This window comes from Bradyrhizobium sp. (assembly GCF_016219575.1).
Lineage (GTDB): Bacteria > Pseudomonadota > Alphaproteobacteria > Rhizobiales > Xanthobacteraceae > Bradyrhizobium.
The window spans coordinates 1-56,760 of record NZ_JACRMG010000003.1 but is presented as its reverse complement, the minus strand read 5'-3'; the positions used below and the strand labels follow the sequence as shown (position 1 = coordinate 56,760).

Annotated in this window: 53 protein-coding genes (1 of these 53 only partly in view); 36 read left to right on the top strand and 17 right to left on the bottom strand. The window is 64.2% G+C overall.

Features of this window, described 5'->3' with window-relative positions; translation table 11 throughout:
* Together HZB49_RS01560 and HZB49_RS01555 are read left to right on the top strand one after the other, a co-directional pair.
* Positions 1–40, top strand: partial view of an alcohol dehydrogenase gene (locus HZB49_RS01560; protein WP_291608704.1) — the 3' end only. It extends 1,025 nt beyond the left edge of the window; the window shows 40 of its 1,065 coding nt (coding positions 1,026–1,065); its start codon lies off the left edge, out of view; the stop codon is at positions 38–40.
* Positions 41–156: 116 nt separating this feature from the next.
* Positions 157–1,236, top strand: coding sequence for an isocitrate/isopropylmalate dehydrogenase family protein (locus HZB49_RS01555; RefSeq protein ID WP_291608703.1), 1,080 nt, complete (start codon positions 157–159; stop codon positions 1,234–1,236).
* A 50-nt stretch (positions 1,237–1,286) separates the two neighbouring features.
* Here the strand turns inward: HZB49_RS01555 and HZB49_RS01550 are convergent, their stop codons facing one another.
* From HZB49_RS01550 to HZB49_RS01530, 5 genes are all read right to left on the bottom strand, one after another.
* Positions 1,287–1,925 carry a hypothetical protein gene (locus HZB49_RS01550; RefSeq protein WP_291608702.1) on the bottom strand — a complete coding sequence of 213 codons (639 nt, stop codon included), beginning with the start codon at positions 1,923–1,925 and terminating at the stop codon, positions 1,287–1,289.
* Positions 1,926–2,084: 159 nt separating this feature from the next.
* A complete protein-coding gene (locus HZB49_RS01545; protein WP_291608701.1) occupies positions 2,085–2,906 on the bottom strand; it encodes an enoyl-CoA hydratase in 822 nt (273 codons plus the stop codon).
* Between the two features lie 129 nt (positions 2,907–3,035).
* Positions 3,036–4,361, bottom strand: coding sequence for a L,D-transpeptidase family protein (locus HZB49_RS01540; RefSeq protein ID WP_291608700.1), 1,326 nt, complete (start codon positions 4,359–4,361; stop codon positions 3,036–3,038).
* 565 nt (positions 4,362–4,926) lie between these two features.
* Positions 4,927–5,322, bottom strand: coding sequence for a helix-turn-helix transcriptional regulator (locus tag HZB49_RS01535; RefSeq protein ID WP_291608699.1), 396 nt, complete (start codon positions 5,320–5,322; stop codon positions 4,927–4,929).
* 6 nt (positions 5,323–5,328) lie between these two features.
* Entirely contained in the window at positions 5,329–6,372 is a 1,044-nt protein-coding gene (locus tag HZB49_RS01530) for a LysR family transcriptional regulator (RefSeq protein WP_291608698.1), read from the bottom strand.
* Between the two features lie 316 nt (positions 6,373–6,688).
* On the opposite strand from HZB49_RS01530, the gene HZB49_RS01525 reads away from it, so the two are divergent.
* The gene (locus HZB49_RS01525) at positions 6,689–7,024 is read left to right on the top strand and encodes a hypothetical protein (RefSeq protein WP_291608697.1); all 336 of its coding nucleotides are present in this window, start codon (positions 6,689–6,691) and stop codon (positions 7,022–7,024) included.
* Between the two features lie 2 nt (positions 7,025–7,026).
* Here HZB49_RS01525 and HZB49_RS01520 read toward each other — a convergent pair whose 3' ends face one another.
* The gene (locus HZB49_RS01520) at positions 7,027–8,535 is read right to left on the bottom strand and encodes a sensor histidine kinase (RefSeq protein ID WP_291608695.1); all 1,509 of its coding nucleotides are present in this window, start codon (positions 8,533–8,535) and stop codon (positions 7,027–7,029) included.
* Positions 8,536–8,648: 113 nt separating this feature from the next.
* A complete protein-coding gene (locus HZB49_RS01515; protein WP_291608694.1) occupies positions 8,649–9,923 on the bottom strand; it encodes a serine hydrolase domain-containing protein in 1,275 nt (424 codons plus the stop codon).
* 142 nt (positions 9,924–10,065) lie between these two features.
* Between HZB49_RS01515 and HZB49_RS01510 the strand changes: the two genes are divergently transcribed.
* From HZB49_RS01510 to HZB49_RS01475, 8 genes are all read left to right on the top strand, one after another.
* Positions 10,066–10,980, top strand: coding sequence for a dioxygenase (locus HZB49_RS01510; protein WP_291608693.1), 915 nt, complete (start codon positions 10,066–10,068; stop codon positions 10,978–10,980).
* Positions 10,981–11,345: 365 nt separating this feature from the next.
* Positions 11,346–12,656 carry a CmpA/NrtA family ABC transporter substrate-binding protein gene (locus tag HZB49_RS01505; RefSeq protein ID WP_291608692.1) on the top strand — a complete coding sequence of 437 codons (1,311 nt, stop codon included), beginning with the start codon at positions 11,346–11,348 and terminating at the stop codon, positions 12,654–12,656.
* 58 nt (positions 12,657–12,714) lie between these two features.
* Positions 12,715–13,614 (top strand): nitrate ABC transporter permease, encoded by a 900-nt coding sequence (ntrB, locus tag HZB49_RS01500; protein ID WP_291608691.1) that lies wholly within the window; start codon positions 12,715–12,717, stop codon positions 13,612–13,614.
* Between the two features lie 12 nt (positions 13,615–13,626).
* Positions 13,627–14,421, top strand: coding sequence for an ABC transporter ATP-binding protein (locus HZB49_RS01495; protein WP_291608690.1), 795 nt, complete (start codon positions 13,627–13,629; stop codon positions 14,419–14,421).
* A 74-nt stretch (positions 14,422–14,495) separates the two neighbouring features.
* Complete coding sequence (locus HZB49_RS01490; RefSeq protein ID WP_291608689.1) at positions 14,496–14,921, top strand: globin family protein; 426 nt, start codon at positions 14,496–14,498, stop codon at positions 14,919–14,921.
* Between the two features lie 135 nt (positions 14,922–15,056).
* Positions 15,057–15,896, top strand: coding sequence for an aldo/keto reductase (locus tag HZB49_RS01485; RefSeq protein WP_291608687.1), 840 nt, complete (start codon positions 15,057–15,059; stop codon positions 15,894–15,896).
* Between the two features lie 235 nt (positions 15,897–16,131).
* The gene (locus HZB49_RS01480; RefSeq protein WP_291608758.1) at positions 16,132–17,049 is read left to right on the top strand and encodes a DMT family transporter; all 918 of its coding nucleotides are present in this window, start codon (positions 16,132–16,134) and stop codon (positions 17,047–17,049) included.
* 182 nt (positions 17,050–17,231) lie between these two features.
* On the top strand, positions 17,232–20,360 hold the full coding sequence (locus HZB49_RS01475) for an autotransporter domain-containing protein (protein WP_291608686.1): 3,129 nt from the start codon (positions 17,232–17,234) through the stop codon (positions 20,358–20,360).
* A 7-nt stretch (positions 20,361–20,367) separates the two neighbouring features.
* Here the strand turns inward: HZB49_RS01475 and HZB49_RS01470 are convergent, their stop codons facing one another.
* Together HZB49_RS01470 and HZB49_RS01465 are read right to left on the bottom strand one after the other, a co-directional pair.
* Entirely contained in the window at positions 20,368–21,102 is a 735-nt protein-coding gene (locus HZB49_RS01470) for a peroxiredoxin-like family protein (protein WP_291608685.1), read from the bottom strand.
* A 14-nt stretch (positions 21,103–21,116) separates the two neighbouring features.
* Positions 21,117–22,055 carry a LysR family transcriptional regulator gene (locus HZB49_RS01465; protein ID WP_291608684.1) on the bottom strand — a complete coding sequence of 313 codons (939 nt, stop codon included), beginning with the start codon at positions 22,053–22,055 and terminating at the stop codon, positions 21,117–21,119.
* 189 nt (positions 22,056–22,244) lie between these two features.
* On the opposite strand from HZB49_RS01465, the gene HZB49_RS01460 reads away from it, so the two are divergent.
* From HZB49_RS01460 to HZB49_RS01450, 3 genes are all read left to right on the top strand, one after another.
* On the top strand, positions 22,245–23,327 hold the full coding sequence (locus tag HZB49_RS01460) for a zinc-binding dehydrogenase (RefSeq protein ID WP_291608683.1): 1,083 nt from the start codon (positions 22,245–22,247) through the stop codon (positions 23,325–23,327).
* A 90-nt stretch (positions 23,328–23,417) separates the two neighbouring features.
* The gene (locus tag HZB49_RS01455; RefSeq protein ID WP_291608682.1) at positions 23,418–24,398 is read left to right on the top strand and encodes an ABC transporter substrate-binding protein; all 981 of its coding nucleotides are present in this window, start codon (positions 23,418–23,420) and stop codon (positions 24,396–24,398) included.
* Positions 24,399–24,522: 124 nt separating this feature from the next.
* The gene (locus HZB49_RS01450) at positions 24,523–25,695 is read left to right on the top strand and encodes a fumarylacetoacetate hydrolase family protein (protein ID WP_291608681.1); all 1,173 of its coding nucleotides are present in this window, start codon (positions 24,523–24,525) and stop codon (positions 25,693–25,695) included.
* A 48-nt stretch (positions 25,696–25,743) separates the two neighbouring features.
* On the opposite strand, the gene HZB49_RS01445 is transcribed toward HZB49_RS01450, so the two are convergent.
* Entirely contained in the window at positions 25,744–25,989 is a 246-nt protein-coding gene (locus tag HZB49_RS01445) for a hypothetical protein (protein ID WP_291608680.1), read from the bottom strand.
* Positions 25,990–26,147: 158 nt separating this feature from the next.
* Between HZB49_RS01445 and HZB49_RS01440 the strand changes: the two genes are divergently transcribed.
* The 3 genes from HZB49_RS01440 (at position 26,148) to HZB49_RS01430 (ending at position 26,959) form a co-directional block, all read left to right on the top strand.
* Entirely contained in the window at positions 26,148–26,285 is a 138-nt protein-coding gene (locus tag HZB49_RS01440) for a hypothetical protein (protein WP_291608679.1), read from the top strand.
* A 16-nt stretch (positions 26,286–26,301) separates the two neighbouring features.
* A complete protein-coding gene (locus tag HZB49_RS01435; protein ID WP_291608678.1) occupies positions 26,302–26,529 on the top strand; it encodes a hypothetical protein in 228 nt (75 codons plus the stop codon).
* A gap of 139 nt (positions 26,530–26,668) precedes the next feature.
* Positions 26,669–26,959, top strand: a complete 291-nt coding sequence (locus HZB49_RS01430; RefSeq protein WP_291608677.1) for a hypothetical protein — start codon at positions 26,669–26,671, stop codon at positions 26,957–26,959.
* A gap of 154 nt (positions 26,960–27,113) precedes the next feature.
* Here HZB49_RS01430 and HZB49_RS01425 read toward each other — a convergent pair whose 3' ends face one another.
* Positions 27,114–27,575: an Lrp/AsnC family transcriptional regulator gene (locus HZB49_RS01425; protein ID WP_291608676.1), complete on the bottom strand. Its 462-nt coding sequence runs from the start codon at positions 27,573–27,575 to the stop codon at positions 27,114–27,116.
* Between the two features lie 135 nt (positions 27,576–27,710).
* Here HZB49_RS01425 and HZB49_RS01420 point away from each other — a divergent pair, with 135 nt between their 5' ends.
* Positions 27,711–30,077, top strand: a complete 2,367-nt coding sequence (locus tag HZB49_RS01420; protein WP_291608674.1) for a transketolase — start codon at positions 27,711–27,713, stop codon at positions 30,075–30,077.
* Positions 30,078–30,386: 309 nt separating this feature from the next.
* Positions 30,387–31,817 carry an aldehyde dehydrogenase family protein gene (locus HZB49_RS01415; RefSeq protein WP_291608673.1) on the top strand — a complete coding sequence of 477 codons (1,431 nt, stop codon included), beginning with the start codon at positions 30,387–30,389 and terminating at the stop codon, positions 31,815–31,817.
* 220 nt (positions 31,818–32,037) lie between these two features.
* Here the strand turns inward: HZB49_RS01415 and HZB49_RS01410 are convergent, their stop codons facing one another.
* Positions 32,038–33,006 (bottom strand): SMP-30/gluconolactonase/LRE family protein, encoded by a 969-nt coding sequence (locus tag HZB49_RS01410; protein ID WP_291608672.1) that lies wholly within the window; start codon positions 33,004–33,006, stop codon positions 32,038–32,040.
* Between the two features lie 93 nt (positions 33,007–33,099).
* On the opposite strand from HZB49_RS01410, the gene HZB49_RS01405 reads away from it, so the two are divergent.
* On the top strand, positions 33,100–33,921 hold the full coding sequence (locus HZB49_RS01405) for an NAD(P)-dependent oxidoreductase (RefSeq protein WP_291608671.1): 822 nt from the start codon (positions 33,100–33,102) through the stop codon (positions 33,919–33,921).
* A gap of 90 nt (positions 33,922–34,011) precedes the next feature.
* Here the strand turns inward: HZB49_RS01405 and HZB49_RS01400 are convergent, their stop codons facing one another.
* The gene (locus HZB49_RS01400; protein WP_291608670.1) at positions 34,012–34,701 is read right to left on the bottom strand and encodes a GntR family transcriptional regulator; all 690 of its coding nucleotides are present in this window, start codon (positions 34,699–34,701) and stop codon (positions 34,012–34,014) included.
* 147 nt (positions 34,702–34,848) lie between these two features.
* Here HZB49_RS01400 and HZB49_RS01395 point away from each other — a divergent pair, with 147 nt between their 5' ends.
* Both HZB49_RS01395 and HZB49_RS01390 read left to right on the top strand, forming a co-directional pair.
* Positions 34,849–36,564: an IlvD/Edd family dehydratase gene (locus tag HZB49_RS01395; protein WP_291608669.1), complete on the top strand. Its 1,716-nt coding sequence runs from the start codon at positions 34,849–34,851 to the stop codon at positions 36,562–36,564.
* Positions 36,561–37,346, top strand: a complete 786-nt coding sequence (locus HZB49_RS01390) for a substrate-binding domain-containing protein (RefSeq protein ID WP_291608668.1) — start codon at positions 36,561–36,563, stop codon at positions 37,344–37,346. Before HZB49_RS01395 ends, HZB49_RS01390 begins: the two co-directional genes overlap by 4 nt.
* 2 nt (positions 37,347–37,348) lie before the next feature.
* On the opposite strand, the gene HZB49_RS01385 is transcribed toward HZB49_RS01390, so the two are convergent.
* Both HZB49_RS01385 and HZB49_RS01380 read right to left on the bottom strand, forming a co-directional pair.
* Positions 37,349–37,921, bottom strand: a complete 573-nt coding sequence (locus HZB49_RS01385) for a histidine phosphatase family protein (protein ID WP_291608667.1) — start codon at positions 37,919–37,921, stop codon at positions 37,349–37,351.
* Positions 37,922–37,924: 3 nt separating this feature from the next.
* Positions 37,925–38,707 carry an enoyl-CoA hydratase-related protein gene (locus HZB49_RS01380; RefSeq protein WP_291608666.1) on the bottom strand — a complete coding sequence of 261 codons (783 nt, stop codon included), beginning with the start codon at positions 38,705–38,707 and terminating at the stop codon, positions 37,925–37,927.
* Between the two features lie 276 nt (positions 38,708–38,983).
* Here HZB49_RS01380 and HZB49_RS01375 point away from each other — a divergent pair, with 276 nt between their 5' ends.
* The 4 genes from HZB49_RS01375 (at position 38,984) to HZB49_RS01360 (ending at position 43,287) form a co-directional block, all read left to right on the top strand.
* Positions 38,984–40,204, top strand: a complete 1,221-nt coding sequence (locus tag HZB49_RS01375) for an FAD-dependent oxidoreductase (RefSeq protein ID WP_291608664.1) — start codon at positions 38,984–38,986, stop codon at positions 40,202–40,204.
* Between the two features lie 91 nt (positions 40,205–40,295).
* Positions 40,296–41,279: a sialic acid TRAP transporter substrate-binding protein SiaP gene (locus tag HZB49_RS01370; protein WP_291608663.1), complete on the top strand. Its 984-nt coding sequence runs from the start codon at positions 40,296–40,298 to the stop codon at positions 41,277–41,279.
* A gap of 144 nt (positions 41,280–41,423) precedes the next feature.
* Positions 41,424–41,996, top strand: coding sequence for a TRAP transporter small permease (locus HZB49_RS01365; protein ID WP_291608662.1), 573 nt, complete (start codon positions 41,424–41,426; stop codon positions 41,994–41,996).
* A 10-nt stretch (positions 41,997–42,006) separates the two neighbouring features.
* Entirely contained in the window at positions 42,007–43,287 is a 1,281-nt protein-coding gene (locus HZB49_RS01360; protein WP_291608661.1) for a TRAP transporter large permease, read from the top strand.
* Between the two features lie 4 nt (positions 43,288–43,291).
* Here HZB49_RS01360 and HZB49_RS01355 read toward each other — a convergent pair whose 3' ends face one another.
* Positions 43,292–44,200 carry a ribokinase gene (locus HZB49_RS01355; RefSeq protein ID WP_291608660.1) on the bottom strand — a complete coding sequence of 303 codons (909 nt, stop codon included), beginning with the start codon at positions 44,198–44,200 and terminating at the stop codon, positions 43,292–43,294.
* A gap of 118 nt (positions 44,201–44,318) precedes the next feature.
* On the bottom strand, positions 44,319–45,230 hold the full coding sequence (locus HZB49_RS01350; protein WP_291608659.1) for a sugar kinase: 912 nt from the start codon (positions 45,228–45,230) through the stop codon (positions 44,319–44,321).
* 209 nt (positions 45,231–45,439) lie between these two features.
* Between HZB49_RS01350 and HZB49_RS01345 the strand changes: the two genes are divergently transcribed.
* From HZB49_RS01345 to HZB49_RS01300, 10 genes are all read left to right on the top strand, one after another.
* On the top strand, positions 45,440–46,699 hold the full coding sequence (locus HZB49_RS01345; RefSeq protein ID WP_291608658.1) for a Glu/Leu/Phe/Val dehydrogenase: 1,260 nt from the start codon (positions 45,440–45,442) through the stop codon (positions 46,697–46,699).
* Complete coding sequence (locus tag HZB49_RS01340) at positions 46,696–47,550, top strand: VOC family protein (protein ID WP_291608657.1); 855 nt, start codon at positions 46,696–46,698, stop codon at positions 47,548–47,550. The genes HZB49_RS01345 and HZB49_RS01340 overlap by 4 nt, the downstream gene beginning before the upstream one ends.
* 80 nt (positions 47,551–47,630) lie before the next feature.
* The gene (locus HZB49_RS01335; protein WP_291608656.1) at positions 47,631–48,338 is read left to right on the top strand and encodes a TetR/AcrR family transcriptional regulator; all 708 of its coding nucleotides are present in this window, start codon (positions 47,631–47,633) and stop codon (positions 48,336–48,338) included.
* 156 nt (positions 48,339–48,494) lie between these two features.
* Positions 48,495–49,283: an ABC transporter permease gene (locus HZB49_RS01330; protein WP_365856308.1), complete on the top strand. Its 789-nt coding sequence runs from the start codon at positions 48,495–48,497 to the stop codon at positions 49,281–49,283.
* Between the two features lie 123 nt (positions 49,284–49,406).
* The gene (locus HZB49_RS01325) at positions 49,407–50,384 is read left to right on the top strand and encodes an ABC transporter substrate-binding protein (RefSeq protein WP_291608654.1); all 978 of its coding nucleotides are present in this window, start codon (positions 49,407–49,409) and stop codon (positions 50,382–50,384) included.
* 3 nt (positions 50,385–50,387) lie between these two features.
* A complete protein-coding gene (locus tag HZB49_RS01320) occupies positions 50,388–51,236 on the top strand; it encodes an ABC transporter ATP-binding protein (RefSeq protein ID WP_291608653.1) in 849 nt (282 codons plus the stop codon).
* A 10-nt stretch (positions 51,237–51,246) separates the two neighbouring features.
* On the top strand, positions 51,247–52,647 hold the full coding sequence (locus tag HZB49_RS01315) for a hypothetical protein (RefSeq protein ID WP_291608652.1): 1,401 nt from the start codon (positions 51,247–51,249) through the stop codon (positions 52,645–52,647).
* Entirely contained in the window at positions 52,644–53,795 is a 1,152-nt protein-coding gene (locus HZB49_RS01310) for a Gfo/Idh/MocA family oxidoreductase (protein WP_291608651.1), read from the top strand. The genes HZB49_RS01315 and HZB49_RS01310 overlap by 4 nt, the downstream gene beginning before the upstream one ends.
* Positions 53,796–53,861: 66 nt before the next feature.
* Entirely contained in the window at positions 53,862–55,052 is a 1,191-nt protein-coding gene (locus tag HZB49_RS01305; RefSeq protein ID WP_291608650.1) for a dihydrodipicolinate synthase family protein, read from the top strand.
* Positions 55,052–55,915: a sugar phosphate isomerase/epimerase family protein gene (locus HZB49_RS01300; protein ID WP_291608649.1), complete on the top strand. Its 864-nt coding sequence runs from the start codon at positions 55,052–55,054 to the stop codon at positions 55,913–55,915. Before HZB49_RS01305 ends, HZB49_RS01300 begins: the two co-directional genes overlap by 1 nt.
* The last annotated feature ends 845 nt before the right edge of the window (positions 55,916–56,760 follow it).

Sequence of the window (56,760 nt, the reverse complement as noted above, 5' to 3'; positions counted from 1 at the left end):
GAAGGGCAAGCTGGTCGGCCGCGCGGTGTTGACGCCGTAGTCACCGTCATTGCGAGCGGAGCGAAGCAATCCATCGAGCTGCATTGGAGGCGTGGATTGCTTCGTCGCTTCGCTCCTCGCAATGACGATCTTCCCCGAGAGTCGTCGAGGTAATCCATGTCCGCCAACAACGCCTTCCACATCGCCGTGCTCGGCGGCGACGGCATCGGCCCCGAGGTGATGGCGCCCGCGCTGGAGATTTTGCGCAGGATCGAGGCGACGACGGACCTCGCGTTCCGCTTCACCGAGGCGCCGGCCGGCGCCGGTCACTATCGCGAAACCGGAAAGTCGATGCCGGATTCCACCATCCGCCTGTGCGAGGAGGCGGATGCGATCCTGCTCGGGGCCTGCGGCCTGCCGTCGGTGCGCTACCCCGACAATACCGAGATCGCGCCGCAGATCGAGCTGCGCTTCCATTTCGATCTTTATGCCGGCGTGCGCCCGGCGCGGCTCATTCCGGGCGTGCCGAGCCCGATCGTCGGCGCGGACGCGCGCGGCATCGATCTCGTCCTGATCCGGGAATCCACCGAAGGCCTGTTCGCCTCGATGGGCAAGGGCGTCGTCACCGACAGCGAGGCGCGCGAGACGATGGTGATCACCCGCAACACGTCGCAGCGCCTGTTCGAATTCTCTTTCCGCCTTGCCGAACGCCGCAAGGCCCGCGGCCGCCCCGGTCAGCTTACCTGCGTCGACAAGGCGAACGTGTTCCGCGCCTTTGCCTTCTTCCGCAGGATCTTTGACGAGTCCGCAGCACATCATCCCCAGGTGAAGGCCGACCATCTCTATGTCGATGCCTGTTCGGCGCTGCTGGTGAAGCGCCCCTGGGATTTCGACGTGCTGGTGACCGAGAACATGTTCGGCGACATCCTCTCCGATCTCACCGCAAGCCTGGTCGGCGGCCTCGGCATGGCGCCGTCGGCCGACATCGGCGATCGTCACGCGATGTTCCAGCCCTGCCACGGCACCGCGCCCGACATCATGGGGCAGGGCAAGGCCAATCCGACCGCGATGATCCTGTCGACCGCGATGATGCTGGACTGGCTCGCCGACAAGCACGGCGTGGAAAGCGCAGCGGAAGCCGGCAAGCGCATCGAGCGCGCGGTGGACAAGGCCTATGCCGGCGGCATCAAGCCGACGGAACTGGGCGGCAGCAACGGCACCGCCGACGTGACGAAGGCGGTGCTGGCGGCGCTGTAGTTGCGCGAAAAGGACATGGTCGGCGCTGGGCGATTTCCCAGGAGTCCCGCCTAGGTGAGATGTGGCGCCTCTTGGTGTTCCTCGCCGTCACGAACGGCCGCGCTGATCGAGGTATCGATCAATTCTCCGCGCATCAGGGCAATTGGCGACTTGTAGTACAGCGCGATGTTGTGAATCGGATCCGTGAGAACCTTGTATGCCCACACGAGGCCGGTTTGCGCGTCCCGAGTCATGAAGAGCTGCACCATGCGGAAAAGGCCGCCGCCGATGCCGACCACCAGCCAGAGATACCCGACGTGGCGCACGAAATCATATCTGGTCGTGGATGGAGAGAAGACACCGAACAGCGTCGGGAACAGGAACAGTATCAGCGGCGCCATTCCCCAGACGATCAGCAAGACGATCTTGCGTTTCTGGTTGTAGCCGACCTTGATCTCTTCCTTGTGCTCGTTGCTGGCATTGTTGACGGCATCGTATCCGTTGGGCTCGAAGAAGAAATGACCGGTCTGGCGCGTCAACATCGCAAGCCACCCGACGAGACCGGCCAGGGCGGGATCCTTGAAGAGCAACGCATAACAGCCGAGGAAGATCACGGCACTGATCAAGTGCAGTGTCTGGTTGATGCGGCTCTGATGATAGTAGCGATAGTCATCCCAGCGCTGGGTATGCAGCATATCAAAATGGTTCATTCGAATCCCCGATGCCTGATTGCATCGCACGCGTAGTCGGATTCAATGAATGCGATGTGACAGCACGGAGTTGTCACGGATCGAGCTCGACTGATGTTCGCCGTGCTTCCTGCGGCGCGAAATATATTTCGCAATTTGCGAAACGCGCGGCGTTCGAAACTACCGGCCCTTGAACCGCGGCTTGCGCTTTTCCATAAAGGCGGTGCGGCCTTCCCTGAAATCCTCCGAGTCCATGCAGGCATTGCCGATCGCCTTGATCGCCTCCATGTCGCGCTTGCTTTCGTCCTTCAGCACCTCGCGGATGGTGATCTTGGCCGCCTGAATCGCCAGCGGCGCATTGCCGGAGATGGTTTGCGCAACGTCCATGGTCGCGCCCCAGAGTTCGTCATCCGGCAGCACGCGGTCGACGAGGCCGATGCGCAGCGCCTCGGCGGAGTCGAGCCGCATCCCCGTATACATGATCAGTCGCGCCCAGGACGGCCCGACCAGCGACACCAGGTGGCGCAGGCCGTCATAGCCATAGGCGATGCCGAGCCTGGCGGCGGGAATGCCGAACTGGCTGTTCTCGGCGGCGAAGCGGATGTCGGTGAGCATGGCGACCTGCATGCCGCCGCCGAGACAGAAGCCGCGGATGCAGGCGATCGTCGGCTTGGGATAATTGCCCAGCAGCGCCCGCTGCGCCTCGCTGCGCTTTGCATATTCCGCTGACGCCTCGGCATTGTGCCGGGTCTTCTCGAACTGGCTGATATCGGCGCCCGAAACGAAGGCCTTGTCGCCGGCGCCGACCAGCACCACCACGCGCACATCCGGATTGTCGCGCAGTTCGGTCAGCGCCTGGCCCAGCCCTTCCCACATCTCCAGCGACATGGCGTTGCGCTTCTGGGGATTGTTGAAGGTGATGATGCCGACGCCGTCATCGACGCTCTGCAGGATCTTGCCGTCGGCGTGGGATTTCTCGGTGGCCTTGGGAGTGTCGAGCATCGCGGAACTGCCTTGAATCGGGAATGGCGGGCGCAATCCGGCCGCCCGCGCCTGCATGATAGCCCGGGCATAGCAGCCGCAGGGATGTTTCTTTGCCGTGCCGCCGTCCCGGCGGCGCGACGCCTTGCGTTACTGCACGAGATGGGCGCCCAGCGGGTGATCGACAGCCTTGTTGAGGAAGGCGGCTTCCTCGGCGGTCGCCTCCAGCAGGTGCTCATCCTGGGCGTAGACGTCGTTGCGGAAATGCACGGTCTGGTCCCTGGTCATCCAGGCGGTCAGGTAGATCCAGGCCACCGGCACCTTCCTGCTCACGGGAATCTCGTGACGCTTGCCGGTGGCGATTTCCGCATCGATTGCCGCGCGGGTCCAGTGCGGCTGGTCCTTGAGCAGCCAGGCCGCGAGGTCGCGCACATTGTCGACGCGCGAGCAGCCATGCGAGTCGAAGCGATAGTCGTTGTTGAAGAGCTGGCGCTGCTGGGTGTCGTGCATGTAGACCGAGTAGGGGTTCGGCATGTCGATCTTCACCGCGCCGAGCGCGTTGAACGTGCCGGATTGCTGGCGCACCGTGAAGTTCGGCGTGCGCGTGCCGGACCAGTCCACCGAGCGCGGATCAAGCGGCCGGTCGTGGGAATCGAGCACTTCCATGTGCATGCGGGAGAGGTAACCGGGATCCTTGCGCATATGTGCGGATATCTCCGCCTTCGCGATCGAGGCGGGCACCGTCCAGGTCGGGTTGAGGACGACGCTGGTGATTTCGGCGGTCAATGTCGGCGAGGGCTTCTCGGTCTTGCCGACGACGACGCGATAGCGGCGGACGACGACGTCGTTCTCGATCGCCTCCGCATAGGTCGCGGGCAAATTGACCACGACATAACGCGAGCCGAAGGAGAATTTCGTCTGGCCGAGACGCTCGAGCGAGGCTTCGAGCTGCCGGATGCGCTTGTGCACGGAGACGTTCAGCGCGGCCAGCGTCCGCGGCGTCATGGCTCCCGTCGGCGCCAGACCGTGCCGTGACTGGAAGCGCTTCAGCGCCTCGACCACGGTCTCGTCATGCGCACCGGTAGCCTTGTTGCCGTCGAGGTCGCCACTCATCAACAGCCGCTTGCGCAGCAGGTCGTCATGCTGTCCCGCTACGCCAGGGACGAATTTGGCCTCGGCTGGAATGGCCGGCCAGCCGCCGCGTACCGCGATGTCGGAATAGCTGAACGCGGCCTCCCTGATCCGCTGCGCCGTGCCCTCGTCGTAGGTCGGCTCACGGGTCAGCGCGAGCGCCGCCGCCGAGCGCGATTCCGGCGTGGATGTAGGGACGGCCTGCTTTGCCGGCGCCGGATGCGGGGTGAGGCCTGCGGGCCGCGCCGGATGCGGCGCTGTACCGACCGCAGCGGGCGGATTGTCGGCAAGAGCCGGCGCCGCTGCGAGCATCGAGGCAACGGCAAGGATCGTCATCTTTTGCATGATGCAGGTCCGGGAAATACGAAGGGCAAGGTGACCGGGATCGTTAGCGGGCAAGGGTTGCGTTCCGATTAAGCTCGCGACGCGCTGTTGCGCTGCCGCAAATTTCCCATGGCAAGCCGGACTTGCGTCCCTTTGCTATGTCTCCTGGACGGCCGGGGTGGTTCGCAACCGGACAATAGAAATGCATCGGGGGAAGGCTGCTGTCGCATGCCATGGACAGTTACAAGCCTTCGACGACGCCGGCTGCCGCGCGTTGCACCTGTGGTGCGAGGATGGTCGCTGGTCTTGTTGCAGGATGGGTCTGGAAACTGCGGGTCTGACTGCGCTGTCGCGCGTCGATACAGTCGCAGATCTCGTCCCGCCTTGACGCCGCTACACGCGACAGCGGGTGCCTCTCGAGATTACGAGCGCCGCCCGTCCGGCCTCCACCAGGCCGGATGGCGACATACGCGTGTGGTCCGGACCGGACCAACACATGGCCTGGCGCAGCAACAGGCTACCCGCCGATAGTATCGCCTTGGCGAGAATCGGGTCCGCGGTGCTGCAAACCAGGCTAGCGAAACGCCTAGTCTTCGTTGGCCGCGATCGATTCCATCAGGGACACCAGCTGCCGCTGCACGGTCTGGTCCTTGATCTTGCTGTAGGCCCGCAGCAACCGCAGGCTGAACGCGCTGTCGAGGAACAGGAGGCTCTCGACTTCACGGGCCTTGTTGTCGCCGTCGTAGAAGAACGTCACGGGCACATCGAGCGCATTGGCGATCTGCTGCAGACGCGCCGCGCCGACACGGTTGACGCCCTTCTCGTACTTCTGGACCTGCTGGAAGCTGACGCCGAGCTTTTCGCCGAGCTCCGCCTGCGAGATCTTTTGTTCGACTCGCCGCAACCGGATGCGCTTGCCAAGTTCGATGTCGGGCTTACCCGCGCTTCGCTGTTTCATTCTCTTTGCTGTCGATTTGTTCATTCGCTCCTACCGTCCTTCGGTCGAGAAGCCCCCGAAAAGATGGGTCAGGGACTCGCCCATATACACCGCCTTGAATTCACCGGGATGGACGAACTCGTCCCTGAACCAGGGGAATTTGGCGGGATTGAAAGCCTCCACCAGCCAGTCGATCATGCGCCGCACCCTGGGGATGCGCCCGCTGCCGGGATGGTAGGAGAGCCAGATGTCGAAAGGCCTGCGAAACTCGATCTCGAGCGGCACGATGCCCCCGATGGCGTAGGCATAAGTCGGAAACACGCCGACGCCCGCGCCGTTGGCGACGGCCCAGTAATTCGCACTGGAGACATTGGTGCGCATCGCCAGCAGGTCGCGCTGGGAAAACCCCGGGAAAAAACTCTCGAACAATTCCTTGGTCGCAGTCTGGTCCGCGCTCTGCAGCACCATGCGGTGCCTGGTCAGGTCCGCGAACGATTTCGGCGCGCCGTGGGCGGCGATGTAGGCTTCACTGGCGAAGAACATCAGGTGCATGCGGCCGAGCCGTACCAGCTTGGCGTCGAGCGAAGCCGGTTGCGAGAGGTGGATGGCGACGTCGGCCTCGTGACGGGAGACGTCCGCCGAACGCATCGCGCAGTGCAGATCGACCAGGATGTTGGGATAGGAGCGCTGGAATTCCACCAGGCGCGGCGCCACCCAGAAGGTGCCGAGCCCCTCGGTGACGGCGACGCGGACCTCGCCGGACAGGGTGCTGGTGACCGAGCCGGAGGCCCGCATCAGGTCGAAGGCGGCCGCCTCCATGCGCTCCACCGCGGAGACCACCATCGCCCCCTCATCGGTGAGGTGCGTGCCGTGGACGTCCCGGGTGAACAGCGTGGCACCGACCTGCCGCTCGAAATCGTCGATCCGCCGGCGCACGACGTTGATCGACAGGTCGAGCCGCTCGGCGGCTGAACGGAAGCTGCCGCAGCGCACGACTTCCAGGAAGATGCGGGCTGCGTCCCAATCGGAAAGACCGGCAAGGGAGACCTTCCGGCGTTCTTCCTGTGGAACACCCCTTTCCAGTGTGAGCGACATACAGGCCCCTTTACCTCGGATAATCTTGGCAGAAGATGCCAAGAAGTACAACCAGGGCGGGTCTCGCGCCCCGATTATTCACGCCCAAAATTACCGCCCAGCCGCGAAACCCGGATTCTTACGGGGTTTTTGAAAGGCGGAAGGCCCTTGAGGGTATTCCGATAGGGCCGATTGAGCGTGCCGCGCCGCGCGACGGCGGCAATGCACGCGCAGCAGCAATTCAACACAACCCCCAGCGCAACGAGGCGCGTGCTGCCGTCGCGTTCTGGCGCAAGCCTCCTGCGGCCCGGGAATTTGGCGGCTATCGGAAATCGGCATGAAACAGTCGGATGGAACGCCCCGGATCCACCTCGCAAGCTCGACGCCGGTCGAAATGCTGGCGGCGAATTTGCAGGCGCGGTTGCGAGCGACGCTGGCCACGCTCGAACAATGCCAGGCGTCTCTCGCCAACGACGCCGAGCATGAGACGGCGGATTTGCTGTCGGTGGCGATCCTGCAGCTCCGCATGAAGCTCAGAGGTGTGACCCATACCGAGTTGAAGCTGCTGTGCGATGTGCAGGCCGCGGAACAACAGGCGCAGGCGGCGCGGGACCCCAAGGCGGCCCGGAGGCGGCGCCGCCGTGGCCGGCCGGTCCTCGAGCTGGTGAAGTAAAGCTAGTTCTCACCATTCAACCCAACCGTCACCGTGTAGACTACACCGCGCGGCAGGAAATCGACGGTTGCCTCGCCGCCGAGCTGGTCGCGCGCGCTGCGCTCGATCAGCCGCGAGCCGAAGCCGCGCTGCACCGGCGCGCTGACCGGAGGCCCGCCGGCCTCGGTCCAGATCAGGCGCAGCATCTTCCTGGCGTTCTCTTCGACGACCTCCCAGTCCAGCGACACCGTGCCGCTCTCGTTCGACAGCGCGCCGTATTTGGCGGCGTTGGTGGCGATCTCGTGCAGGATCATCGACAGCACCACGGCAAGCCGTGGCGCCAGCGGTACCTTCGGGCCGAACATCCGCACCCGCTCCGGATTGTTGAGCAAATAGGGCTGCAGCACGCGGCCGATCACGTCCTGCAGATCCGAGCCCTGCCATTTCTCGGTGCTCAGCAGATTGTGCGCCTCCGCCAGCGCGCGCAGACGGCCCTCGAATTTTTCCCGCTCCGGCCGGCTGGCGCTGCGAAATGTCTGCGCCGCGATCGATTGCAGGATGGCGAGCGTGTTCTTGACGCGGTGATTGAGCTCCTCGACCAGGAGATCCTGCAGCATCTCGCCGCGCGCGATCGTCGTCGCCATCCGCACCGCGAAGGCAAGCCCGATCAGCAGCAGGATGCCGCCGATCGCGCTTGTTATCGCGAGGTTGCGCCATAGCGGTCCAACCAGCGAACTTTCGGCAATGCCCGCCGCGACGGTCCAGCCGGTCAGCGAAGATCGCGTGTAGCTCGTGATCAACGGCACGCCTTCGAGCGAGACCGTGGACACGGTCGCTTCGGGCTTGCGGAACATTTCCGCAAAAAGCGTCGGCGAAGCGCGCTTGCCGACGGTCTCCTGCGGGTTGGGCATCCGCGCAAAATTGGTGCCTTCGCCGTCGAAGATCGAAATCGTCCAGTCGTTACCAGGGCGCTGCTTTTCGATGATGTTCTGGAATATCTCGATCGGTGGGTTGAATGAGATGACGTGGGCCACTTCGCCGTTCCTGATGACCGGCACCTCCACCGTGACAATGCGCTGCTTCCTGACCGCGTCGACAAAAAGATTGGAGAAGGCGGGCTGCTTGCTCGCAAACACCTTCTCGACGATGTCGCGGTTGTTGCGCGGCGGCAGGCTCGCCGTATCTGCCGTGACGGAGGAGAACACCTGCCGGCCCTGGCGGTCGGCCACCAGCACCACGCCGTCCCGGCCATATTGCTCGAGAAAGCCGAGCGCAATCGGGCGGAAGGTGTCGTAATCGCCGGCACGCAGCGAGGAGGTCAGCGCGAGTACCTGCAATCCGCCGGTCATCCGCTGCATCTCGGCGTCGAGCACGAGACGGATCGAACGCACGGTCTCGAGCACGCGCTGGGTCGCGTCCCTGCGATCCTGCTCGTAGTTGTAGAAGACGATGCCGCCCGCGAACACGATCAGCGGCAGCGTGGTTCCCGCCACCAGAAGGGCGAGGCGCACTGGCAGGGAAAGCTTTGGCACGAGTGACCCGGGAGACACGAAACCGCCCGGGACAATAGGAGAAGGGCCGAAAATTCGCCAAGGAAAATAGTCGCAGGCGGATTCCGCGGCGCAGCGCGGAACCCGCCTGTTACTCAGAGATTGCTGTCCGTGATCGCCGCGTTGATCATGGTGCGCAGCTCGCGCCGGATCGGGTAGGCGGTCGACGGCATGACCTGGGTCATGAAGATCGTGATGAGCTCTTCGGCGGGATCGATCCAGAAGGCGGTTGCGGCCGCACCACCCCAGAAATATTCGCCGGGGCTGCCTGCGATCAGTGTCTGCGCCGGATCCATGGTGACGGCAAAGCCGAGACCGAAACCGACCCCGTTGTTGGTCGCCTCGGAGAACATCGAGCGCGACAGCGCGGGCAGATCGAGCCCGCCGGGCAGGTGGTTGGTCGTCATCAGCGCCAGCGTTTTCGGTCCGAGCAGGCGGACGCCGCCGAGCTCGCCGCGGTTGAGCAGCGCGCGACAGAAGGTGAGATAGTCGGCCGCCGTCGAGCACAATCCGCCGCCGCCGGAAAAGAAGGTCGGTGGCTTGAGATACGCGCTCTTCGTCGGGTCGTCCTGCAAGGTGAGCATCGCCTTGCGCTCGGCGGCGTGGAACTTGAGCTCGCCGGGCGGATCGGCCGAGTAGCACGCGGCGAAGCGGTGCGCCTTGTCGGCGGGGACGTGAAAGTCGGTGTCGTTCATGCCGAGCGGCTTGAAGATGCGTTCTTTCAGGAATTGCTCGAACGGCACGCCTGAGATCTTGCCGACGAGGTAGCCGATCACGTCGGTCGACAGCGAATAGTTCCAGGCCTCGCCCGGCGAGAACTCCAGCGGCATTTGCGCGAGATCGGAGATCATCGAGTCAAGCGTGCCCGAAGTGACGACCTCGCCGATCTTCCTTTCACGGTAGCCGGCATCGACATTGGATCGCTGCTGGAAGCCGTAGGTCAGGCCCGAGGTGTGGCGCAGGAGGTCGACGATCTGCATCGGCCGCGCCGGCGGCCTGGTCAGATAGGCCGGATTGCTGCCGGCGACGAACACGCCGAGGTTCTTCCATTCCGGAATGTATTTGTGCACGGGTTCGTCGATCGCGACGCGGCCTTCCTCCACCAGCATCATGAAGGCTACCGACGTGATCGGCTTGGTCATGGAATAGATGCGGAAGATGGTATCGTCCTTGACCGGCGCCTTGCGCTCGACGTCGGCATGGCCTTGCGCGGTGGAGTGGACGATCTTGCCGCGGCGGTAGACCAGCAGCTGCGCCCCCGGGTAGCGGCCGGCGTCGATATAGCGCTCCTTCAGGTGACGGTCGACGCGGGCGAGCGCGGTGGAAGACATCCCGGCGGATTCGGGCGAGGCGGGGGTCGGGGCGAGCATTGAATTGTCTCCGGAACGGGGCGGCAGGCGGGTTTGATAGCCGAAAAGTGGGGCTCGATCCAACCGCTTATGCCTACGCAAGGCCGGTACGCGGGTGTAGGCTGGCCTTCCTCGTCGCGTCATCCCGCAGGACAAGCCCCACATGACCCAATTCAGCGAAACCGAACTGACCGCCGCTGTCATCGACAGCTTCAACGAGACGCCGAACCCGCGAGCCAAGTTCCTGCTGCAGGAGCTGGTGAAGTCGCTGCACGATTACGTTCGCAAGACCGACCTGACCTTCGAGGAGTGGGAGTTCGCGATCGATTTCCTGACCCGCACCGGGCAGAAGTGCACCCCGATCCGCCAGGAGTTCATCCTGCTTTCCGACGTGCTCGGCGTTTCCATGCTGGTCGATGCCGTGAATCATCGCGAACGCGAAGGGGCCACCGAGACCACCGTGCTCGGTCCCTTCTATGTCGGCGAGCACAAGGTGACGCCGCACGGCACGGATATCTCCGCCACGTTGCAGGGCGAGCGCATGTTCGTGCAGAGCCGGGTCACCGATCTCAACGGCAAGCCCTTGCCGGGCGTGCCGGTCGATGTCTGGCATGCCGACGACGACGGCTTCTATGACTCGCAAAAGCCGACCTATGCGACGCAGGGCCCCTCGTCGCGGGCGCGCTTCATCACCGATGCCGACGGGCGCTTCTTCTTCCGCTCCATCTTGCCCTGCAGCTATCCGATTCCGGTGGACGGGCCCGTCGGCGAAATGATCCTGGCGACCAAACGTCCGGCGATGCGGCCGGCACATGTGCACTTCCTCGTCGCCGCGCCCGGTTACGAGCCGCTGGTGACGCACGTCTTCATCGGCGGCGATCCCAATATCGATTGCGACGTGGTGTTCGGCGTGAAGGACGAGTTGATCGCCAATATCGAGAAGCGCAGCGATCCCGCGATGCCCGACGGCAAGCCGGCGTCCTCGCCATGGCACCTGATGACCTACGAATTCAGGATGAAGCCGGGCGCTGGAAACGCGCCGAAACCGCTTGCAGCAAAGGCGACGGAAGACGCGTGAGAACAAAATCGCGGCACTTGCCCAATCCTTGTGCGCCGCACAAAGATTGGGCGAACCGCCCACAAGAATTGAGCGAATCGCAAATTTTCGATGCGCGCAAAAGTTAACGCGCGTTTACCGGTTGTTTTTGTAACGCCTTGTAACTCATAGGCTTATTGCGCTGCGGCAGGGTTGGCACACCGCTTGAATAGTGGGTGCTGACGCCATTGAAGCCGTCCCTCGAGACCACTCATCCGAACTGTGACGCCGCCAATCTGGGGCTTCCCCAGAGCGTGCCTTCATGCGCCCCGCGCAGCGTTCATCGGACGGCACTCGACGCACAGATGCCAGCACTCAACGCAACGACGCAAAGGACGATACGACCGATGACCAAGCGCACCAGCAAGACCTCCGGCCTCAGCCGCCGTCAGCTTCTGAAGGCCGCAAGCGGCACCGCCGCGCTTCTAGCCGCCGCCAAACTCAATTTTCCCGCTGGCGCATTCGCGCAAGGTGCAGGGCCCGAAGTCAAGGGTGCGAAGCTCGGCTTCATCGCGCTCAGCGATGCCGGCGCCTTGTTCGTTGCCAAGGACAAGGGTCTGTTCGCCAAGCACGGCATGCCGGACGTCGACGTGCAAAAGCAGGCCTCGTGGGGCACCACCCGCGACAACCTCGTGCTCGGCTCGGAAGGCAACGGCATCGACGGCGCGCATATCCTCACCCCCATGCCGTACCTGATCTCGGCCGGCAAGGTGACGCAGAACAACCAGCCGACTCCGATGTACATCCTGGCGCGGCTCAATCTCGACGCCCAGTGCATTTCGGTCGCCAACGAATACGCCGATCTCAAGGTCGGCCTCGACGCCAGGCCGTTCAAGGAAGCGCTGGAAAAGAAAAAGGCTTCCGGCAAGCCCATCAAGGCGGCGATGACGTTTCCGGGCGGCACCCACGATCTGTGGATCCGCTACTGGCTCGCCGCCGGCGGCATCGATCCCGACAAGGATATCGAAACCATCACCGTGCCGCCGCCGCAGATGGTCGCCAACATGAAGGTCGGCACCATGGACTGCTTCTGTGTCGGCGAGCCGTGGCCCGGCCAGCTCGTGCACCAGAAGATCGGCTACACCGCGATCAACACCGGCGAGCTCTGGAACAAGCATCCCGAAAAATCCTTCGCGATGCGCTCCGCCTGGGTCGACAAGAATCCCAAGGCTGCGCAGGCGATCACCATGGCGGTCCAGGAGGCGCAGCAGTGGGCCGACAAGGCCGAGAACAAGGAAGAACTCGCCACCATCATGGGCAAGCGGCAGTGGATCAACTGCCCGGTCGAGGACATCGTCGATCGCGCCAAGGGCAAGTTCGACTACGGCACCGGCAAGGTGGTCGAGAACTCGCCGCACATCATGAAGTACTGGCGCGACTTCGCCTCCTATCCGTTCCAGAGCCACGATCTCTGGTTCATGACCGAGGACATCCGCTGGGGCAAATTCGAGCCCGGGTTCGATTCGAAGGCGCTGATCGCCAAGGTCAACCGCGAGGATATCTGGCGCGACGCCGCCAAGGCCCTCGGCGTCGCCGCCTCCGATATCCCGGTGTCGAAGTCGCGCGGCAAGGAGACCTTCTTCGACGGCAAGGTGTTCGATCCCGAGAATCCGGCCGCGTACCTGAAGTCCCTTTCCATCAAGCGCGTCGAGGTTTGATCGCTGCGGGCCGCGCGCGAGCGCGGCCCGTCCACCCAATCACGGAGACACTTTCCAGATGTCGATGCCTGCCATGAAATCTGAAGCCGCTGTGGCCGCTCCGGCTGCCTCTGCTCCGGCGGAAATCGTGACGATGACGCCCAAGCGGGCACCGGTCGCGGAAAAGTACATCAAGATGGCGAAGGAGACCGCGGTACGGGTGATCCCGCCGCTGGTCGTGCTCGCGCTGCTGCTGCTGTTCTGGGAGCTCGCCTGCCGCCGCGCCGGCTCGGCGTTGCCGCCGCCTTCGCGGGTGTTCAAGGAGACCAAGGAGCTGATCTTCGATCCGTTCTTCGACCGTGGCGGCATCGACAAGGGCCTGTTCTGGCACCTGTCGGCCTCGCTGCAGCGTGTTGCGCTCGGCTATTCGCTCGCCGCCATCGCCGGTGTCGCGCTCGGCACGCTGGTCGGCCAGTCGGTCTGGGCGATGCGCGGGCTCGATCCGCTGTTCCAGGTGCTGCGCACGATTCCGCCGCTCGCCTGGCTGCCGCTGTCGCTCGCGGCGTTCCGCGACGGCCAGCCCTCGGCGATTTTCGTGATCTTCATCACCTCGATCTGGCCGATCATCATCAACACCGCCGTCGGCATCCGCAACATCCCGCAGGATTACCGCAACGTCGCCGCCGTCGTGCAGCTCAATCCGCTGGAGTTCTTCGGCAAGATCATGATCCCGGCGGCTGCGCCCTACATCTTCACGGGCCTGCGCATCGGTATCGGCCTGTCGTGGCTCGCCATCGTCGCCGCGGAAATGCTGATCGGCGGCGTCGGCATCGGCTTCTTCATCTGGGACGCATGGAATTCCTCGCACATCAGCGAGATTGTCCTGGCGCTGTTCTATGTCGGCATCATCGGCTTCCTGCTCGATCGCATGATCGCGATCGTCGGCAAGTTCGTGACCCGCGGCACCGCAGCAAACTGAGGGGAAATGTCAATGCAGTCCTATCTCAAGCTCGATCACATCGACAAGACTTTCACCCGCGGCAGCGCCACCACCGAGGTGCTGAAGGACATCAATCTGACGATCGAGAAGGGACAGTATGTCTCGATCATCGGCCACTCCGGCTGCGGCAAGTCCACGTTGCTCAACATCGTCGCAGGCCTCACCAATGCGACGCAGGGCGGCGTGCTGCTGGAGAACCGTGAGGTCAATTCGCCCGGTCCCGACCGCGCGGTGGTGTTCCAGAACCACAGCCTGCTGCCGTGGCTCACGGTCTACGAGAACGTCAAGCTCGGCGTCGACAAGGTGTTTGCCTCCACCAAGACCCGCGCCGAGCGCGACGCCTGGGTGATGCACAACCTCAACCTCGTGCAGATGGCTCATGCGAAAGACAAGCGTCCGTCGGAGATTTCCGGCGGCATGAAGCAGCGCGTCGGCATCGCGCGTGCGCTCGCGATGGAACCGAAGGTGCTGCTGCTCGACGAGCCCTTCGGCGCGCTCGACGCGCTGACCCGCGCGCATTTGCAGGATTCGGTGATGGCGCTGCACCAGAAGCTCGGCAACACCATCCTGATGATCACGCACGACGTCGACGAGGCCGTGCTGCTGTCGGACCGCATCGTGATGATGACCAACGGCCCGAGCGCGCGGATCGGCGAGGTTCTGGAAGTGCCGTTGGCGCGCCCGCGCAAACGGCTCGAGCTTGCGACCAGCGCCGCCTACCTCAAGTGCCGGCAGCGTGTGCTTGAATTCCTCTACGAGCGGCATCGCTTCGTCGAGGCTGCTTAGGGCGCGTTGCCCTCGGCTCATCTTCACCTCGCCGCAACGGCGCGGCGAGGGAGGCAACGTGCAAGGAGGCACGGATGACACCCGAACAAGTCAAGCTCGTCCAGGAAAGTTTTTCCAACGTCGTACCGATTGCGGAACAGGCCGCGGTGATCTTCTACGATCGCATGTTCGAAGTCGCGCCATCGGTGAAGGCGATGTTTCCCGCCGACATGGCCGAGCAGCGCAGGAAGCTGATGGCGACACTCGCCGTCGTCGTCAACGGTCTCTCCAATCTCGAATCCATCCTGCCGGCGGCAAGCGCGCTCGCCACGCGTCATGTCAGCTATGGCGCCAGGCCCGAGCACTATCCGGTGGTCGGCGGCGCACTGCTGTGGACGCTGGAGAAAGGGTTGGGCGAGGCCTGGACGCCGGAGGTCGCCTCCGCTTGGAAGGCGGCCTATGGCACACTATCCGCCTTCATGATCGCGGAGGCCTACGGCAAGGCGCAGGCCGCCGAGTAGGGCGGATCGAGCGAGCCGATTTCAGGCTTTGCCGGAATGCCGGATCACCTGCTTCTGCGGGGGATGACAGGCAGGGACTTTAGCGCCACCTTCGTCTAGACTCGCCAAGACGAGTTCTTTCGACGAGGCAATCGCGTGCGACAACAACCATTCGGCAAGGGCGGCCCGCAGGTTTCCCTGATCGGGCAGGGCACCTGGTATCTCGACCGTGCCGACCGCAGCCGCGCGATTGCGGCGCTTCAGCGCGGCATCGATGCCGGCATGACCCATATCGACACCGCCGAGATGTACGGCGATGCAGAACTCGTCATTGCCGACGCCATCGCGGGAAAGCGCGACAGCCTGTTCCTCGTCTCGAAGGTGCTGCCGAGCAATGCCTCGCGCCGCGGCGCCATCACCGCCTGCGAGCGTTCGCTGCAGCGGCTGAAGACCGACTATCTCGATTGCTACCTCCTGCACTGGCGCGGTTCCTTTCCGCTGGAAGATACGGTTGACGCGTTCGAGGAATTGATCGCCGCAGGAAAGATCCGCTCCTGGGGCGTCAGCAATTTCGATACCGACGATCTCAACGAGCTGCTCGCGGTATCCGGCCGGGGCAAGATCGCCTGCAACCAGGTGCTCTACCACCTGCAGGAGCGCGCCATCGAGCACGCGGTGATTCCCTGGTGCGAGAAGCATGGCGTTGCCGTCGTCGCCTATTCGCCGTTCGGCCATGATGAGTTTCCCTCGCCGCGCAGCAGGGGCGGCGAAGTGCTGCAATCGATCGCTGACAATCACAAGGCCACGCCGCGTCAGGTCACGCTCAGTTTCCTCGCGCGTGCGCCGTCCGTGTTTCCGATTCCGAAGGCCTCCTCCCCGGAGCACGCCGCGGAGAACGCCGGCGCCGGCAATCTCGTCCTCACTGCGAGCGAGATCTTCACCATCGACCAGGCCTTTCCGCGCGGGCCGAAGCCGCGCGGCCTGCCGATGCTGTGAGCATGTTTGCGATCAAGCGCGCGATCAGACTCTTAAGAAAATGTTACCGCGGCGGGCCGTCCCGCGCAGTGCATATCGGCATCCCGCTATCGTGCCTTGTGGATGAGCGCCGATTGGCGTTTTCTATGGCCGTTAGATTCGAATTCCACCTCTTGAGCCCGCCGTGAATCCGCCTCCCGCCGCAGCCGCAAGGCTCGACAGCGCACACGCACCGTTGCCGGAACGCAAGCCTGCCATGCCGAAGGCGTCGGCCCATACCGACCGGCCGTTCAAGGGCATCGCGCTGATCCTCGCCTCGACCGTCTTCCTCGGCCTGTCGGACGTCACCGCAAAATATCTTTCCTCGTCGCTGCCTTCGATCGAGATCACGTGGATCAGGTTTCTGGTGTTCGCGCTGATCATGTCGCCGGCGATGATTCCGGGTTCCCCGCTCTACGCGCTGCAGACGAACCGGCGGAGGCTGCAGTTCATGCGCGGCGCCGCCGTGCTCGGCTCGTCGCTGTTCTTCATCACCGGTCTGGGCTTCCTGCCGATCGCGGAGGCCTCCGCCACCGGCTTCGTCGCGCCGATGTTCGTCACGGCGCTGTCGATCGTCTTCCTCAACGAGGTGGTGGGCTTGCGCCGCTGGATCGCGACCGGCGTTGGCCTGTTCGGCGTCCTCATCATCCTGCGGCCGGGCACGTCGGCGTTTCATGTCGCCGCCATCTTCCCGCTGGTTTCCGCGCTGTGCTGGGCGTGCACGCTGATCATGACGCGCATGTTGAGCGGCACCGAGCGCGCCATCACCACCATGACCTATTCGTCGATTGCCGGTCTCCTCATCCTCTCGGTGCTGGTGCCGTTCGTCTGGGTTGCGCCGACCTGGCAGGCGATCGCGTTCGGCGTCTTCATCGGCGTAGCCTCCACCGCGGGGCAGTGGATCGTCGTGCTGGCCTTCCGCTATGCGGATGCTTCCGTGCTCGCGCCGTTCTCCTACACCCAGCTGATCTGGGTCAGCCTCCTCGGTTTCCTCGTCTTTGGCGAGATCCCCGACAAATGGACGGTGGTCGGCGCCGGCTTCATCGTGGCAAGCGGCCTTTATACCGCCCACCGCGAGCGCGTGCGGCGTTCGCAACTTCTGCAGGCGGTCGGCGAGACCTCGCCGAACGCGTGAGCCTTTTCGTATCCTTTTGGTCACAGCCGGCCAAAAAGTCGGCTAAATGACTGCAGGAATGGCGAAAATCGTGTCCCGCCGGACGTCGCTGTCGTGACTCCCTTGCCCTGATTTGCCAAAGTTCCAGCCAAGGGAATGCTGCCGGCAACCGGCGGCGAGTTCTGATTTCAGGGGCTGGGGTGGTGTCAGGCTTGGGGCGCGCGGCATTGTTGGCCGTCGTGATGGCCGCCGTTGCGGCCGGGGCCCAGGTGGATTCCGCCCGGGCCCAGCAATATTTCAACGGCGCCCAAACCACGCCGAACGGCGCCATCAATGGCGGCGGCGGCGTCTGGAACGACACGACCACCAACTGGACCAATGACCCCGGCACCACGTCGACCGCTTACGATCCGTCGCCGCTGACGACGACGATTTTCGGTGCGTCGGCGACCTCGACGCCGACGACCGGCGGCACGGTGACGGTTGCGCCGGGCGGCGTCACGCTCACCGGGGCCGTGGTGTTCGGTCTCACCGGCGACAACTCGATCTACACGATCCATGGCGGCAATCTGACGGTTGCTTCCGGCGGCACGACATTCAGCGTGGCCGACGTTTCCAACACCGGTGGCGTGGCGCCCTCGGCGATCATCAATTCCAACATTGTCGGCGCGGGGGGCATCAATGTGCAGGGCGCCGGCATTCTCGGTTCCGGCCCGCTGGTGCTGAACGGCACCAACACCTATGCCGGCGGCACCACGATCTGCAACTGCGCAACGCTGCAACTGGGCGATGCGACCCACACCGGCAGCATCGTCGGCGTCGTCGACAATGGCGGCGGGTTCAACATCGTCAATGCGAATACCGCCGGCATCACCACGCTGACCAACGATTTCGGCATCACGACGTTCTTCGGAGCGAATACCGCCGCCACGATGACGATCAACAACATCAACGGCGGCGAAACCGATTTCGGCGTTGCATTTGGCACCGACACAGCGAGCGCCGGCAGTGCGACGATCGTCAACCGGACCGGCGGCACGACCGTGTTCAACGCCGCCAGCACGGCGGCCAATGCCAACATCACCAACCGCTACTCGGGTGAGACCGACTTCTACGACAACAGCAAGGCGGGCAACGCTACCATCCTCAACCGCTATTTCGGCGTGACCACGTTCAACGATTCCAGTTCCGCCGAGAATGCCAACATCACCAACCGTTATGGCGGCCTGACCTTCTTCTTCGACAACAGCACGGCCGCCAATGCGACGATCGTCAACAACAGCCCCGGCCTGGGCTTCGGTCCTCCGGCCGGTCTCGCCTTCCTCGACAACTCGACCGCCGGTAACGCCACCGTCACCACCAACAACAACGCGGTAACGGCTTTCTTCGACAATTCCACCGGCGGCAATGCGCGCTTCATCACCAACGACACCGGCATCGTCGACTTCAGCGGCAGCACCGGCCCCAACGGCGACGGCCGCATCAGCGCCGGTTCGATCGAAGGATCCGGCAACTACTTCATTGGCGGCGGCAACACGCTGGTCGTCGGCAGCAACAATCGCTCGACGGAGGTCAGCGGCGTGATCGCCGATTCCTGCGGCTGCGGTCCCGGCCCCGGTTCGCTGGAAAAGGTTGGCTCCGGCACGCTGATCCTGTCCGGCACCAACACCTATACCGGCACCACCACCGTGAACGGCGGCGTGCTGCAGGTGGACGGCGTCAACGATCTGTCCAGCCTTACCACGGTGAATGCCGGTGGTGCGCTCACCGGCATCGGCACGATCGGCAATGCCCTCATCGCCGGCGGCGGCATTTACGCCCCCGGCAGCGGCACGGCCGGTTCGTCGCAGATCGTGAACGGCAATCTCGCGTTCCAGTCGGGCGCGCTCTATCTCGTCGCGCTGAACTCGGTCACCGCGAGCTTCGCCAATGTCGCTGGCAATGCCTTGCTCGACGGCACCGTCGTTGCAGCGTTCGTGCCGGGCAGCACCGTGCTGCCGCAATACACGATCATGCAGGTCGGCAGCCACAGCGGCAATTTCGCCGGCGTCGCCGCGCCCGGCGGTCTCGTCGGCACGATCACTTCCGATCCCAACAATATCTACCTCAACTTCGCGCTCGACTGGTCGGCGAAGTACAATCTCAACATCAACCAGCGCAACGTCGCCAGCACGCTGCAGAATTTCTGGAACATCAACGGCACCATCCCTGCCGCCTTCGCCGGGCTCTCGCCCGGCGGCCTGACGCAGGTATCGGGCGAACTCGCCACCGGCACGCAGCAGGCGACGTTCGATGCGATGAACCTGTTCGTCGGCCTGCTCACTGATCCCTTCGTCATCGGCCGCAACGGCGGGGCAGGCGGCAATGCCGGTGCTGTGCCGTTCGCCGACGAGACCTCGCTCGCTTATGCCGGCAGGAAGTCCGGCGCGGCGCGCGATGCCCTTGCGAAATTCCCGACCAAGGCGGACGTCGCGCGCAACGATCTCCTCGACAACCGCTGGAGCGTGTGGGGCGCGGCCTTCGGCGGCGGCAACAACACCGACGGCAACGCCGCGGTCGGCTCGAATGCCGCGACCGTGCGCGCCTTCGGCTTCGCCGCGGGAGCCGACTTCCGCATTTCCCGCCAAACGCTGGTGGGTTTTGCCTTTGCGGGCGGCGGTACGAATTTCAGTGTACTCGCCACCGGCTCCGGCCGCTCCGACATGTTCCAGGCCGGCGCCTTCATCCGCCACAACGCGGGTCCGGCCTATGTCACGGCCGCTGCGGCCTGGGCCTGGCAGGATGTCACGACCGACCGCACCGTGACCGCCGCCGGCTTTGAGCAGTTGCGCGCGCAGTTCAACGCCAATGCGATCACCGGCCGCATCGAGGGCGGCTACCGTTACGTCACGCCGTGGATGGGCGTGACGCCCTATGCCGCCGGCCAGTTCACGAGCTACTTCCTGCCGGCCTATGCCGAGCAGGTGCTGGCGGGTCCCGGCAATTTCGCGCTGAACTATGCCGCCAGGGACGTCACCGCAGGACGTACCGAGCTCGGCGTCCGGCTCGACAAGTCCTATGCGATGCAGAGCGCCATCCTGACGCTGCGGGGACGGCTGGCCTGGGCGCATGACTTCTTCACCGACCGCAGCATCACGCCGGTATTCCAGACGCTGCCGGGCACGTCCTTCATCGTCTACGGCGCGGCGCAGCCGCACGATTCAGCGCTGACCACGGCGTCTGCCGAGATGAAATGGCTCAACGGCTGGTCGGCCGCCGGCACGTTCGAGGGGCAGTTCTCCGACGTCAACCGCTCCTATGCCGGCAAGGGCGTGCTGCGCTACGCCTGGTGAGTACCGGTCACGCCGAGCGCAGCCGGCGTTCGCCGCCGCCTTCCGCCGTCACCGCCGTCACGATCGCATCCAGCTCCATTCGTCGCCGGTAATCCGGATCGATGTAGCGCGCCTTGACCAGGCCGTCGCGGCCGACCACGAAGGTCGCGGGCACCGGCAGCGTCCAGGTGTCGTTGCCGTTATAGGTCTCGATATCGAAGCCGCTCTCTTTCATCGCCTCGCGCTTCTCGTCACCGACCCAGAACGCGAGGTTGATCGAGAGCGCATAGCCGTTGTCGAGATCGGTCAGCACCGGGAAGGGCGCATCGGCATAGTCGCGGAGCGCGGCGCCATATTGGTGCGTCTCCGGCGAGATCGCGACGATCTCGCCGCCGAGCCGCTTGATCTCGGGCGCGATCTCGGCCAGCCCGTCGGCGTTGAGCTTGCAGTAGGGGCACCAGTGCCCGCGGTTGAACGACATCACCACCGGTCCGCGCTCCAGCAGCTCGCCGAGACGGACCAGCCTGCCGTCCTGGTCGGGCAGGATGAAATCCGGCATCGGCTCGCCGACCTGCGGCGCGCTCTGGCCGACCTGGTTGGCTTCGAGCCGCTCCACCATCCGGTCCACGACGGCGGTGAATTCCGGCCGCAGCCGGCGCACGGCATCCGCAACCGCCTGCAGCCGCACGCCGAGCGGCGCGTCCATCATGCGGCTGTCTTCGGTTGTCTCCTGCAGCAGTTCGGCGATGGTCTTTTCGGCCATTGTTGTTGTCCCGGTCAGGCGGCGATGATGGAGAGGGGCGGCTTGGCGTCGTTCGGCGGCGCGGCCGGCTGTGTGAAGGCCTGCCAGTCGGCGCTGCGCAGCATCTTCATGACGGCGGAGGCGACTGCCGTGCGCTCGCGCCCGGCGACGCCGTAGAGCTGCACGGTGCGCTTGATGTCGAGACCTTCGACCTCGGCGCGCCGCAGGGTGTCCGGCGTGGAGGCGCTGCGCGGCATGATCGCCATGCCGATATCGGCCTCCAGCAGCTTGATCAGGTCGTGCTCGCAGGACACCTCGTGACTGCCGCCGCTATCGACGTCGCCCGCGCGCAGTGCCGCACTCACCCGCTCCGCATATTCGCAATAGCCGCGCGACAGCGACGGCTGCTGCCTCAGCGCCTCGACGTCCACCGGGCCACTGTCGGCGAGCGGATGGCAACGGTTGACGACGAGCTGAAAGCTTTCGGTGAACAGCGGCCAGCTGTCGAGACGGTCCCAGTCGCGGTCGATCTCGACGGCAATGCCGAGCTCGGCATCACCCTTCTTGAGATATTCGCCGATTTCCTTGCTGTTGCCGCGCAGCAGCCTGAACTCGAGCGCGTTGAACATCCGCTTCAACTGGTTGAGGTGGGGAATCAGCAGAGCGATGTCGACTGCGTCCGCAATGGCGATCCGCAGGGTACCGATCTTGCCGCCCTTGAAGGAGGTGGCGAGCGAGCGGGCGCCGACGGCGGCCTCGTAGCACTGCTTGAGCAGCGGATGCATGCGCTGGCCGAGTTCGGTGAGCTGCGCGGCAGGGCGTTCGCGGCGGAACAGGTCGCCGCCGAGCTCGGCCTCGAGCTGCTTGATGGCGCGGGTCAGCGACGGCTGGGCGACGTTGCACTCGTCGGCCGCGCGGGTGAAATTCAGCGTGCGGCTGACCGCGAGGAAGTAGCGGATCTGGTGCATTTCCATGAAGTCTGCCCCTTCGGAAATCGCAGGTAATCCATTGCAGTCTAGCGGAACTGCGGGGGACACGTTCCGGAATCGCCATAGCCGCCGTCTATCGATGCGAAAGCCGGTCGGCATCGTGGCCCGCTTTCGTTCTTTCCTTCCTCGCCTGCCTGTGACAAAGGAACCGGAAAAAGGGGAGGATAAGTCCGGATGCGCGCAGCCATTTTCCGCAACGGCCAGATCGTGGCCGACAGCTGGCCGGATCCGAAGCCCGCGGCCGGCCAGGTGCTGGTCAAGACGCTCGCCTGCGGTATCTGCGGTTCCGACCTGCATGCGCGCCAGCATGCCCACCGCATGGTCGAGCTGTCCAAACACTTCCCCCACCGCAAACCGATGGACCTGAAGCGAGACGTCGTATTCGGCCACGAATTCTGCTGCGAGGTGCTGGAATATGGTCCCGGCACGGAGCGCAAGTTCAAGCCCGGCACAAAAGTGTGCTCGCTGCCGGCGCTGCTGACGCCCACAGGGATCGAAGGCATCGGCTATTCCAACGACAATGTCGGCGGCTATGCCGAGCGCATGCTGCTCAGCGAGCCGCTGCTGCTGGAAGTGCCGAACGGCCTGCAGGCCGCGCATGCTGCGCTGACCGAGCCGCTCGCCGTCGGGGTCCATGCTGTGGCGAAAGCCAACATCCGGGGCGGCGAGGTGCCGCTGGTGATCGGCTGTGGCCCGGTCGGGCTCGCGGTGATATCGGCGCTCAAGCTCAGGGGCCTGCACCCGATCGTCGCCGCCGATTACTCGCCAATGCGGCGCGCGCTGGCGGAAAAGATGGGCGCCGACATCGTGGTCGATCCCGCGCGCACGCAGCCCTATGCCACCTGGGCCGAACACGCCCAGATGTCGCCGGAGGAAAAGGCGGCGCGTCCGCCGCTGCAGGCGATGCTGCCAGCGCTGAAGCCCGCGCTGATCTTCGAATGCGTCGGCGTGCCCGGCCTGCTGCAACAGGTGTTCGAGGGTGCACCGCGCGATGCCAAAATCGTCGTGGTAGGCGTCTGCATGGAGAGCGACCGCTCCGAGCCGATGCTGGGCATCCTCAAGGAGCTCAACGTTCAATATGTGCTCGGCTACACGCCGGAGGAGTTTGCCTATTCGCTGCGCCTGATCGCCGAGGGCACGGTCGATGCCGCTTCGCTGGTGACAGGCCACGTCGGCATCGACGGCGTGGCGCAGGCCTTCGCCGATCTCGCCAATCCGGAAAAGCACACCAAGATCATCGTCGAGCCGTGGCGGTAGGCTGACTGGCCATTCCGCAACTTCCGCCACGGTGCTAATCTTGCCACCACACTCGTGCCGGGATTGATCATCAAACCAAGGGTGGTCGGAATGCGCACAGGGATCGGCATCGCGGCTCTCGCGTTGGGCGCCAGCCTGTTGGCTATACCGACGCCGGTCATGGCGCAAAAAGCGGACGCTGTTGCGCGTGTTGGCTGGCTGGAGGTTTGCGGCCCGGGCCCGCGCCGACCCAACTTCGAAATCTTTCGCTCGCGCTTGGCCGAACATGGCTATGTCGAGGGCAAGAACGTCGTCTTCGAACAGCGCTTCGCGGATTGCCAGTACCAGCGGATGCCCAAGCTGGCGACCGAGCTGGCGCGGTTGCCGGTTGATGTTCTCTTTACCATGGGAACGCGGGCCGCACGCATCGTCGCCGAGGCCGTGAAGACCACGCCGCTGGTCGTCTATTCCTGCGATCCTTTCGAGCACGTCACGCAGCTTGCGCGCGGCCGAGGCAACCTGACCGGGGTCACCTGCATGACCACGGAATTGAGCCCAAAGCGTCTCGAACTGCTGCACGAGGCGGTGCCGGGGGCTTCAAGAGTCATGTTCCTGCATGATCCCCAGGCCGCTCCCAACGCGCTCAAGATGACCGAGGCGGTTGCGCCGCGCCTTGGAATTACCTTGCAGACCGCAGAGGTTGGAGCCGCCGAGGAGTTGCTGCCGGAGCTCGCGACAATCGCGAACGAAAAACCGCAAGCTTTGTTCGTCTATCCCGACGTCGTACTCAGTTCCCACCCGAGACCGAGCCTGCTCGCAGAATTCGCCATCGAAGCGCGGCTACCCTCGATGCACGCGTTCCGTTTCTTCGTCGATGCAGGCGGCCTGATGTCTTATGGCGCGACAGCGAATGAAATCTACTCGACCGCGGCCGAGCAGGTCGCAAAAATCCTCGGTGGTGCGCGCCCAAGCGATCTGCCGCTAAGGCAGGCGACACGATTTGAGCTCGTCATCAACAACAAGACCGCGAAGACGCTGGGCATTACTATCCCGCAGTCGCTGCTGGCGCGCGCCGACGAGGTGATCGAGTAGTTTTCCGCGCAATCCTGGATTCGGGCAAGGCAAGTGTGCCTCTTGCCTGGCTGTGAATTCCTTCATACAGAGGGCTTCCCGAAGCGGCCGCGCAGGAAAGGCACGCGGGGACAAGGGAGGCATCATGATCGCGCTCACGGCAAAGGACGTCCTGCCGCACGACGGCACTTCGGGCACGCTGGTCGGGCGGATCTGGCTGCCGGAGGCCGCGGGGCCCGCGGTGGTCGCGGTGCGCGGTGACGGCGTGTTCGACGTCAGCACAGGCTTTTCGACCGTCAGCGCGCTGTGCGAGCAGGACGATCCGGCCGCGGCGCTGCAGGCGGCCAAGGGAACGCGGATCGGCGATCTCGAAAGCATCCTGGCCAACACGCCACCCGACCGCCGTGATCGCGCCAAGCCGTGGCTGCTGGCGCCGGTCGACCTGCAGGTCCTGAAGGCCGCCGGCGTCACCTTTGCGATCTCGATGCTGGAGCGCGTGATCGAGGAACGGGCGCGCGGCAATCCGGCTTCCGCCGAGGCGATCCGCAAGGAAGTGGTGCGGCTCGTCGGCGACGACCTTTCCAAACTGAAGCCCGGCTCGGCGGAAGCGATGAAGCTGAAGCAGATCCTGATCGACCAGAACGCCTGGAGCCAGTATCTCGAAGTCGGCATCGGCCCCGACGCCGAAGTCTTCACCAAGGCTCCGGTGCTTTCCTCGGTCGGCACTGGCATGGATGCCGGACTGCATCCCAAGTCGACCTGGAACAATCCGGAGCCGGAAGTGGTGATGGTGGTGTCGAGCCGCGGCCGGATCGTCGGCGCCGCGCTCGGCAATGACGTGAACCTGCGCGACTTCGAGGGCCGCTCGGCGCTGCTGCTGTCCAAGGCCAAGGACAACAACGCCTCCTGCGCCATCGGCCCGCTGCTGCGCCTGTTCGACAGGACGTTCTCGCTCGACGACGTCAGGAAGATGGATGTCGGCCTCACCGTGAAGGGCGCCGACGGCTTCGTGCTCGACGGTCATTCCTCCATCGGCAAGATCAGCCGCGATCCCACCGATCTCGTGGCGCAGACCATCGGCAGCGTGCACCAGTATCCGGACGGCTTTGCGCTGTTCCTCGGCACCATGTTTGCGCCGGTGAAGGATCGCGACACGCCGGGGCAGGGTTTTACGCACAAGCGCGACGACATCGTCACGATATCGGCGCCGCAGCTGGGCAAGCTCGTCAACCGCATGCGCGGCAGCGATGAATGCGAGCCCTGGACCTTCGGCATCGGCGAGTTGATGCGGAACCTGGCGAAGCGGAAGGTGCTGTAGGGCGGATTGGCGCAGGCCGTACCGCACGCCACGGTCCCCTAGGACACCTCACTCCGACTCCGGCAAGTCCTTTGTCAGCCGGTGGCCGCCGGGGCCGCGGCTGAACACGCCGTAATCCCTCGATTTGCCGCCGTTGGCGGCATCGACTCCGATCGCCGCTAGGCCGAGCTTGAGCAACTCGCGCACGGCCGCGGCCCTCGTCGGCATGCGATGCCTGAAGCGAAAATCGTCAACGGCAGCAAGCTCCTCGGGAGAGAGCATCACCTGCAATCGTTCGTCGCGCAGTTCGTTCATCGCCGTTTCCAACGCCAATTGAGTAACCTACTCAACTCGCCAAATCGCAGCTGGTTCCCTCTCTGGAGTGAGCTGAGTAAAATACTATAATTAAATCAATAGTTTACTAGGAAAGGCGGATGCGTTAACGTGTTCCGTGGGGCGAGGAGGCGCTCGCCATGACAGACAAAGCCGACAAGATCGAACTTCCTGCGAAGCCGGGCGAGCGGCCGCCGCCGCGGCGTCCCGGCTACGAAAGGGTGATCGAGAACATCGAGAAGTGGGCCAATAGCAGTGGCCTTCGGAAGCCGACCTAGGGCTGCGGGTCATCACATGATGGCGATCCATCGGATCCTCCAGAACATGCCGCTGGCGCCGGAAGACACCGGCCGGCTGGTTGCGGCCTATGAAGCGACGCTGCAGGCGCTCGGTCTCGCCGATCGCAGCGACCCGCTAACGGAACTCGTCGCCAGGAAGATCGTCGAGATCGGCCAGAGCGGCGTTCGCGATCCCCTCCAGATTTCGAAACTGGCGGTCACGGATCTGGGCGCCGCGCCCTGACGCCTGACTGCTAAGGAATTGTTAACCGGTTCCCACGTGATGGCTGCCGCGTTTGGTCTTGATTCAAACACTCCTGCTTTGCTCTGCCCAATGAAAGCAAGTGTGACGCAGTATCGTCGCCAACCAGATCAGAGATTGCATGTTCGACGATTCCGTTCAGGTCCGTTGCCGTCGCTGCAAGAGCGCATTCCGCGAGCGTGCCCGCCGGCTGCAGAACGGTTATTCCCGGCAATGCCCGACTTGCGAGGTCGTGCTGTTCTTCGACGAGGATTCCCACGACCAGACCATCCGCCGCGTCATGAGGTCGGCCCGCCAGGTCCGCGCAGCCCTGCGCGAGGCGGAAGCCGAACAGCCCCGCAGAAAGAGGGTGCTTCGCGGCGCCGGCAGGCGCGGCTCCTACGAGGCGGCCGAGGCCGAGGATAACGCGTGAACCGTCGTCCCGGCGCAGGCCGGGACCCATAACCACTGATTTCGATTGTTGAAACGAGCTGGGGCTCCAGCACGGCATAACCACACGCAGTCGTGGTTATGGGCCCCGGCCAGCGCCGGGGCGACGGGTGAGGCGACTCATCGCTTCGTTCAGATCACACAGGAAGCGCGATCGAATATTTCACCTGACTGAGCGCAAAGCTCGACTCGATCGAAGCGATGCCGTCGAGCCGCGTCAGCTTGTTCTTCAAGAAAGCTTCATAGGACGGCAGGTCGGCGGCGACGACGCGCAGCAGATAATCGCGGTTGCCGGTCATCAGGTAGCATTCCAGCACCTCGTCCCATTTCGAGATGGCGCGCGCGAAGCGGTTGAGGTCCTCCTCCTTCTGCCGCGCCAGCTTGATCGAGATGAAGACGCTGACATGCAGGCCGAGCGCCTTCTGGTCGACGGTGGCGACATAGCGCGAGATCACGCCGCGCTCCTCCAGCAGCTTCACTCGGCGGTGGCAGGGCGACACCGACAGCCCGACCTTGTCGGCCAGCTCCTGCATGGTCATGCGGCCGTCGGTCTGCAGGTGCCCGAGGATCTTGCGGTCGATGGCGTCGAGCGAAGGCATTGGGATAAACTCATGGTCTGGAGTTACATCTTGGTAATTTATCCCAATTTCTCCGGGTATGCCGCCAAAATTTGAGATTTTTGGCCGCTGCGTCGGGATTAAAATTGGCCATTCGCCATCGCAGGAATTGCCGCCATGGGAATTACGCCCGCACGCCTGGAAATGCTGACCGCGCTGAGCCGCAAGGTGCTGTGGCTGTCGTCGTGGACCATCCATCATGCCAACCACATCCGCCCCAACACGGATGGCCTGAAGGTCGGCGGCCACCAGGCTTCCTCCGCCTCGCTCGCCAATATCATGTCGGCGCTGTATTTCTCGGTGTTGCGGCCGCAGGACCGCGTCGCCGTGAAGCCGCACGCCAGCCCGGTGTTCCATGCGATCCAGTATCTGTTCGGGCACCAGACCCGCGACAAGCTGGAGAATTTTCGCGGCTACAAGGGCGCGCAGTCCTATCCCTCGCGTACCAAGGACACCGACGACGTCGATTTCTCCACCGGCTCCGTCGGCCTTGGCGTCGCGCAAACGCTGTTCTCCTCGCTGGTGCAGGACTATGTGAAGGCGCACGGCTGGATGAAGGATCGTCCGGAGGGGCGCATGATTGCCCTCGTCGGCGATGCCGAGATGGACGAGGGCAACATCTTCGAGGCGTTGCTCGAGGGCTGGAAGCAAAGCCTGCGCAACACCTGGTGGGTGGTCGACTACAACCGCCAGAGCCTCGATGCCGTCGTGCGCGAGGGGCTGTGGGAAAAATTCGAATCCATGTTCCGCAATTTCGGCTGGGACGTGGTGATCGTGAAATACGGCAAGCTGATGCAGGCCGCCTTTGCCGAGCCCGGCGGCGAGGCGTTGCGGCGCTGGATCGACAATTGCCCGAACCAGATGTACGCCGCGCTCTGCTTCCAGGGCGGCGCCGCCTTCCGCAAGCACCTGCAGGACGACATCGGCGACCAGGGTCCGGTCTCGGCGCTGATCGGTCGCCGCAGCGACGACGAGCTGCTCGCGCTGATGTCAAACCTGGGCGGCCACGACATGGCGAGCATGATCGAGGCTTTTGAGGCCATCGACCACGACCGTCCGGTCTGCTTCATCGCCTATACCATCAAGGGCGTTGGGCTACCGATGCAGGGTCACAAGGACAACCATGCCGGCCTGATGACGGTGGCACAGATGGAGAAATGGCGCGCATCGCAAAGCATCCGTCCCGGCCATGAGTGGGACAAGTTCGAAGGCTTGCCGCAGGATGCGGCAAAGCTCGAAGCATTCCTGGCGGCGGTGCCGTTCAACCAGCAAGGCCGCCGGCGCCTGACCGCGCCCGAGATCGAGGTGCCGCGCGAGCTCGCCTTCAAGCCGTCCAGCCAGATGTCGACGCAGCAGGGCTTTGGACTGATCCTCAACGAGCTGGCGCGCGGCGACACCGAGCTCGCCTCGCGCATCGTCACGACCTCGCCCGACGTCACCGTCTCGACCAATCTCGGGGCGTGGGTGAACCGGCGCGGGTTGTTTGCCAAGGCCGAGAACCACGACCTGTTCCGGCAGGAGAAGATTCCCTCGGCCTTCACCTGGGAGTTCTCGCCGAAAGGCCAGCACATCGAGCTCGGCATCGCCGAGATGAATTTGTTCATCATGCTGTCAGCGCTGGGCCTGTCGCATTCCATCAACGGCGAACGGCTGCTGCCGGTCGGCACGCTCTACGATCCCTTCATCGAGCGCGGCCTCGATGCGCTGAACTACGCCTGCTACCAGGATGCGCGCTTCATGGTGGCGGCAACGCCGTCGGGCATCACGCTGGCGCCGGAAGGCGGCGCACATCAGTCGATCGCGACGCCGCTGATCGGCATGGCGCAGGACGGCCTCGCCTCGTTCGAACCGGCTTTCGTCGATGAACTCGCCGTGATCATGCGTTGGGGCTTTGAGCATATGCAGCGCGAAGGCGGGGAGGGTGGTTCGGTCTATTTGCGCCTGTCGACGCGCAACGTCGAGCAGCCGCAGCGCCCGATGAGCGCGGTGCTGCATCATGAGATCACAGAGGGCGCCTACTGGCTGCGCAAGCCGGGGCCGAATTGCGACATCGTGATCGCCTATACCGGCGCGGTGGCGCCGGAGGCGATCGAGGCGGTCGGCTTCATCGGCGAAAGCCATCGCGATGTCGGCCTGCTCGCGATCACCTCGGCCGACCGCTTGCATGCCGGGTGGACTGCCGCGCGAAAGTTGCGCCGCGACCGCCGTGGCGTACAGTATCTCAGCCATATCGAGAACTTGCTGGCGCCGCTGTCGCGCGATTGCGGCATCGTCACCGTCATCGACGGCCATCCTTCGGCGCTCGGCTGGCTCGGCAGCGTCCGCGGCAACCGCGTCGAGGCGCTCGGCGTCGAGCGTTTTGGCCAGACCGGCACCATCGGCGACCTCTACCGCCACCACGGCCTGGATGCCAATGCCATCATCGATGCGGCGGAAAGCCTCACCGTCGGCGCCCCGGTGCGGCATAGGAAGATGGCGGTGTAAATTTCTTACCTCTCCCTGCAAGGGAGAGGTCGCTTTGCATCGAAGATGCAAAGCGGGTGAGGGTCACTGTTTCGGCATCGTCGGAGCAAGCGGCTGCCCCCCACCCAACCCTCCCCTTGCAGGGGGAGGGCAGCAGTCACCTCCGGGTCACCTTGCCCCCCTCGCACCCGACCCCCTATATTCCGCGCGTCCGCCGCATCGCGGCCACCCGCATATGGCGGGTTCCACACCCCCCGGCTTTCGTGCAAGGATGCCTGCCGAACGCTTTCCGTTCTCCCCTGAATGCCCCCGCAAGTTAAGAGGTTTCCGATGGTCAATCGCATGCAATTCTACATCGACGGCGCCTGGGTCGATCCGGTCGTCAAGAAGTCCACCCCCGTCGTCAATCCAGCGACGGAAGAAGCGATGTATGAGGTTGCGCTCGGCTCCAAGGCCGACCTCGACAAGGCCGTCGCCGCCGCCAAGCGCGCCTTCGAGACCTATTCCCAGACCACCCGCGAGGAGCGCGTCGCGCTGCTCGAGAAGATCATCGAGGTCTACAAGGGCCGCATGAAGGAAATCGGCGCCGCCGTTTCCGACGAGATGGGCGCGCCGTTGCCGATGGCCGAGAGGTTGCAGGCCGGTGCCGGTCTCGGCCACATCGCTTCCACCCTGGAAGTGCTGAAGAACTACCACTTCGAAGAGAATGTCGGCACCGCCGTCGTGGTGCGCGAGCCGGTCGGCGTCATCGGCATGATCACGCCCTGGAACTGGCCGCTCAACCAGATCGCCTGCAAGGTGGCGCCCGCGCTTGCCGCCGGCTGCACCATGATCCTCAAGCCCTCCGAGTTCACCCCGACCTCGGCGCTGATCTTCGCCGAAATCCTCCATGAAGCCGGCGTGCCGAAGGGCGTGTTCAACCTGATCAACGGCCTCGGCCCCGAAGTCGGCGCCGCCATGTCCGAGCATCCCGATATCGACATGATCTCCTTCACCGGCTCCACCCGCGCCGGCGTCGACGTGGCCAAGCGCGCCGCGCCGACCGTGAAGCGCGTCAGCCAGGAGCTCGGCGGCAAGTCGCCGAACGTCATCCTCGACGACGCCGACCTCGCCAAGGCGGTGACCGGCGGCGTGATGCACATGTTCAACAACTCCGGCCAGTCCTGCAACGCGCCGTCGCGCATGATAGTGCCGCTGTCGAAGATGAAGGAAGTGGCCGCGATCGCCAAGGGCGTCGCCGACAAGACCAAGGCGGGCGATCCCCGCGCCGAAGGGACCACCATCGGCCCCGTCGTGTCGCGCATCCAGTGGGACAAGATCCAGGCGCTGATCAAGAAGGGCATCGACGAGGGCGCAACGCTCGTCGCCGGCGGCCCGGGCCTGCCCGAGGGCGTCAACAAGGGCTTCTATGTCCGTCCGACCATCTTCGCCGACGTCACCAACGACATGACGATCGCGAAGGAGGAAATCTTCGGACCGGTGCTGACCATCATCGGCGCCAAGGACGAAGCCGAAGCCGTCAAGATCGCCAACGACACGCCGTACGGCCTTGCCGGTTACGTCTCGGCCGGCACCGTCGAGCGCGCCCGCAAGGTCGCCCGCCAGATCCGCGCCGGCAACGTCAATTTGCAGGGCGTGCCGAACGACCGCACCGCGCCGTTCGGCGGCTACAAGCAGTCCGGCAACGGCCGCGAATGGGGCAAGTACGGCCTGGAGGAATATCTCGAGGTCAAGGCCGTCGCCGGCTTCAACGCGGCGTAAGCTGATCGCGAGAGAAACAGGACGCCGGGGCGAGCCATCGCCCCGGCGTTCTTTGTTTGCCGCGTCATACTCCGCTGTCGTCCCGGCCAAGCGAAGCGCGAGCCGGGACCCATAACCACAGGAAGTCGTTTTGCGAAAGCTGGAGCTCCAGCTCGCCCCAACAACAGCTTATTGTGGTTATGAGTCCCTGCGTTCGCAGGGACGACAGTTGTGGTTGCGGCTATCCCCCCGACGCTCCCTGCGTGTTCACATACAGCGCATAGATCGACTGGCTCGCCGCCATGAACAGGCGGTTGCGCTTAAGGCCGCCGAAGCAGACGTTGGCGCAGCGCTCGGGCAGCGCGATTCGGCCGATCATGACGCCGTCGGGGGCGAACACCACGACGCCGTCGAGCTCGGGATCGCCCATGCCCCAGCCGCACCAGAGATTGCCGTCGATGTCGACGCGAAAGCCGTCCGGCGTGCCGGGCCCGGCATCGACGAAGACGCGCTTGTTGGAAAGCTTGTCGCCGGAGGGCGAGACGTCATAGGCGAGGATTTTCCGGGTCGGCACGCCCCGAGATTCGATCACGTAGAGGATCTTTTCATCCGGCGAGAAGGCAAGCCCGTTCGGCCCCAGCACGCCTTCGGCGACTATGCTGGCTTTCCCCGTTTGCCCGTCGATCCGGTAGACGTTCATATCGATCTCGGACTCGGCCTTGTAGCCCTCGTAATTGCCGAGCAGGCCGAAAATGGGATCGGTGAACCAGATCGAGCCGTCGGATTTAACCACCACATCGTTCGGCGAGTTCAGCCGCTTGCCGTTGAAGGAATCCATCAACACGGTGATCGAGCCGTCATATTCGGTGCGCACCACACGCCGCCCGCCATGCTCGCAGGTGATGAGCCTTCCCTGGCGGTCGCGGGTGTTGCCGTTGGCGAAGTTCGACGGCTTGCGGAAAATGCTGACCGCGCCGGTCTCTTCCTCCCACTTGAGGATGCGCTGGTTCGGGATGTCGCTGCACAGCAGATAACGCCCGTCGCCGAACCACACCGGGCCTTCCGCCCAGCGAAGGCCCGTGGTCAGCCGCTCCACGGCAGACAACTTCAACCAGTATTTCTCGAAGCGCGGATCGAGCGCACGGATCGCGGGATCGGGATAATGGGTCGCCTGCCGCCATCCGGCCGCGTATGAAGTTGCATCGGACATTTGCTGTTCTCGTTATTGCGTTTCCTCGCAAGTTGGTTTGCTATCACCCTCGGTCGACGACCGCAAATGATCGCAACCAAAATGAGGGAAGCGATGCCACGCATATTGATGACTGGCGCCGCGGGGGGCATTGGAACGAGCCTGCGCAAGCTGCTGCCGCCGGTCTATCCGGACCTCGTGCTCAGCGACATCAAGAAGCCGGCCGATCTCGCCGGCTCCGAAAGATTCAAGGCGGCCGACCTCGCCGACCTCGCGCAGGTCGAGGCGATCTGCGAGGGCGTCGACGGCATCCTGCATTTCGGCGGCTATTCCATCGAAGGCAGCTGGGACCAGATCCACCAGGCCAACATCATCGGTTGCTACAATCTGTTCGAGGCCGCCTACAAGAAGGGCGTCAAGCGCGTGATCTTCGCCTCGTCCAACCACGCCGTCGGCTTCTATCCGCGCCACCACCGCATCGGCGCCGACGTCACCGCGCGGCCCGACAGCCGCTACGGTGTCAGCAAGGTCTTTGGCGAGGCGATGGGCGCGCTCTATGCCGACAAGCACGGCATGAAGGTGACGTGCCTGCGCATCGGCAATTTCGGCGAGGTGCCGCTGGACCATCGCCGGCTGTCGATCTGGCTCAAGCCGGAAGACCTGGTGCAGCTCTGTCGCATCGGGCTCGAGCATCCCGACATCCATTTCGAAGTGCTCTATGGCGCCTCCTACAACGAGCGCGCGTGGTGGGACAACCACCGCGCCTACGACCTCGGCTATCGCCCGACCGGCAGGGCAGAAGATTTCCGCGAGCACGCGTTTGCCGAGCAGGCAAAGCTCAAGCCCGACCCGGTCGGCGATTTCTACCAGGGCGGTGCGTTCTGCAGCATGGAGTTCGACGGCGACAAGAGCCGCGTTGTGGAGTGGAAGAAATAGAAGCGGTCATTCCGGGGCGATGCGAAGCATCGAACCCGGGATCTCGAGATTCCGGGTCTGGTCCTTCGGACCATCCCGGAATGACAGCGACTACTTCGGTCGCTTATCTCCGGCGATACGCCCGAGATAATCCGACTTGCTGTATTGCATGTGATCGACGCAGAGCTGCGCGAACGCCCAGCTGTCGCGGCCCTTCAGCAGCTCGATCATCAATTCATGCTGGCGGCGCGACAGCGCGAGGCCTTCCTTGTCGGCGAGATTCTTCGCCCGCATCGGCAGGGTGATGTTCATGTAATCCCTTAGCGAGCGCACCAGGTACGGATTGCCGCAGGCCGAGAACAGCGCGACGTGAAAGGCGTCGTTGGCCTCATGGATGCCGCGCAGGTCCTGCGCGTCGGCCTTCTCGCAATAGTGCCGCTGCAATTCGGTGAGCTGCTCGATCAGGCTCGCAGGCGCTGGCAGGGGGATCATCAGCGCGGCCTGCCGCGTCAGCATCTCCCGTACCTCGTAGATCTGGCGCACCTCCTCGGCGGAATAGAACCGTACCGTGGCGCCGATGTTCTTCTCGCGCAGCACGATGCCCTGCCGCTCGAGCTGGAACAGTGCTTGGCGGACGAAGTGCCGGCTCGCGCCATAGCGGCCCATCAGGCTGTCCTCGACCAGCCGCGAGCCCGGCGCGAAGCGGCCGAAGATGATGTCCTCCTCCAGCCGGCGGATCACTTCCGCCTGCTCCTCCTCGCGAGAGAGCGGCGAGGCCTGCGATGCGGCTTGCGCGGTCATGACTTGAAGTCAGCACGCGGCGCTGCTCATTGTCAATAATGCCGCGCATTTCTCGGCTTCACCGAGCTGCCCATCGTAGGGATTATCGAGCATTGACAATAATTCAGCGGACTCCTTTAGTGGGCGCCCAAGCAAAAGGAAGAAGAGATGAGCGACGGGCTTCGCAAGGGATTGGCAAGCTATGGCGATGCCGGGTTCTCGCTGTTCCTGCGCAAGGCCTTCATCAAGGCGATGGGCTATTCCGACGATGCGCTGGACCGTCCGATCGTCGGCATCACCAACACCTACAGCGACTACAATCCCTGCCACGGCAACGTGCCGCAGATCCTGGAAGCGGTGAAGCGCGGCGCGATGCTGTCGGGCGCGATGCCCTTCGTGTTTCCGACCATCTCGATCGCCGAGAGCTTTTCCCACCCGACCTCGATGTATCTGCGCAACCTGATGGCGATGGAGACGGAGGAGATGATCCGCGCCCAGCCGATGGATGCGGTGGTCGTGATCGGCGGCTGCGACAAGACCTTGCCGGCGCAGATCATGGCCGCGATCAGCGCCGATCTGCCGACCGTCGTCATTCCCGTCGGCCCGATGGTGGTCGGCCACCACAAGGGCGAGGTGCTGGGCGCCTGCACCGATTGCCGAAGGCTGTGGGCCAAGTACCGTGCCGGCGAGATCGACGACAACGAGATCGAGGCCGTTAACGGCCGGCTGGCGCCGTCGGTCGGCACCTGCATGGTGATGGGCACCGCCAGCACCATGGCCTGCATCACCGAGGCGATGGGCCTGTCGCTGCCGATGAGCGCCACCATACCGGCGCCGCATGCCGAACGTTTCCGCTCGGCGGAAGCGAGCGGCCGGGTCGCCGCGGCCATGGCCAAGGCGAAGGGGCCGAAGCCCAGCGAATTCTTGACCGCGTCGTCGTTCCGCAACGCGCAGGTGGTGCTGCAGGCGATCGGCGGTTCCACCAACGGGCTGATCCATCTGACGGCGATGGCCCATCGCACCAAACACAGGATCGATCTCGAAGCCTTCGACAAGCTCGGCCGCGAGGTGCCCGTGTTGATCGACCTCAAGCCCTCCGGCGATCACTACATGGAGCACTTCCATCACGCCGGCGGCGTGCCGAAGCTGATGAAGCAGCTCGGCGATCTCATTGATCTCGATGCCAAAACCATCACCGGTGCGACTTTACGTGAAGTCGTAGCCGGTGCAGAGGAAGTGCCGGGCCAGGACGCCATCCGTGCCAGGGCCAATCCGATCAAGGCGGAAGGCGCGCTCGCGATTCTGCATGGCAATCTCGCCCCGCGCGGCGCCGTCATCAAGCAGTCGGCGGCAAGCCCAAAGCTGCTGCAGCACACCGGCCGTGCGGTGGTGTTCGAGTCGGTCGAGGACATGACGCTGCGGGTCGACGATCCCGGTCTCGACGTCACCGCCGAGGACGTGCTGGTGCTGCGCAATGCGGGGCCGAAGGGCGCGCCGGGCATGCCGGAGGCCGGCTATCTGCCGATCCCCAGGAAGCTGGCGCGCACGGGCGTCAAGGACATGGTGCGCATTTCGGATGCGCGGATGAGCGGCACCGCCTTCGGCACCATCGTGCTGCACATCACTCCGGAATCCGCGGTCGGCGGGCCGCTGGCGCTGGTGAGGAACGGCGACCTGATCCGGCTCGACGTCGCAAAGCGCCGCATCGAGCTGCTGGTCGACGAGGCCGAATTGAAGAAGCGCCACGCCGCGCTTGCGCCGGCCAGGACGCCGGATTGGGCCAGGCGCGGCTATGCCTGGCTGTTCAACGAGACCATCCTGCAGGCCGACGAAGGCTGCGATTTCGACTTTATGCGCGAGAACGGCAAGGGTCAGCCCCGATGAGCGCATCGCGCATGCTGGTTCCGGCGAAGGTGCTTGCCGTTCTTGCGCTGCTCGCCTGTCCCCAAGGAGCCCATGCGCAGATGAAGGTCATTATCTCGGGCGGCTTCTCCGGCGCCTATGAGCAACTGCTGCCGGAATTCGAGCAGGCGAGCGGCATCAAGGTGACGACCGGATCCGGCGCCTCCCAGGGCGACGGGCCGCAAACCATCGGCGCGCAGCTCGCCCGCGGGGAGAACGCGGACGTCGTGATCCTCTCGCGCGAGGGGCTCGACGGCCTGATCGCCGCCAACCGCATCGCCGCCGGCACGGATGTCAATCTTGCAACGGTCGGTGTCGGCGTCGCCGTGCGTGCGGGGGCCGCAAAGCCGGACCTTGGCACAGTCGATGCGATCAGGCAGGCGCTCCTCAAGGCCAGGGTCGTGGCAGTTCCGGCCAGCACGTCCGGCATCTGGCTCATGAAGGAGTTGTTCCCGCGGCTCGGCATCGCGGAGACGATCAACGTCAAGGTAAGCCCCCGCGGCGCCGGCGCTACGGCAATGGTTGGGGCGGGCGAGGCGGAGCTTGCGGTGCTGCCGGTCAGCGAAATCCTGCACGACAAGGGCGTGGACCTCGCCGGGGTGCTCCCCATGGAGATCCAGTTCATCCAGACGTTTTCAGCCGCCGTGGTGGCCGGCGCGAGCGAGCCGCAGTCCGGCAAGCGGCTGATCGAATTCCTCACCTCGGCGCGCGCAGCCGGGGCCATCAGGGGTGCCGGACTGGAGCCGCGAACGGCTTCCAAATAGGGTCAGCCGACCTCGACCACGGTCCAGACGTCATCCGTCCGCGTGAAGCGGAACGGCCTGCCGTGGCCGTTCTTGAAGAAATTACCGGTCAGTCGTTGCGCCATCGATTGCATGACGGCGTCGTGGCAGACGAACAGGATTTCATCCCCGGGATGGCGGTCGAGCCAGTGGCTGACCGAGCGCACTGCGCGCGAGGCGACATCGGCCCATGGCTCGGAATCCGCCGGCAGCATGTCGACCAGCCCCTGCGCGCTGTTCTTGCGGTGCTGCATCATCAGCTCGCGAACCGGCCTTCCTTCAAAACTGCCGAAATCGAGTTCGATCAGGCCGTGATCGAGCGTAACGGTCCTGGATGCAAGGCCGGCAATGATCTCGGCGGTCTGCACCGCGCGGAGCAGGGGGCTGGACACGACATGGGTGAGCTCGACGGCGCGCAACTTCTCCGCGGCCGCATGCGCCTGCGCGATGCCGTCATCGTTCAGCGGATTGTCGGTGCGGCCCTGGAACAGCCCCTGCCTGTTCCAGTCGGTGGCCCCATGGCGCAGGCAGATGAAGGAGCGTGACGGTGCTGACATCGCCTACTTCGATTTGCTGGTGAATTTCTTCACGGCAACGCGGAAATCCTCCGTGTGCATGCAGTCGATGATCTTCTTCTCCTCGGCAGCGAGCTGTGCCTTGGTCGGCGTCGTTGTAGCCTGGTAGAGCAGCGCCTTGGTTGCGCCGATTGCCGCCGGCGGATTGCGCGCCAGCCGCTCGGCGAGTTTTTTCGTCGCCGCCTTCAGCTCGTCCGGCGGAACCACCCTTGCGACCAGCCCCCAGTCATAGGCCTGCTGCGCGGTAAAACTGTCTTCCGCCAGAAAGATCTGGAACGCGCGGCGCACGCCGACCGTGCCCACCATGCCGACGGTGCTGCCGCCATCGGGCGAAACGCCGATCTTGGCATAGGCCGGCGTGAACTTGGCGTCCTCGGCCGCGATGCAGAGATCGGTGATGAAGGCGAGTCCCATGCCGGCGCCGGCCGCCGAACCATGCACGCTGGAGAGCACGATCTTGGGCATCCGTCGCACCGTCTCGATGAAGGCGTGATAGTGCTTCAGGAGTTCGCCGACCACGGGCGCGATGGCATCGGCCTCCGCCGCCGCACCGATGGTCTGCAGATCGCCGCCGGCGGAGAAGGCGCGGCCTTCGCCCTGGATCACCAGCACCTTGATGGCGTCATTGGCCTCGACCTCGGCGCCGAGTTGCTCCAGCTTCTGCGCGATCGCCAGATTGACCGAATTGAACGCTTCGGGCCGGTTCAGCGTGATGGTGGCGATCGCCCCGTCGATCGAAAGAGTAGCGGGTTCGGTGGTTGCAGACATCTGAAAAGGCCCCGTGTCGGAAGTTCGGCCGCGCATTTAAGTCCGGGAAGGGGCAGGTGACAATCCCGGAGAAGTCTGCAAGATTTGCCCCGTCGCGGGGCAGGGGATTGGCGCTTGCGCTGCCTCAATCCGCGATGCCAGAAATGCCGCCATTCTGCGGAGAGGCGCACGCCGCCGCCTCCGGGGATGACGTGGCAAGCACCAAAATCGGCGAAGAGGTGACGACGTGGGTATTTCCTGTGCCCTTTCGATTGGGCTTGCGACCGGGCGTGACCAATGACGGCGGGATCGGTTGTCGTCGCCGGCGCGGGACATGCCGGCTTCCAGCTCGCCATGTCGCTGCGGCAAAACGGCTTCGCCGAACGCATCCTGCTCGTCAATGACGAGGGCCATCTGCCGTACCAGCGGCCGCCCCTGTCGAAGGCCTATCTCAAGGGCACCGGCGGTCCGGAAACCCTTAGCTTCCGGCCGGAAAAATTCTTCCACGACCAGAAGATCGAACTGGTCGCCGATCGCGGCACGGCGATCGACCGCGCCGCGCGCAAGCTGAAGCTCGCTTCCGGCTCGTCGCTCGACTATGGCCATCTCGTGCTCGCCACTGGCGCGCGCAACCGCCTGCTCGATCTTCCCAACGCCACGCTCGAAGACGTGCGCTATCTGCGCACGCTCGACGAGAGCCAGGTGCTGCGCGACCGCATGACCGATCATCACCATGTCGTCGTGATCGGCGCCGGCTTCATAGGCCTCGAATTCGCCGCGACCGCGCGCGCCAAGGGGCTCGAGGTCGACGTGGTCGAACTTGGTGCGCGCGTGATGGGGCGAGCGGTGACGGCGGAAATCTCCGAATTCTCCCAGCAGCGTTTCGCTGCGGCCGGCGTTTGCATCCATCTCGGCGTGCAGGTCACCAGCATCGAGAGCGACGGCAGGAAGGTCACCGGCGTCAGCCTCAGCGACGGCCGGCACATCCCGGCCGATCTCATCGTGGTCGGCGTCGGCGTGCTGCCGAATGTCGAACTTGCCGGGGAGGCGGGGCTTCCGGTCGCTTCCGGCATCATCGTCAACGATCATCTGCTCACCGCCGATCAGAACATCTCGGCGATCGGCGACTGCGCACTCTATGCCAGCCAGCGGTTTGGCGGATCGCTGCGGCTGGAGTCCGTTCAGAACGCCACCGACCACGCGCGGTGCGTGGCGGCGCGGCTGACCGGCAAGGACGACGTTTATGACGGCCTGCCCTGGTTCTGGAGCGACCAGGGGCCGGACAAGCTGCAGATGGTGGGCCTCACCACCGGCTACGACCGCGTAGTCGTTCGTGGCGACCGCGCGCAGGGGCAGTTCTCAGCCTTCTGCTACAAGGGCGAAAAGCTTCTCGGCATCGAATCCGTCAACCGCGCCGGCGACCACATGTTCGGCCGGAGGCTGCTTGCCCAAAATGGTTCAATCATTCCGGAGCAGGCGGCCGATCCCGGCTTCGATCTCAAGAGCGCCCTGACTTAAGTCGCAACGCGCTTCCACTTGCATCGAGAAATTATTTCGGCGACTTTCTCCCCGAAAGACCTCACGGTCCAAAGCAACAAGGGAGGAAGTTATGTCCGTCTGGACACGAGCCGCGTTATCGGCAGCATTCGTCATTGCATCCGTCATCGCAGGTCCGGCCTCGGCGCAGACCAAGCTGAAATGGGCGCATGTCTACGAGGTCGCCGAGCCGTATCACACCCAGGCGCTGTGGGCAGCCGAGGAAATCAAGAAGCGCACCTCCGGCCGGTATGAAATCGCGGTGTTTCCGGCGTCTCAGCTCGGCAACGAGAACCAGATCAATGAAGGCCTCGGGCTTGGCACCGTGGACATCATCTACACCGGGACGTCGTTCGCCGGGTCGATCCACAAGCCGCTGGCCATCTCCGGCGCGCCGTTCATGGTGCGCGACTTCAATCACTGGAAGTCCTATCGCGACAGCAAGCTGTTCCGCGACATCGCGAAGGGGTACGAGGACAAGACGAGGCACAAGATCATTGCACTCACTTATTACGGCGAACGCATGGTGACCGCTAACAAGGAGATCAAGAAGCCCGAGGACATGAAAGGTATGAAGCTGCGCGTGCCGCCGGCGCCGCTCTATTTGATGCTGGCGAAATCGGTCGGCGCCAACGCTACGCCGATCGCGTTTGCGGAAGTCTACCTTGCGCTGCAGCAGGGCACCGTCGACGGTCAGGAGAATCCGCTGCCGACGATCATGGCCAAGAAATTCTACGAGGTGCAGAGTCACGTCATGCTGACCGGCCACATCATCGAATCTCTGTTGACCATCACCGGCTCGCATGTCTGGTCGAAATTATCGGATGCCGACAAGAAGGTATTCGATGAAGTGCTGGTGCAGGCTGCCGCCAAGGCTTCGGATGCAATTCGAGAGTCCGAGCAGAAAATCGCGGACGAGTTGCGCAAGCTCGGAAAGACCGTGGTCCAGGTCGACCGCGAGGCGTTCCGCAAGGCCGCGATCCCGCTGCACAACGACGCTTCCGCCGGCGCGGGTTGGACCCAGGCGCAATACGACGAGTTTCAGGCGCTGAAGTAAGCTTCGCCGTTCCTGCGACCGCGGGGACCCAAACGCCGTGCCAGCTTGCTTGCGCGATGTGGCAACGACCCTTTCTAGGGTATTGGCGGTTAGGGGTCTCCGCGTTCGCGGGGACGACGCGTAGATTGTGCCAACGGACACTGCATGAACACCGATCCCCTTTCTCCCAACGCCACACCGTCCGACGACGTTCACCTGATCGTCGCGAAAGACGAGGAGGTCATCATCGAGCATCATCCGGAGGACTGGATCGCGTTCCTGATCTTCTGGGGCCTCGCTTTCATCGTTTTCCTCCAGTTCTTCACGCGATACGTGCTCAACGATAGCCTTGCGTGGACCGAGGAGATCGCGCGCTACGCCCTGATGGTGGTGGTGTTCGTCGGCGGTGCGGTCGTCACCCGCAAGAACACCCACATTGCGGTAGAGCTGCTGTCCAACGTCATGAAGCCCGGCCGGCTCCGGTCCGCCCTGCTGGCGCTTGTGGACGCGGTCAAGCTGGGTTTTCTCGGATTGCTCGCCTACTTTTCGGTGACCATCGTCGAGCGCATGCACCATCAGCCCATGACGGTCGTCGATGTGCCGATGAGCGTCGTGTACGGGGGCGTCGCGCTCGGCTGTTTCATGATGTTTGGACGGCAGGCCTATGCTTTCTGGCGCAACGCACGTGCCGGCTGGAAGACGCCTCACGACGTCGTCGACCAGGCCGTTGCGGACTAGGGACAAGAAGATGGCCATCCTCGTCTTCGTCTTCCTCCTGGTGCTGCTCGCCGGCGTGCCCGTGTTCATCGCGCTGGCCGGCTCATCGCTGCTCTACACGCACTTCATCGCCGGGATCCCCGACTTCGTGATCCTGCACCGCATGGCCGGCGGCATCGACTCGTTTCCGCTGCTCGCGGTGCCGTTCTTCATCCTCGCCGGCAATTTGATGAACTCCGCAGGAATCACCAATCGCATCTACGACTTTGCGGTTGCGATCGCCGGCTGGATGCGTGGCGGACTAGGGCACGTCAATATCATCGGATCGGTGATCTTCTCGGGCATGTCCGGCACCGCCATCGCGGATGCCGCCGGTCTCGGCACCATCGAGATCAAGGCCATGCAGGACCACGGCTACTCAACCGAGTTCGCCGTCGGCGCGACCGCGGCCTCGGCGACGCTCGGGCCCATCATTCCGCCGTCCCTGCCGTTTGTGATCTACGGCATGATGGCAAACGTTTCGATCGGCGCGCTGTTCCTCGGCGGTGTCATCCCCGGCGTCGTCATGACGATTTTCATGATGCTGTATGTGACTTACTGCGCTCATCGCGACGGCATCCCGCGTGACGCGATGTTCCGCTGGAGAACGCTCGGGTTCACATTCATCTACGCCCTGCCGGCCCTGATGACGCCCGTCATCATCCTTGGCGGCATGACCTTCGGATGGTTCACCCCGACCGAGGCTGCGGTCGCCGCCTGCGCATGGGCGCTGATCCTCGGCGTCTTCCTCTATCGTTCGCTGTCGCTGAAGCAGTTCTACAAGGTGACGATGGATACTATCGAAACCACTGCGGGCGTGCTGCTGGTGGTGGCGGCGGCTTCGCTGTTCGGTTGGGTGCTGACCACGACCCAGGTGACCGAGCGGGCCGCCGAAGCGCTGCTGGCGTTCACCGACAACAAGTACGTCATTTTGCTGCTGATCAATGTTCTCCTGTTGGTCGTGGGATGTTTTCTCGAGACCATCGCCGCGATCAGCATTCTAGTGCCCGTGCTGATGCCGATCCTGGTGAAGGTCGGAATCGATCCGATCCATTTCGGCGTGGTGATGACCCTGAACCTGATGATAGGCCTGTTGCATCCGCCTCTGGGCATGGTGCTGTTCGTGCTGGCCCGGATATCGAAGATGTCGGTCGAGCGAACCACGATGGCGATCCTGCCTTGGCTGGGGCCGCTGCTGCTTTCCTTGATCGCCATCACACTGTTTCCCGAGCTGACGCTGTGGCTGCCGCGACAGGTGGGGATGCTGAAGTAAGCGATCAGCGCAGGACGGCTGCTACCTCCGCCGCCGTCGGCATCGACTGCGCCGCGCCCATCCGCTGCACGCAGATCGAGGCGGCTGCGTTGGCGTAAGCCAGTGCGTCGCGGATTTCCTTGCCCAGCGCCAGTTGCGCCGCCAGCGCGCCGACAAAGCAATCGCCTGCGCCCGTGGTGTCGACGGCCTTCACGTTCCGGCCGGGGATCAGCACGGCCTCGCCGCCCACCAGCGCGAGCACGCCGCGGCGTCCGAGCGTGATGCAAACGCTCCTGTTCTTGCCGCGCAGCGGCCGGGCGGCTTCGATGAAGTACATGGGCTCGTCGTTCTCGCCGAGCTCGGCGCCGGTGAGAGCCCCAAGCTCTGTTTCGTTGAGCACGAGGATGTCGACGAGATCGAGCAATTCGCGGCCGACCGCACGCGCCGGCGCCGGGTTGAGGATGGTGGTCGCACCCGAAGCGCGGGCGTGCCCGAAGAACGCCGCGATCGCGGGCAGGGGGATTTCGAACTGGCTGACGGCGACGTCGCCTTTGGCAAAGGACGCTGCGGCAACGTCGGCTGCGTCAACCAGCGCATTGGCGCCGGGAATGACGACGATGGTGTTGTCCGATTTGGCCACCGTGATGACGGCGGTGCCGGTGTGAGCGCCTGCCGTGTCCTTCACCGAACCGAGATCGATCGACTGCGCCGCCAGGAACGTGCGCAAGTCGCGGCCGAATGCATCCTCGCCAAGCCGCCCGATCAACGTCGTCAACACGCCCTGCTTGGCGGCTGCGACCGCTTGGTTGGCGCCCTTGCCGCCGGGGAAGTACAGCACTTCCTTGCCCGCGACGGTTTCGCCGATCTTCGGGTGACGCTCTGCGGTTGCCACCACGTCCATGTTGATGCTGCCGGCGACGAACACCCGCCCCATTTCTGCTCCTGGAAACGCTCGAGCATGATCCCGAAAAGTGGAAACCGGTTTTCGGAGAAGATCATGCTCAAACAGAAGGATGAAGCGCAAGGACGATTCGAAGAAACGTCACCGCGCTTTAGTCCCAAAATTCCTTCTTGCGCCCGATCTGAAACTCCTGCTTGACCGCCTCGATATTGGCAAGCGTCGGCAATCCGGCCTCGTTGCCGAGGCGCTGAATCTTGTAGGTCGATGCGGCGCGCGCAAACTCGAAATGGTGCTGCCAGCCCTTTTCGGGATGGGCGAGATAGGAATAGACGTAGGCGCCGTGGAAGACGTCGCCGGCGCCGTTGGTGTCGATGACGCGATGACGCGGGATCGGCAGCGCCGGCAGGCGCTTCACCGCACCGCCCTCGTCGTACCAGAGCAGGCCGTGCTCGCCCATGGTGACGCCGCCGATCCTGCAGCCGCGTTCCTTGAGATAAGACAGCATCGCGTCCGGCGTCATGTCCATCTGCTCGCACAGCCGCTCGGCGACGATGGCGACGTCGATGTACTCGAGCAGTTCCGTCGTGTTGCTGCGCAGGCCGCCGCCGTCGAGCGAGGTCAGGATGCCGGCTTCGCGGCACAGTTTTGCGTAGTGGATCGCGGCATCCGGCTGGTGGCCGTCGACATGCAGCACGCGGCACCCCTTCAGGTTCAGGATCGGGAAGGGGTGAATGTGGTCGTCGTCGCGGCAGCGCACGATGGCGCGCTTGCCGTCCTTGGGCATGATGAAGGAGAGCGAGGATGTCTTGACCTTGCGGCCGTGGATCGAGATGCCGTACTTGGTCGCCATGTCCTGGAACATCCGCCCGAGCCAGTCATTGGCGATGGTCGCGATCAGGTCCGGCTCGATGCCGAGCTTGGCGCAGCAGAAGGCCGCGGTGACCGCATTGCCACCGAACGATACCGCATAGTCGGTGGCGACGTGCTTCTCGTCGCCGACAGGCATGTGATCCGTGATGAAGGTGACGTCGATATAGGTCTGTCCGATGAAGAGAGCCTGCATTCGTCTTCCATGGGCTGATTGTGGTCCCGCCCGGCGCCGACACATTAGCACCGCTTATCGCCAATGATCGCCGAAAAATATCGCATCCTGCCGCCTTTGTGTCTTGAGATGGGGGGGCCGGGAGACTACGACCATCCCGAGGCATCGCCAGCATGCCTAACGTCTTGCCGCCGGTTTTGGTTTCACGGCGGCGTCCACGGGAGGTGACGATGACGGTCTATTCGGGCCCTGTATTCGAGATGGCCGTCAACCAGTTCAATGTCATCGCCAACCACCTGGAAATCCCGTTTGACGAGCGCGACCGCATCCTGATGCCGAAGCGGGCGGTCACGGTGTCCTGTCCGATCCATCGCGACGACGGCTCGGTCGCGGTGTTCGAGGGCTATCGCGTGCAGCACCACCTGACCATGGGGCCGACCAAGGGCGGCACCCGCTTTGCGCCGTCGGTGGATATCGGCGAGGTGGCGGCCCTGGCAATCTGGATGAGCTGGAAATGCGCGCTGGTGGGACTGCCCTATGGCGGCGCCAAGGGCGGGGTTAACGTCGATCTCTCCACCATTTCCAGGCGCGAGCTGGAATCGTTGTCGCGGCGCTACATGCAGGAGATGATCCCCTTTGTCGGGCCGCATACCGACGTGATGGCGCCGGACATGGGCACCAACGAGCAGGTGATGGCCTGGTTCATGGACACCTACTCCATGTACCAGGGCCAGACCGTCACCGAGATCGTCACCGGCAAGCCGGTCTCCAACGGCGGCACGCTCGGCCGCCGCGAGGCGACCGGGCGCGGCGTCGCGCATCTTTCCAAGCGCGTGATGAAGGAGTTGAACATCGACCCGCACAAGGCCACCGCGGTGATCCAGGGTTTTGGCAATGTCGGTTCCTATGCCGCGCTGGAGCTTTATCAATTCGGGCTGAAGGTGACGGCAGTCAGCGACCACACCGGCGCGCTCCATGATGCCAACGGACTCGATATCCCCGCTCTGATCCGCCACGCGTCCACGCATGGAAGTATCGCCGGTTTCTCCAACCAGCTCGCCTTCGATCCCGCCGAGGTGCTGACGCTTCCCTGCACGGTGCTGGTGCCGGCGGCGCTGGAGCGCGTGATCGATGCGAAGACGGCGGAAAACCTCAAGTGCCGCATCCTCGCCGAGGGCGCCAACGGCCCGACCACGCCGGAAGCCGACCTCGTGCTCGACAAGCGCCGCGACGAGATTTTCGTGATCCCCGACATCCTCTGCAATTCCGGCGGCGTGGTGGTCAGCTATTTCGAATGGGTGCAGGATCTGCAGCAATTGTTCTGGGAGGAAGAGGAAGTGACGCGGCGGGAATACCAGATCCTCAACCGCGCCTTCGACCAGATGCTCGCGCGCGCCGGCACCGACAAGATTTCGCATCGCACGGCGGCGATGGCGATCGGCGTCGAAAAGGTGCGCGCCGCCAAGAACACCCGGGGGCTGTTTCCGTGATTGCAGGTCTCGACCACGTCGTCGTTCTCGTCAACGAAATCGAGGCTGCGGTCGCGGCCTACCAGACGCTGTTTGCCCGCACACCGTCCTGGCGCAATGCGGGGGACGGTGCGGTGCGCGCCCTGTTCACGCTCGACAATGCCACGCTGGAGCTGATGGCGCCCGACGGCGACAGCGACGCCGCGAAACGCATTCGTACGCTGCTCGCCGAGCAGGGCGAGGGGATGGCAAGCCTGTGCTTTCGCACCGACGACATCGCCAAGCTGCACCGCAGGCTCGACCGGCTGGCGCTGAAGCCCGAGCCGGTCACCGAGGTCGAAAGCCGCGACGAGGCCAGCGGCGCCGTGCTGTCATGGAAGCGCACGCGCACCTCCACCGACGCAACCCGCGGCGTGCGGATGTTCTTCCTCGAGCTGGGCAAGCCGCGGCCGTTGTCGGTTCGTACCGTGCCCGCCTCGATCACCGCGATGGATCATGTCGTCGTCTCCACCGCCGACCCCGAGCGGGCCGCCGCGCTCTATGGTGCGCGGCTGGGACTGGACATGGCACTCGACCGTTCGCACCCGGAGTGGGGGCGGCTGATGTTCTTCCGCTGCGGCGACCTGATCGTCGAGGTCACCTCAAAGCCCGGCAAGGCCGATGAGACGAAGCCCGACCGCTTGCGCGGCATCTGCTGGCGCGTGACGGACCTCGACGCCACCCATGCCCGGCTCGCCGCCGCCGGCGTCGACGTCTCGGAAGTGCGCACCGGCCGCAAGCCGGGCACGCGGGTGATGACGGTGAAGAGCGGCACCTGCGGCGTGCCGACATTGCTGGTGCAGCCCGCGCCAAAGCTTGCGACGGTGGAATAAAGGTCGGCGGAGCGGGTTGATTTCGCAAATGGCGGCAGCCGTGTTACACGTCCGTCATCGCACATCACCGAGCGACCGATTTGGCCAAGCGAAAGCGAGTTCTGAAATGGCAGCGCGACCCCGAGGGCATGCGGTTGCGCATCCTGGAGGCTGCCAAGCAGGAATTCTCGGCCCATGGCATCGGCGGTGCGCGGGTTGACCGCATCGCGCAAGAGGCCGGCGCCAACAAGCGCATGCTCTACTACCACGTCGGCAACAAGGAAGACCTCTATCTCGCGGTGCTCGAAGGCGCCTACGAGAAGATCCGCGCCGAGGAGCGCGAGCTCGACCTCGAGCATCTCGCCCCGCCCGAGGCGATCGAGCGGCTGATCGATTTTACCTGGAACTATTTCATCAAGAACCCCGAGTTCCTGGCGCTGCTCAACACTGAAAACCTTGCCAAAGCGAAGAATCTGAAACGCTCCACGAAAGTGAAGTCGATGCATTCGCCCTTCGTGGAGATGATCCGCGACGTGGTGCGCCGCGGTGTGGCGAGCGGGGATTTTCGCGTCGCGGTCGATCCGGTGCAGCTATATATTTCCATCGCCGCGCTCGGCTTCTTCTATCTCTCCAATAGCGCAACGCTCAGCGTCATCTTCGGCCGCGACCTCCTCGCCAAGGAGGCGAGGGACGAGCGGCTGCAGCACATGGTTGCCCTGGTGCTGGCGGCGCTGACCGGCAAGCCGATGCCCTCCTTTGCCAAGGACAAGGCGCCGAAACTGCGCTCGGCAGCACATCATACCGCCTGATATGTCGTCCCGGCGAAGGCCGGAAATGGGGAGAATGTTCGCGGCATTTTGCCCATCCGAAAGCGGCTGGACAGTATTTATCCAACGGGTTAATTTGTCCCCGAAAAGCATCCAGCCGGGGAGTGAGACGTGGCCGAGCCTGAAGGCGCAAAGGTCATGGGCGTCGTGACGAGGCTGCTGAACGCAGCGTGGGTCCGCCCCTTCCTGTTCCTGATCTTCATCGTCGTGCTCTGGGATCTCACCATCCGGGTGTTCCGGATTCCGGCCTACCAGATTCCCTCGCCGGGCGACGTCGTTGTTGTCCTGATCACCGAATGGCCGGAATTGCTGCGGCAATCCTGGCCGACCACCTACGCCACCATCTGCGGATTCCTGCTGTCGGCGCTGTTCGGCATTCCCGTCGCCATGCTGATCGCGGGCTCGAAAACGGTGGAGAGCTATGTCTATCCGCTCTTGGTGTTCTCGCAGTCGGTGCCGAAGATCGCGATCGCGCCCCTGTTCGTGGTGTGGTTCGGCTTCGGCATCATCCCGAAGGTGATCTCGGCGTTCCTGCTCGGCTTCTTCCCGGTCGTGGTCTCCGCCGTGCAGGGTTTCAAGTCCGTCGACCCCGATATGGTCGATCTCGCGCGCGCCATGCAGGGCAGCCGCTTTGCCGTTTTCCGCGCGGTGAATTTGCCGCATGCGATGCCGGCGATCTTCGCGGGGCTGAAGGTCTCCGTCACGCTCGCGGTGGTCGGCGCCGTCGTCGGCGAGTTCGTCGGCTCCAATTCCGGCATCGGCTATGTCTTGCAGCGCTCGATCGGCACCTTCGACCTGCCGACGATGTTCGCTGCACTGGTGATCCTGGCATTGCTCGGCGTCGTCCTGTTCTGGGTCGTCGACCGCATCGAGCGCCTCGTCATTCCCTGGCACGTCAGCCAGCGCGAGATTGTCTTCACCTCATGAGAAAGATCGTCAGTACCCGTCATTGCGAGCGCAGCGAAGCAATCCAGCTTTGTCTCTACAAGCAAGCTGGATTGCTTCGTCGCTTCGCTCCTCGCAATGACGAATAAACAAGGGAGAGAAAACATGATGAAATTCATTCTGGCGCTGGCGGCGACGCTGGCCTTCACGGCGCAGGCATCTGCGGCCGACAAGGTCGTGCTGATGCTGAACTGGTACGTTTACGGCGAGCACGCCCCGTTCTACTACGGCAAGGCCAAGGGCATTTACGAGGCGGAAGGCATCGACCTCGAAATCCAGGAAGGCCGCGGCTCGGGTGCGACCACCCAGGCCGTGGCGGCCAAGACCGCTCATTTCGGCTATGTCGACGTGCCCACCATGATGCGTGCGGCGATCAAGGGCGCGCCCGTGATCTCCACCGGCGTGCTGCTGCAGACCAGCCCGATGTCGGCGATGGGCTTTGTCGAGAAGAACATCAGGAAGCCCGAAGACATCAAGGGCAAGACGGTGGCAATCACGCCGGCCGATTCCATGACCCAGATCTGGCCGCTGTTCCTCAAGAAGACCGGCCTGAAGGAGAGCGATTTCCAGACCGTGGCCGGCGACGCCCAGACCAAGCTCAACGCCGTCATCAACGGCCAGGCCGATCTGTTGCTCGGCTATGTCATGGACCAGTCGATGAAGATCAAGGACGCCACCGGCAAGGACGTCAACGCGATCAAGTTCGCCGACTACGGCATCAACATGGTCTGCTCCGGCGTCATCGCCAACACCGAGTTCGTCAAGGCCAACGCCGACCTCGTCAAGCGCTTCATGGCGGCGACGACCAAGGCGGTGGAGGCCGCCGAGAAGGAACCGAAGGCGGCCGCGCAGGCGATTCTCGACGCCAACCCGAAGGGCGGCAAGATCGAGACTCTGACCAAAGGTTTCGAACTGACCATCCCGCTGTACCGGACCGCCGAGACCAAGGGCAAGCGGCCGTTCCAGGTCACCGACGCCAACATGAACGACACGGTGGCGACGCTGGTCGAATATGGCGGGCTCGACGCCAAGGCCAAGGAAAATCCCAAGGCGTTCTACACCAACGACTATCTGCCGAAGTAACGAATGAACGCTGCGAACAAATCCGCCGACGTCCAGTCGGGCGCGCATCTGCGCCTGGTGTCGGATCGCGCGGCAGGCACGGGCGCGTCGGGGATTACGCTCTCCGGCGTGTCGAAGACCTACCGGTCGCGCGACGGTGACGTGCCGTCGCTGCGGCCGCTCGATTTCCATATCAATGACGGCGAGTTCTTCGTCGTGGTCGGCCCGTCCGGCTGCGGCAAGTCCACGCTCTTGAAGATGATCTCCGGCCTGCTGGCGCCGACCACGGGCGAAATCCTCGTCGAGGGCGAGAAGGTGACGAAGCCGCACGGCAATGTCGGCATCGTGTTCCAGAATGCGCTGCTCTTGCCTTGGCGCAACGTCCTCTCCAACGTGATGCTGCCGATCGACATGAAGAAGCTGCCGCGCGACAAGTTCCTGCCGCGCGCCAAGGAGCTGCTCAAGCTGGTCGGCCTCGAAGGTTTTGAGAGGAAGCTGCCCTGGCAGCTTTCCGGCGGCATGCAGCAGCGCGCCTCGATCTGCCGTGCATTGGTGCATGACCCCAGGATCATGCTGATGGACGAGCCGTTCGGCGCGCTGGACGCCATGACGCGCGAGAAGATGAATGTCGAGCTGATGCGCATCCAGCGCGAGACCGGCAAGACGGTGCTCCTGATCACGCATTCGATACCGGAAGCGGTGTTCCTCGCCGACCGCGTGCTGGTCATGACCGAGAGGCCCGGCGCGATCGCGGCGATCTACGACGTGCCGCTGCCGCGCCCGCGCTCGCTCGATGCAATGGCCGACCCCGTGTTCACGGAGCTGGTGCAGCGCATCAGAAAGCACTTCTTCACCCAGAGCTCGCTGGACTAAGGGCCTGCTGATGCCGCCGCGCCTCGCCATACGCGATATCGCCTTCTTTGAGCGACCCGTGACGTTCGCCCGGCCGTTCCGCTTCGGCGCCGTCGTCGTCAATGCGACGCCGCAGGCTTTCGTGCTGGTCGAGATCGATGTCGAGGGCAAGGGCAGGGCAGTGGGCGCATCGGCCGAGTTCCTCGTGCCGAAATGGTTCGACAAGCGGCAGCATCTGACCCCGGCGGAGACGGTGGAGGAACTGCGCTGCTCGCTCCTTATCGCGCGCGAGCTGTATCTGGCGCACAGGGGATACGACACCGCTTTCGGCCTGCACGCCGCCTGCATCGCCCGCCAGGCAAAACTTTGCGCCAAGGAGGACATTCCGCCGCTCGCCGCCGCCTACGGCCCGGCCGAGATCGACAAGGCGATCCTCGATGCGCTGCTGCGCGCCACCAGCAACGATTTCTTCGATGGCATGGCCCAGAACATCGCCGGGATCGACGCGCGGCTGTCGCGTGATCTCCAAGATAGCGACATTGAAAAGTTTCTCGCCGGCCGCAGGCGGCTGGAACGCGTTGCCGTCCGGCACACCGTCGGCCTGGACGATGTGATCGAAGGCGAGGGCGGCGTTGCCGACGCAAGAGAAAATGCCGGCGCCCGTTTTTTCAAGCTCAAGCTCAACGGCGATCCCGCAGCCGACGCCGACCGCCTGATCCGTATCGGCAGGGAGCTCGCAACGCTGTCATATGACTACAAGGTCACGCTCGACGCCAATGAGCAATACGCCGACCTCTCTGCGCTCGCCGCGCTGGTCGACCGCCTCGACCGCGGCAATGCGCTAGAGCCGATCGCCGCAAAGCTTCTCTATATTGAGCAGCCGATGCCGCGCGACATCACGCGAAAGTCGCCGCTCGGCGCGCTGGCGAGGTACGACTTTATCGTCGACGAGGCCGACGATTCCTACGACGCTTTTCCGGCGGCGCGCGCGCTCGGCTATCGCGGCATCTCCTCGAAATCCTGCAAGGGCCTCTACAAGTCCATCGTCAATGCCACCCGCGCCGTAAAATGGAGCGGCGAAGGCGCGAAGCATTTCATCGCGGGCGAAGACCTCACCTGCCAGGCGGGATTGGCCGTGCAGCAGGACCTCGCGCTGGGCGCGCTGATCGGCATCACCCATGCTGAGCGCAACGGCCATCACTATGTCGACGGTTTTGGGGAAACGCCGGCGGCGGAAGCGGAGCGCTTTCTCGCCGGCCATCCCGATCTCTACGAGCGAAGCGGCGGCAAGGTCCGGCTCGCCATCCATGACGGCGATCTCCTCACCGGCTCGCTCGCCGTCCCCGGCTTCGCCAGCGCCGTTCATCCGGACTGGTCCACCATCGCGCCGCTGGCGCGGCCCAAGACGATTCTGCAGGAGCATTCTTCATGACCGTCAAACGCCTCGGCCTGATCATGAACGGCGTCACGGGCCGCATGGGGCTGAACCAGCATCTGATCCGCTCCATCGTCGCGATCCGCGACCAGGGCGGCGTGCAGCTCGCAAACGGCGATCGCGTGATGCCCGATCCGATCCTGGTCGGCCGCGACGCCGGGAAGGTCGCCGCCCTTGCAAAGCGGTACGACATCGCCCGCCACACCACCGATCTCGACAAGGCGCTGGCCGACAGGAACGACGAAGTCTTCTTCGACGCCGCCACTACGCAGGCGCGCCCTTCGCTGCTGACCAAGGCGATCAACGCCGGCAAGCACGTCTATTGCGAGAAGCCGATCGCGACCAATCTCGACGAAGCCGTCGCTGTCGTGAAGCTCGCCAACGCAAGGGGCGTCAAGCACGGCACCGTGCAGGACAAGCTGTTCCTGCCGGGCCTGAAGAAGCTCGCCTTCCTGCGCGACTCCGGCTTCTTCGGCCGCATGCTCTCGGTACGCGGCGAGTTCGGCTACTGGGTGTTCGAGGGCGGCTGGCAGGAAGCACAGCGCCCGTCCTGGAACTACCGCAGCGAGGAGGGCGGCGGCATCATCCTCGACATGGTCTGCCACTGGCGCTACGTGCTCGATAATCTCTTCGGCGAGGTCGAGAGCGTATCCTGCCTCGGCACCACCGACATCCCCGAGCGCTATGACGAGAAGGGGAAGAAGTACAAGGCAACCGCGGATGACTCCGCCTACGCCACCTTCCGCCTCAAGGGCGGCGTGATCGCCCACATCAACATGAGCTGGGTGACGCGCGTCTATCGCGACGATCTCGTCACCTTCCAGGTCGACGGCACGCTCGGCTCGGCGGTGGCAGGCCTTTCCGACTGCGTGATCCAGGCCCGCCAGGCGACGCCGCGGCCGGTGTGGAATCCCGACGAAAAACGCCTGCACGATTTCTACGCCGACTGGCAGAAGCTGCCCGACAACGTCGTCTACGACAACGGCTTCAAGGAGCAGTGGGAAATGTACATCCGCCACGTCTGCGAGGATGCGCCCTACAAATACACGCTGCTCGAAGGCGCCAAGGGCGTGCAACTCGCCGAATGCGCGCTGCAGAGCTGGAAGGAGCGGCGCTGGATCGACGTCGCCCCGATCATAGCATGATCCGGAAAAGTGGGCACCGGTTTTCCGATCAGATCATGCTCAAACGAAAAGTATGAGGAGGTTTTGATGAACAAACCCGTCCTGCCGATGTCCTCGCTGTCGCTCAAGCTGCCGACGGCCGATCGCGGAATCGAGAACTATCGTCTCGCCGCGTCGCGCACCTTTCCCGCTAAGCTGCAGGGCCCGCTCAACCGCGTCGCCTTCTCCGCGGCGCATGTCGTCGCCGATCCTCTCGCCGACAACGATCCTTGGCTGACGGCAGCGATCGACTGGGACCGCACCCTTGCTTTCCGCGAGCACATCTGGGACCTCGGCCTTGGCGTTGCCGAAGCGATGGACACCGCGCAGCGCGGCATGGGACTGGACTGGCCGACGTCGCTGGAGTTGATCCAGTGCTCGGTGCGGGCGGCGAAGGCGCGGGGCGCGCTGGTGTTCTCCGGGGCCGGCACCGACCATCTCGCCGTGGAGGATGCCAAAACCACCGACGACGTGATCCGCGCCTATGAGGAGCAGATCGCGGCGGTGGAGAAGGCCGGCGGCCGCATCATCCTGATGGCCTCGCGCGCGCTGGCCAAGATCGGCCGCAATGCCGGCGACTACGCGCGGGTCTATGACCGCGTGCTCTCCCAGGTCCGCGAGCCCGTGATCATCCACTGGCTCGGCGACATGTTCGATCCGGCGCTGGCGGGCTATTGGGGCACGGCCGATCTCGACAAGGCGATGGATACCGCGGTCGCCATCATCAACGCCAATGCCGCGAAGGTCGACGGCGTGAAAGTGTCGCTGCTCGACAAGCAGCGCGAGATCGACATGCGCCGCCGCCTAGAAAAGTCGGTCAAGATGTATACCGGCGACGACTTCAACTATGCCGAACTGATCGCCGGCGACAGCGAAGGATTCTCCCACGCGCTGCTCGGCATTTTCGACGCGATTGCGCCGGCGGCGTCCTATGCGCTGTCGCGCCTTGCGGCCGGCGACGAGGCCGGCTTCCACGACGTGCTCGGTCCGACCGTGCCGCTGTCGCGCCACATCTTCCGCAGCCCGACGCGCTTCTACAAGACCGGCGTCGTGTTCATGGCCTGGCTCAACGGCCATCAGGATCACTTCACCATGGTCGGCGGGCAGGAGAGCGCGCGCTCGACGCTGCATCTCGCCGAGCTGTTTCGTCTGGCCGACAAGGCCGGCCTGCTCGCCAACCCTGAAATGGCGACGCGGCGGATGCAGGCGGTGCTTGCGACGCGCGGCTTCGACGCCTGATGCGGGATTTTTCGGCCGATCATCGCTGGCTGTCGCTGAACACGGCAACCGTCCGCAAGCAGGGCGATCTGCTGGAGATCATCGACGCCTGCGCGCGCCATGGCATGCGCGCCATCGATCCCTGGCGCGACCAGGTAGCCGCTGTCGGCCTCGATCGTGCGGCCCGCGCCGTGCGCGACGCAGGGCTTGACCTCACCGGCTACTGCCGCGGCGGCATGTTCGTGTCGGATGCGGCCCGCCGCACCGAGGTGCGCGACGACAACCGGCGCGCAATCGACGAGGCGAAGGCGCTCGGGTCGTCCTGCGTCGTGCTCGTGGCCGGCGGCCTGCCGCAATATTCCCGGCCGGGCAGTGCTGCATCAAAGGACATCGCCGCCGCCCGCGGCCAGGTGCATGACGCCATTGCCGAGATGCTGGAATACGCGCGGACCGCCAACATGCCTCTCGCCATCGAGCCGCTGCATCCGGCCTACGCCGCCGACCGCGCCTGCGTGAACACCACCAGACAGGCGCTCGATCTCTGTGACGCCATCGACCCCGCGCGAACGGGCATGCTCGGCGTCGCGCTCGACGTCTATCACATCTGGTGGGATGCGGAGCTGATGGCCCAGATCGCCCGCGCCGGCAAGGACCGCATCCTCGCCTTCCACGTCTGCGACTGGCTGGTGCCGACCAGGGACATGCTCAACGACCGCGGCATGATGGGCGACGGCATCATCGACATCAAGCCGATCCGCGCCGCCGTCGAGGCGCAGGGGTTTGCCGGCTATTCCGAGATCGAGATATTCTCCAACGACTGGTGGAGCAGGCCGATGGACGAAGTGCTGCGCACCTGCATCGAGCGGCACAAGACGGCGGTGTGAAACCAATCGTAGGATGGGTAGAGCGAAGCGAAACCCATCATGCCTCCGCGACAAGGTGATGGGTTTCGCTTCGCTCTACCCATCCTACAGCGCTGCCCGTCGGGCGCCCAGTGTTGCAAATTCAACACGACGGACAAATCATTAATTCTGTCTTTCGGAATCCTTGTCAAGCCCCGCCGCGAAAAATATTCCGCTTTTCAGAATGCGCAAATCGGGTCTATAACCCCTCCCGGCCCGCGCCGCCATGAGGGGCGTTTGCGCGATCGTCACGGAACGTGGTGCGGGTCGCGATGGACGCTGCGGCGTCAGGCGGGATTATTTCCCGCCAGACGAAACGTTCGCAGCGTACGGCGAAATCGTGTGGTCCTGGCGCCGCGACCCTGGCGTCTATCCGGCCCGCCTGTGCGGGCCTGGCAACGGGGGCAAGAAAGGCCGTTCCCCGGGGAGAGTACGTATAAGCCGTAAAGCCATTGCGCGGGGAAAGCCGGGATGTCCTGGCTGTACCTGTCTAACCCGTGTGCGTTCTCTTTCTACCATTGCACACGGTGCTAACGGGTGCCGCCGGCGCCCGGCTTTCCCTGCGCCCTCTATCCGAGGAGGGCCAACGAATTTGCAAAACTCAGGCGAAATCCGCGCCGTGAGAACGAGAGCGTGTGTCTGTCGTCATACTCCGCTGTCATCGCCCGGCTCGACCGGGCGACCCAGGGCGGATTCAACCGGTCGTCGCAACACTTCAGCCAAGGAGGTTGCGATGAATGGATACAGACAAGATTCGGACCGGAGTGCGCGACCGCCAGGCCGGCTTCCGAAGGGACAGCGAGAGAATTGCAGACGGTTTTGGACGG

Coding starts and splice junctions, on each gene's coding strand:
- HZB49_RS01555 (WP_291608703.1), top strand. CDS start 157: ATGTCCGCCAACAACGCCTTCCACATCGCCGTGCTCGGCGGCGACGGC.
- HZB49_RS01550 (WP_291608702.1), bottom strand. CDS start 1,925: ATGAACCATTTTGATATGCTGCATACCCAGCGCTGGGATGACTATCGC.
- HZB49_RS01545 (WP_291608701.1), bottom strand. CDS start 2,906: ATGCTCGACACTCCCAAGGCCACCGAGAAATCCCACGCCGACGGCAAG.
- HZB49_RS01540 (WP_291608700.1), bottom strand. CDS start 4,361: ATGCAAAAGATGACGATCCTTGCCGTTGCCTCGATGCTCGCAGCGGCG.
- HZB49_RS01535 (WP_291608699.1), bottom strand. CDS start 5,322: ATGAACAAATCGACAGCAAAGAGAATGAAACAGCGAAGCGCGGGTAAG.
- HZB49_RS01530 (WP_291608698.1), bottom strand. CDS start 6,372: ATGTCGCTCACACTGGAAAGGGGTGTTCCACAGGAAGAACGCCGGAAG.
- HZB49_RS01525 (WP_291608697.1), top strand. CDS start 6,689: ATGAAACAGTCGGATGGAACGCCCCGGATCCACCTCGCAAGCTCGACG.
- HZB49_RS01515 (WP_291608694.1), bottom strand. CDS start 9,923: ATGCTCGCCCCGACCCCCGCCTCGCCCGAATCCGCCGGGATGTCTTCC.
- HZB49_RS01510 (WP_291608693.1), top strand. CDS start 10,066: ATGACCCAATTCAGCGAAACCGAACTGACCGCCGCTGTCATCGACAGC.
- HZB49_RS01505 (WP_291608692.1), top strand. CDS start 11,346: ATGACCAAGCGCACCAGCAAGACCTCCGGCCTCAGCCGCCGTCAGCTT.
- ntrB (WP_291608691.1), top strand. CDS start 12,715: ATGTCGATGCCTGCCATGAAATCTGAAGCCGCTGTGGCCGCTCCGGCT.
- HZB49_RS01495 (WP_291608690.1), top strand. CDS start 13,627: ATGCAGTCCTATCTCAAGCTCGATCACATCGACAAGACTTTCACCCGC.
- HZB49_RS01490 (WP_291608689.1), top strand. CDS start 14,496: ATGACACCCGAACAAGTCAAGCTCGTCCAGGAAAGTTTTTCCAACGTC.
- HZB49_RS01480 (WP_291608758.1), top strand. CDS start 16,132: ATGCCGAAGGCGTCGGCCCATACCGACCGGCCGTTCAAGGGCATCGCG.
- HZB49_RS01470 (WP_291608685.1), bottom strand. CDS start 21,102: ATGGCCGAAAAGACCATCGCCGAACTGCTGCAGGAGACAACCGAAGAC.
- HZB49_RS01465 (WP_291608684.1), bottom strand. CDS start 22,055: ATGGAAATGCACCAGATCCGCTACTTCCTCGCGGTCAGCCGCACGCTG.
- HZB49_RS01460 (WP_291608683.1), top strand. CDS start 22,245: ATGCGCGCAGCCATTTTCCGCAACGGCCAGATCGTGGCCGACAGCTGG.
- HZB49_RS01455 (WP_291608682.1), top strand. CDS start 23,418: ATGCGCACAGGGATCGGCATCGCGGCTCTCGCGTTGGGCGCCAGCCTG.
- HZB49_RS01450 (WP_291608681.1), top strand. CDS start 24,523: ATGATCGCGCTCACGGCAAAGGACGTCCTGCCGCACGACGGCACTTCG.
- HZB49_RS01445 (WP_291608680.1), bottom strand. CDS start 25,989: ATGAACGAACTGCGCGACGAACGATTGCAGGTGATGCTCTCTCCCGAG.
- HZB49_RS01440 (WP_291608679.1), top strand. CDS start 26,148: ATGACAGACAAAGCCGACAAGATCGAACTTCCTGCGAAGCCGGGCGAG.
- HZB49_RS01435 (WP_291608678.1), top strand. CDS start 26,302: ATGATGGCGATCCATCGGATCCTCCAGAACATGCCGCTGGCGCCGGAA.
- HZB49_RS01430 (WP_291608677.1), top strand. CDS start 26,669: ATGTTCGACGATTCCGTTCAGGTCCGTTGCCGTCGCTGCAAGAGCGCA.
- HZB49_RS01425 (WP_291608676.1), bottom strand. CDS start 27,575: ATGCCTTCGCTCGACGCCATCGACCGCAAGATCCTCGGGCACCTGCAG.
- HZB49_RS01420 (WP_291608674.1), top strand. CDS start 27,711: ATGGGAATTACGCCCGCACGCCTGGAAATGCTGACCGCGCTGAGCCGC.
- HZB49_RS01415 (WP_291608673.1), top strand. CDS start 30,387: ATGGTCAATCGCATGCAATTCTACATCGACGGCGCCTGGGTCGATCCG.
- HZB49_RS01410 (WP_291608672.1), bottom strand. CDS start 33,006: ATGTCCGATGCAACTTCATACGCGGCCGGATGGCGGCAGGCGACCCAT.
- HZB49_RS01405 (WP_291608671.1), top strand. CDS start 33,100: ATGCCACGCATATTGATGACTGGCGCCGCGGGGGGCATTGGAACGAGC.
- HZB49_RS01400 (WP_291608670.1), bottom strand. CDS start 34,701: ATGACCGCGCAAGCCGCATCGCAGGCCTCGCCGCTCTCTCGCGAGGAG.
- HZB49_RS01395 (WP_291608669.1), top strand. CDS start 34,849: ATGAGCGACGGGCTTCGCAAGGGATTGGCAAGCTATGGCGATGCCGGG.
- HZB49_RS01390 (WP_291608668.1), top strand. CDS start 36,561: ATGAGCGCATCGCGCATGCTGGTTCCGGCGAAGGTGCTTGCCGTTCTT.
- HZB49_RS01385 (WP_291608667.1), bottom strand. CDS start 37,921: ATGTCAGCACCGTCACGCTCCTTCATCTGCCTGCGCCATGGGGCCACC.
- HZB49_RS01380 (WP_291608666.1), bottom strand. CDS start 38,707: ATGTCTGCAACCACCGAACCCGCTACTCTTTCGATCGACGGGGCGATC.
- HZB49_RS01375 (WP_291608664.1), top strand. CDS start 38,984: ATGACGGCGGGATCGGTTGTCGTCGCCGGCGCGGGACATGCCGGCTTC.
- HZB49_RS01370 (WP_291608663.1), top strand. CDS start 40,296: ATGTCCGTCTGGACACGAGCCGCGTTATCGGCAGCATTCGTCATTGCA.
- HZB49_RS01365 (WP_291608662.1), top strand. CDS start 41,424: ATGAACACCGATCCCCTTTCTCCCAACGCCACACCGTCCGACGACGTT.
- HZB49_RS01360 (WP_291608661.1), top strand. CDS start 42,007: ATGGCCATCCTCGTCTTCGTCTTCCTCCTGGTGCTGCTCGCCGGCGTG.
- HZB49_RS01355 (WP_291608660.1), bottom strand. CDS start 44,200: ATGGGGCGGGTGTTCGTCGCCGGCAGCATCAACATGGACGTGGTGGCA.
- HZB49_RS01350 (WP_291608659.1), bottom strand. CDS start 45,230: ATGCAGGCTCTCTTCATCGGACAGACCTATATCGACGTCACCTTCATC.
- HZB49_RS01345 (WP_291608658.1), top strand. CDS start 45,440: ATGACGGTCTATTCGGGCCCTGTATTCGAGATGGCCGTCAACCAGTTC.
- HZB49_RS01330 (WP_365856308.1), top strand. CDS start 48,495: ATGGGCGTCGTGACGAGGCTGCTGAACGCAGCGTGGGTCCGCCCCTTC.
- HZB49_RS01325 (WP_291608654.1), top strand. CDS start 49,407: ATGATGAAATTCATTCTGGCGCTGGCGGCGACGCTGGCCTTCACGGCG.
- HZB49_RS01320 (WP_291608653.1), top strand. CDS start 50,388: ATGAACGCTGCGAACAAATCCGCCGACGTCCAGTCGGGCGCGCATCTG.
- HZB49_RS01315 (WP_291608652.1), top strand. CDS start 51,247: ATGCCGCCGCGCCTCGCCATACGCGATATCGCCTTCTTTGAGCGACCC.
- HZB49_RS01310 (WP_291608651.1), top strand. CDS start 52,644: ATGACCGTCAAACGCCTCGGCCTGATCATGAACGGCGTCACGGGCCGC.
- HZB49_RS01305 (WP_291608650.1), top strand. CDS start 53,862: ATGAACAAACCCGTCCTGCCGATGTCCTCGCTGTCGCTCAAGCTGCCG.
- HZB49_RS01300 (WP_291608649.1), top strand. CDS start 55,052: ATGCGGGATTTTTCGGCCGATCATCGCTGGCTGTCGCTGAACACGGCA.